Genomic DNA, 57,414 nt, shown 5'->3' with positions numbered 1-57,414 from the left:
CGTCACGAAGGGCCGGCTCGACCCGCGCCCGGTCACGGTCCGCATCGTCGGCGTCTTCCAGCTCGACGACCCCGCCGGCGAGCGCTGGGCGGGCGAGCCGTTGCTGAGCAGGGGCGTCGAGCGCGGCGAGTTCACCACGTACGGGCCGCTCATGGTGGCGCGGGAGACGTTCGTCGCGCGCTTCGCCAGCAACGTCAGGACCACCTGGACGGCGGAGCCCGACCTGAGCGCGCTGACGCCCGAGCGGCTGCGCCCGCTGGCGGGCGCGATCGATCAGGTGGACGAGCGGCTGAAAGCGGCCGGCTGCGCGAACTGCGTGGCCGCCAGCCGCCTGCCCGAGATCCTCACCCAGCTCGACACCGCGTCCCTGGTGGCCCGCTCCACCATGCTGATCCCGGTGCTGCAGCTGCTGTTGCTGGCCGCGTACGCGCTGATGCTCACCGCGCGGCTGCTGGCCGAACACCGCCGCATGGAGGTGGCGCTGCTGCGCTCGCGCGGCGCGGGCACGGTCCGCCTGGCGGCACTGGCCGGGGGCGAGGCGCTGCTGGTGGCCCTGCCGTGCGCGGTCGTCGCGCCGTTCCTCGGCCCGCCGCTGCTCGCGCTGGTCAACCAGTTGCCGTGGATCAGGGCCTCGGGGGTTCGCCTGTCGCCGTCGGCCGATCTCGGCACGTTCCTGGTGTCGTTCGGGGTGGCCCTGGCCTCGGCCGTGCTGATCGCGCTGCCGGCCCTGGCGGGCGCGCGGCGTACGTACGTGGAGGAGCAGTCGGCGCGCGGCCGCGGCGGCGTGCGCGGGCTCATCGAGCGGGCGGGTGCGGACCTGGCGCTGCTGGCGGTGGCCGCGCTGGCGATCTGGCAGCTGCGGCACTACGGCGCGCCGGTCACCACGACGGCGGCGGGCGCGCTCGGCATCGACCCGCTCATCATCTCCGGACCCGCGCTGGCGCTGCTCGCGGGCGGCATGTTCGGGCTGCGGCTGGTGCCGCGCGTGTCGCGGCTGGCCGAGCGGCTGACCTCGCGCAGGCCCACGCTCACCCCGGCGCTGGGAGCCTGGCAGGTCAGCAGGCGGCCCCTCAGGTACGCCGGCCCCGCGCTGCTGCTGACCATGGCGATCGCCATCGGCATCGTGTCCATGGCCACCGCCGCCACCTGGCGGGCCTCGCAGCTCGACCAGGCCCGCCACCGGGCCGGGGCCGACCTGCGGTTGCCGGGGCCGCCGGACGGGGGCGAGCTGGGGCCGCTCGGACGCGGCACGGCCTTCACCGCGCTGCCCGGGGTCACCACGGCCTCCCCCGCCTTCCGCGGGCAGACCGAGGTGAGCGGCGAGAGCGCCTTGCTGCTCGGGCTCGACGCGGCCGGGCTCGGCGAGCTGTTCCACCTGCGCCCGGACCTGTCGGCGCAGTCGGTCACGGAGATGTCCCGGGCCCTCGCCGGAGGCCAGGCGGGCAAACTGGACCTGCCCGGACAACCTCGCACGCTGACTGTCCGGGTCGAGGCGGGCGCCGAAGTGCCGGCGCGGCTGGTGCTGTCCGACGGGCTGGGCGTGTGGCGGGACCTTCTGCTCGGCGTGTTACGGCAGGGCGAGAACCGGATCGATCTCGACCTGAGGTCGCTGGCCGGACGGTCCGGGAAGATCACGTACCCGCTGTCGCTGCGCGGCCTGGTCGCGGGCGAGCCTGCCGGGCTGAGGCTGAGCGGGCTGAGCGCCGACGGGCGTGACGTGGCGGTGCCCCGGCCCGCCGGCGACGTGCCCGGCGTGGTCGCGTTCGCGCCGCTGCGGGAGCTCGGGCCGCTGCCCGTGGTGCTCACCGCCGACCTGGCCGCCTTGCTCAAACTGGGCGTCGGGCAGGTCGGGCCGGCCAGCATCACCCATCGGGTCCTGCAGGTCAAGGTGGTGGGCGTCGTGGAGAGCATGCCGACGACCACCGCCGGGCAGAAGGCGATGCTCGCCGACTGGGGGACGTTGCAGGCGCACGAGCTGGCCGCGGCGCAGCCGCCCAGGCCCGCCACCGAGTGGTGGCTCGCCGCCGCCGACACCGCACCGGCACGGGCGGCGCTCAGGAACAACCCCGATTGGGACGTGACCCCGGTCGACCAGCGCGAGCTGGCCGCCACGCTGCGCGACGACCCGCTGGCCAGCGGGCTGCAAGGGGCGCTCATGCTGGGGTTCGCCGCGGCGCTGGGGTTCGCGGCGCTCGGGTTCCTGGTGAACGCGGCGGTCGCGGCGCGGGAGCGGAGGGCCGAGTTCGCCGTCCTGCGGGCGCTGGGAACCAGCTCCCGGCAGGTGTTCGGGCTCCTGGCGACGGAGCAGGCGTTCGTCATCGGGCTGTCGCTGGCGGCCGGCACCGGGCTCGCCGTCGCCGTCGGGACCCTGGTCGTGCCGCACATCGTGCTGACCGGGCAGGCGTCGGCGGTCACGCCGGGCGTGCTGCTCGACATCCCGTGGGCGGCCACGGCGGCGATGCTGGCGCTGGTGGCGGGGGTGCTCTTCGCGATCGTCGCCGGGCTGGCACGGCGCCTGCGGCACGGGCACATCGTGGAGGACCGGTGAGGATCCCGCTACTGGCCCGGGCGCACGCGGGCACACTGGCCGTGCTCGTCGCGCTGACGGCGGTCGCCTGCCTGCTCGTCGCCGGGGTGCCCCGGGCGATGCAGGCGTCGTTCGACGAGGCGCTGCGCCGGGCGCTGACCGCCGCCGCCCCCGTGCACACCGACCTGACGGTGGCCACGGAGCCGGACACACCCGATCAGGATCTGCACGAACGCGCCCAGTTCGAAGCCCGCGACCGTCACTGGCGCCAGATCGTCCCGGCGGCGCTGCGGCCGCTGATCGCGCCCACGGGTCACATGAGCGCCAAGACCTCCCGCACGCCCGTCACCGGGACCGGCGGGATGAAGTTCATCAACCTCGGCTGGCTGTCCGACGCCGACCGGCGGGTGGACTGGGTGCAGGGCAGGGCGCCCGGCCCGCCGTCCACGACGCGCCATGAAGGCGAGACGATCCCGCTGTTCGAGGTGGGCGTCGTCGAGGAGGCCGTGCGCGGGATGGACCTCCCGATCGGGCAGATCAGAACACTGGGCGAGAGCGACTACGTCGCGGTGAAGATCGTCGGTGTCTTCAAGGCCAAGGACCCGGGCGACCGCTCCTGGAGCCACGACGTCGACATCCTGCACGTCACCAAGCGGCTGATTCCGCGCGGGGACTTCGAGTTCCACATCACGACGCTGATGTCCGACGCCGGACTGACCGCGCTCAGCGGCGAGGCCCGCAACCTGACGTACCGCTGGGTTCTTCCCCTCAACGGGCGGGCCGCGAACGCGCTGGAGGTTCCGGACGTCAGCGCGGCGGTCGGCGAGCTGCGGCGGCTGGTGGCGGTCCAGGCGATGAGCACCGCCCCGCACCGCCTGGACACCGGGCTGCCCAAGCTGCTCGGCGACTTCAGCGCGGCCAAGGCCACCGCGGAGACCGTGATGTACCTGGTGCTCAGCGGGCTGCTCGCGGTCGCGCTCGGCGTGATCGTGCTGAGCGTGCGGCTGCTGACCGACCGGATGGAGCACACGCTGGCGATGGCGCGGGCGCGGGGCGGATCGCTGCGGCAGGTGGCCGGCGCCGGAGCGGCGCTGACCGGGCTCGCCGTCGTGCCCGCGGCCCTGGCCGGATACGCCCTGTCCTTCCTCGTGCCCGGGCCGGTTCTCCCTGTGGTGCACATCGGCCCGGCGGTCGTGGTGGTCACCGCGGTGGGGTTCGCGTGGGCACGGGTGTCGCGCGCGCATCACACGCCGCTGCACGAGCGGCACGACGACGTGGCCGCCGCCCGGCCGTCCGTCCGGCGGATCACGCTGGAGGTGCTGGTCGTGGGGATGGCGCTGGCGGGGGCGTATCTGCTGCGGGCGCGCGGTCTCTCCCAGGATCCGTTCCTGTTGTTCGTGCCGGTCGCGCTGACGCTCGCGGCCGCGCTCATCACGTTGCGCTGCTACCCGTACCCGCTGCGGTTGCTCGTCCGGGTGGCCGCGCGGGGCCGGGCCGCCGTGCCGTTCCTGGGGTTGACCAGGGCGGCCAGAGCGCGCTCCGCCAGCGGGCTGCCGGTGCTGATCCTGCTGCCGGCGCTGGCGGTGTCGGTGTTCGCGGCGGTGATCTCCAGCGGGATCGCGAGCACGCAGCGGCTGGCGTCCTGGCAGCAGGTAGGCGCGCCGATCAAGGTGACGTCGCGCGGGATCATCCCCGCCTCCGTCGTCGAGCAGGTGCGCGCGATGGACGGGGTGGAGCAGGTGGTGGTCGCGCAGACAGGGCAGGTGCAACTCGGATACGCCTCCGAGGCCGCCGCCGCCATCGCGGTGGACGTGGCGCGGTGGCGGCGACTCTTCGCGGACGCGCCCATCGATCTGCCGGCGCTGTCCGGCGGCACGTCCGCGCTGGTCTCGCCCGAGTTGCGAGGGCGGGGTGCGTTCGAGATCGGGTGGCAGTCGCGGGTGAAGCTGACCACCCAGGGAGTGATCGACTCGGTCCCAGGGTTCTACTTCAGCGGGAAGTTCATCGTCATGCCCCTGAGCGTGCTGCCCCAGCCCCAGGTGAACACGTTGCTGATCAAGGGCGACGCCTCGCCGGCCGAGCTGGCGCGGCTGGTCCCGCTGGCGACCGTGGACTCGCAGGAGCGGGCGCTGGCCGCCATCCGGGAGGATCCGCTCACCGGCACGGTCCGCTCCACGCTGATCGTGGTGACGGTGGCGCTGGGGCTGTACGCACTGGTGGCCGTCGTCCTGTCGCTGGTTGTCGGGGGCGCCGACCGGGCCAGGGCCGTGTCGTTCCTGCGTACGCTCGGGCTGTCGGACCGGCAGGCGCGGCGGCTGACCGTGCTCGAGGTGCTGCCCATGATCCTCGTCACCGCCCTGGCGGGCCTCGGGCTGGGGCTCGGGCTGCCGTCCGCGCTCGGGCCCGGCGTGGACCTGTCCGCGTACGCCGGGGACCTGCCCGTCGGTGACTACTCACCCGACCTGCTCACGCCCGGTGCGATGGCGGCCGGGCTGACCGTCGTCGCCGTGCTCGGCGCGTACGCGCACACCGCCATCGGACGCCGTCGCAGCCTCGGCGCCGCCCTCCGAGTGGGAGATCCCTCATGAACCCGACCCTGTCCGAGCTGGAAGCCAGGGCCGCGCAGACGACGGCCGCGTTCGGCGGCGACGCGCACATCGTGTGCGACAACCTGGTACGCATCTACAAGACCGAAGGCGTCGAGGTCGTCGCGCTGCAGGGCCTGGACCTCGTGATCGACGAGGGTGAGCTGGTCGCCATCGTCGGCGCGTCGGGGTCCGGCAAGTCGACGCTGCTCAACGTCCTGTCCGGGCTGGACGTGCCCACGGCCGGGGTGGCCAGGGTGGCGGGGATGGACCTGCTGGCGATGAGCCCCCGGGACCGGTTGCGGTACCGCCGGTCCGTCGTCGGGTTCATCTGGCAGCAGACGGCCAGGAACCTGCTGCCGTACTTGAACGCCAGGGAGAACGTCGAGCTGCCCATGAAGCTCGCCGGCGCCGCGCGGAAGGGCCGGGCCCTGGAGCTCCTGGAGCTGCTGGGCGTGGCCTCCTGCGCCAACCGGAAAGTCGCCGAGATGTCGGGCGGCGAGCAGCAGCGTGTGGCCATCGCCGTCGCCCTGGCCAACTCCCCGCAGCTCATCCTGGCCGACGAGCCGACCGGCGAGCTGGACAGCGAGACGTCGGAGCTGGTGTTCGGCGCCGTGCGCACCGCCAACCGGGAGCTGGGCGTCACGGTGGTCATCGTGACGCACGACCCGCTGGTGTCGGAGCAGGTGGACCGGACGGTGGGCATCCGCGACGGGCGTACCAGCAGCGAGACGCTGCGCCGCGAGGGCGCCGAGGGGCAGATCATCGCCGAGGAGTACGCCGTCCTCGACCGCGTCGGGCGGCTGCAGCTCCCGCGCGACTTCATGAACGCCCTGCACATGGAGCGCCGGGTCCGGCTGGAGCTGGAGCCGGACCACATCGGCGTGTGGCCCGCCCGAGAGGAGCCGTCAGATGACTGATTCGCCGCTGGTCGAGGTCGAAGGGCTGCGGAAGGTCTACCGGAGCGGACCAAAAGAGGTCGTGGCGCTGCGCGACGTGTCGTTCTCCGTCTTCCCCGGCGAGCTGGTCGCCATCAGGGGCCGCTCCGGGTCCGGCAAGACCACGCTGCTCAACCAGATCGGCGGCCTGGACCGGCCGGACGCGGGCCGGGTCACCGTGTCCGGGCGCGATGTGACGGCGATGGCGGAGGAGGCGCTGCTGGAGCTGCGCAGGGACGTGGTGGGGTTCGTGTTCCAGTCGTTCGGGCTGATCCCCGTGTTGTCGGCCGCCGAGAACGTGGGGGTGCCGATGCGGCTCGCGCGCGTGCCGGCCGGCGAGCGCGATTCCCGCGTCCGCGTGCTGCTCGCCCTGGTGGGGCTCGAGCAGCACGCCAACCAGCGGCCGTACGAGCTGTCGGGCGGGCAGCGGCAGCGCGTGGCGATCGCCAGATCGCTGGCGAACCGGCCGCGGCTGCTGGTGGCCGACGAGCCGACTGGGCAACTCGACTCGCAGACCGGGCGGCAGATCATGGAGCTGTTGCGGGCGCTCGTACGGAGCGAGGGCGTCACAGCCCTGGTCGCCACCCACGACCCCAGCCTGATCACGCTGGCCGACCGGGTGCTGGAGATCAGCGACGGCGTGGTGCGGGAGACCGTGCGGTCAACGTGAGCCTGCCTCCGGCGACGGCTCACCTGACCGCACGGCCTCGCGGTGGCCTCGTGACCCTCCGGCGATCGCAGCGAGGTTAGCCGCGGCGACCAGCACTCCCCGGCCACCATCACCCCGGTCACCCCGGTCACCCCGGCCAGCGGTGCCGCCACGGCCAGCCCGATCGGCCGCGACGCACGCTTCCCGACCGCGTCACCGTCCCGTACGGCTCGCCACGATGACCTGCACCGCATGCTCCAGTGCGTACGCCGGATCGGCGCCGCCGCCCTTGACCTGCTCATCCGCGTCGGCCACCGCCTGGATGGCCCTCGACAGCCCTTCGGGCCCCCACCCGTTGAGCTGCCGCTTCACGCGATCGACCTTCCACGGCGGCATGCCGAGATGGCTCGCCAGCTGCCCGCCCCGGAGGTTGCGGGGCGCGCTGCCGACCTTGGCCAGCGACCGCAGCCCTCCCGCCAGAGCACTCACCAGCAGCACCGGAGCAACCCCTGTGCCGATTGCCCACCGCAACTGCTCCAGAGCCTCGGCCAGCCGCCCCTCGATCGCCGAGTCGGCCACATTGAAGCCGGTGACCTCGGCCCGTCCCTTGTGATAGCGCGCCACGGCCGCCGCGCTGATCGTCTTGTCCTCGGTGTCGAACATGAGCTGGCTGCACGCCGCCGCCAGCTCCCGCAGATCGTTGCCGACGGCGTCGAGCAACGCCTGCGCGGCGTCCCCGGAAACGCTCCGCCCGGCGCGCTTGAACTCCCCCCTGATGAAGTCCAGCCGCTCCCCCGCCTTGGTGACCTTGTTGATGGTGATCACCGCGGCCTTGGCCTTCTTCACACCATCGACCAGCGCCTTGCCCTTCACGCCGCCGGGATGGACCAGCAGGAGCACGGTGTCTTCGGACGGCTGCTTGGCATAGGTCACGATCTCAGTGATCACGTCCTTCGGCAGGTCCTGCGCCGACCGGATCACCACCACGGACCGGTCGCCGAACAGGGACGGCGAGGTGAGCTGCGTCAGCTCACCGGTCGTCACCTTGCTCCCCGCGAGGTCGTGCACCTCGACGCTCGGATCAACGGCCCGCGCCGCCGCCACGACACCGCTCACCGCCCGCTCGGCCAGCAACTCTTCATCGCCGAGAACCAGGGTCACCGGTGCTGGATCGCTTCCCGCCATGCCTGGCAGCATGCCATGCGCCGCCGGCAACCCGGTACTCGAGCGAAGTGGCCCAAGTACGCAAGAGCCCACACACCCCCGACCCGGGTGACCCAACCGTCTGCGGCAATCCGGCGGAACCCGGACCCACGGCCCTTGGGGCCACGGCCCTTCCCCTCGCCGGATCTGACCACTTCGGCGCCCCCGCGCCACACGACCACGAGCCGCTGTCTAGGGGACCTGGGCCGAAGGCGACCACGGCCTGAAGGGTCGTGGACTGCAGGGGCTACGGTCCGCGGGCGACCACGGCCAATGCCCCATCGCGCTCGATGACCGCAAGATCACCTGACCGGTCCGTGCGGTAGACCGCCGCCCCGAGCCGCCGCAAAAGAGCGAGCGTGGACGGGGCCGGGTGCCCGTAGTCGTTGCCAGCGCCGACACTGATCAGCGCCGCCCGCGCACCGAGCGAGGACAGAAACGCCGGCGACTGCCGGTTGGATCCGTGATGAGGGGTCTTGAGGATGTCGGCCCGTACGCGGAACCGGCGCAGCAGCTCGTCCTGGGCCTCCGTCTCCAGATCGCCGCCGAGCAGTATCGACCCCGGCCGCCAGCGCACGTGGAGCACCACACTCGAGTTGTTGATCATGCTGCCCTCCCCTTGGCCGCGCATCTCTGTCATGGCGGGATCGGGGGCGAGCACGGTCACCTCCGACGGGCCGAACATCCAGCGGCTTCCCGGCACCGCTGCCCATTCAGGTATCCGGCGCCGCGCCAGAGTGGCCGAGACCCGGGCTCCTGACCTGGCTTCGGCCTCCTGCGGGCTGACGACCACGGCGCCGACGCGCCGGTTCCTGAGAACCCCTGGGAGGCCGTCCACGTGGTCGGCGTGCGGGTGGGTGAGGACGAGCAGCGGTACGTCCTCGACACCGACCCTGCGCAGGCACTTGTCCATGGCGACCGGATCGGGCCCGGCGTCGACCACGACGCCCCGCCCCGGGCCGGCCGCGATGACCATGCCGTCTCCCTGCCCGACGTCGCACATCACCATCAGCCACCCCTTGGGCGGCCAGGGCCCGGCGATGGGGCGGATCACCAGGACGGCCGCCAGTGCGGCCCCTGCGATCGTCAACGCCACAGCCCGCCAGGCGCGTCGGCGCAGGATGGGGATGGCGATCGCCACCGTGATCCCGAGCAGGCCCAGCCCCAGGAGGCCGCTGGGCCACGGCAGCGTGGCGAAGGGCAGGTCCACGGCCCAGCCGGCGACCGTGATGATCCAGCCGACGGCGTAGCCGGCCGGGATGACGAGCAGGCTCGCGGCATCGGGCCAGAGGGGCGCTATGAGTGCGGCGCCGAAGCCGAGCAGGGTCGCGGGGGCCACCGCCGGTGCCACGAGCAGGTTGGCGAGCACCGCCACGGGCGTCAGCTGTCCCGACATCAGCACGAGAACGGGTGTCACGGCCACCTGCGCCGCCGCCGGCACGGCCACCGCCTCCGCCATCCAGCGCGGCAGCGCGAACCGGTATCCCTTGTGTGCCGCGTCTCGGCTCTGTCCTGCGGAAACCGATGGGCGACGAGGCTCGCCGCCCATCGGCCCGGCCGCAGCGTCGCCGATCCGCTCGGACGCGCCGTGGCCGCTCGCTTCGTGGCCGCTCGCTTCGTGGCCGCTCACGCCATGGCCGCTCGCTTCGTGGCCGCTCACGCCATGGCCGCTCACGCCATGGCCGCTCGCTTCGTGGCCGCTCACGCCATGGCCGCTCACGCCGCCGGCAGCAGGTCCGGGAGGTGATGCGTTCTCAGCAGGCGACAGCCTGTCGCGCCAGCGTGGGGCGAGGATGAGGATGCCGGCGGTGGCCGCGACCGACAGGGCGAAGCCGTAGGAGCGGGCCAGCTCGGGCGCGAACAGCATCAGCAACAGGACCGTTGCCGACAGGGCCGCCAGGCCGTCCCTGGCGCGGCCTGTGCCCAGGGCGATGGCCGCCACCAAGCCCATGAGAAGGGCTCGCAGCACGCTTGGAGACGGGCGGGCCACCACGGCGAACACGATCATCGCGACGGCGGCGAACCCTGCTCTCATGGGCAGGGAGAGTCCCACCAGGCGGGAGATCGCCAGGGTCGCGCCCGCCACGATGGCCAGGTTGGCGCCGCTGACGGCGTGCAAGTGGTTCATTCCGGTCTCCCTGAGGTCGGACGCCACCTGGGGATCCATGCGGGAGACGTCGCCGACGACCAAGCCCGGGAGGAGTCCTCGCTGATCCGGAGGAAGGGTGTCGGCGGCGGCTCGCAGGCCGGATCGCAGGCTGCCGGCGACCGTCTGGAGGTGTGATGGAGGCGTCAGGACTCGTGGTGGCCCCCGAACCAGGAGGATGGCCGCCACCAGGTCGCCCGGGGTCGGCCTCGCCAGGCGGCCGGTGACTTCCACATGTTGGCTGGGGAGCAAGGAGCTCCAGTCGCGCCCGCTGGCGAAGACGGTGACGGGAACGTTGACGGTTTGTCTGGTTCCGGAGACCTGGATGGTCTCCAGGTCGGCCGGGATCACGTAGCTGTCCTGGTTGAAGTGGCCGCCTCTGGGTGGTCTGCGTTTGGGATCGTCGGTGAGGGCGATCCGGGCGGTGATGGACGAGCCCTTGGCCGCCAGTTCGGCTGCCGGGCCTGACGTAAGGGCCTGGACTCGGAAGGCGACCGACGCCGAGGTCACCGCTGCGCAGATGAGGGTGGCGATGGCGGCGTTGCGCCATGCGCGCATCACGGTCGGCGAGCGAGAAAGCGGCGCAACTGTCCGGCGCTCATCCGATCTGGCGGACGGACGAGTGCGCCACGCTACGGCGCAGGCCGCCAGGGTTGCGGATATCGCCACGACCGCGCCTGTGAACGCGGTGCAGCCGAGGAGGATCAGGGCGCTGCCCCAGGCCGCCAGGGCGGGGAGCGCGAGCGGCCAGGCGTGCGTGCGTGCGTGGGGGTTCGTTGATCGGGCGTCCAGAGGTTCCGCGCCGGACCTGCCGGCGTCCGTGCTCGTCGGTCGGCCGTTCAGGGCGGCATGAGCTGGGCGCGTGCTCGGTTCGGCCATGTCAAACACGGACCTTCGGCTTGATCTCCTCAAACTTCCTCGGGCCGATGCCACTCACCTCGCGTAGCTGCTCCACGCTGCTGAAGCCGCCGTGGCTGTCGCGGAACTCGGTGATGCGCGCGGCGAGGACCTCCCCCACGCCCGGCAGTTGCTCGAGCTGTTCGGTCGTGGCGGAGTTCAGGTCGAGGACGGCGGTGGCCGGATCCATGTCGGGAGAGCCGGGAGCGCCCGAGCCCGCCGTGGCGCCTACCACGATCTGCTCGCCGTCGATCAAACGCCTGGCGAGATTGAGCGGGCCCGTGGAGGCGCCCCGTGCCACGCCTCCGGCCGCTGTCACGGCATCCGCGACGCGGGCACCCGAGGGGAGGAGGTATACGCCTGGTTCGCGGATCTTGCCGGCGACGTGAACGGTCACCTTCGAGGTGGGGGACGGTGTCGCCGGCGAGATGGGCTTGGGGGGCGGTAGCGGCTCGGGCGTGGGTTGGGCTCGCCAGACGAAGAAGGCGGCGACGACGATCGCCAGGGCGCCCACGGCAAGCAGACCGCGAAGGCCCGGTTTGCCGGGATCGAGAGCAGGAGCCTGTGAGGCCAAGGCCGCGCGGAACGCCTGAAAGGAGGGCGGTACGGGGACCGGCCCCACGGCGGGACGAGGGGTTACCGCGATCGGCTCATCCAGATCGTGCGGGCGCGCCGGGATCGGCTCATACGGGTGACGGCGTGGGCGTACGGGGATCGGGTCTTCAGGGTGGTGAGGGGTTGCGGCGGTGGGCCCTTCGCTGGGAAGAGGGTCCTCGATGCGGTTTTCTGGCGCCTGAGCGCCTCCGCCGCCCCTCCGAACGTCCGCCCGCGCCCCGTCACCGCCGGCGCGCCGAGGGAGAAGGCGGCGAGGGCGGCGGCCAGGGTTGATGATCGACCGTAGCCGGGACTCGGCTATGGCACGCTCTGCGGTCGGAACGGAGGTTCGCACGCCAGAGAAGGTAGGGCCCCTGGCGGCCGCTGTAACGGCCCGAGCGGCGTTCTGGGGACAGCCGAGGTAGCGGTTAACGGGGCTGTGGACAGAGGGACCGCAGAGGCGCTTTCAAGGCCGCCGGCACACCCGCACCGCGGCTACAGACCCGGGAGGTCGTGTGGTGTGACGGTCAGGCCGAGCATTCCGGGCCCCACGTGTGCGCCGATCACCGGTCCGACCTCCACCACCCGCAACTCCACCAGTCCGGGCACCCGCTTCGTCAGCCGTTCCGCGAGTGCTTCTGCGCGGGCCTGCGCCGCCAGGTGCTGGACCGCCACCTCCACTGGACCGTCTCCGGCCGACTGGACCGTCAGGTCCTCCAGACGGGCGATGGCACGCGCGGACGTGCGGACCTTCTCGTGCAGCGAGATCTGGCCGTCCACGAGGTGCAGCAATGGCTTGATCATGAGGGCTGAGCCGAACAGGGAGGCCGCGGTGCCGATGCGGCCGCTGCGGCGCAGGTAGTCAAGGGTGTCGACGTAGAAGAACGTCCGGGTGGTCCGGGCGCAGCGGTGGGCCGCGGAGGTCACCTCCTCCAGGGAGGCTCCGGTCGCGGCGGCGCGTGCCGCGGCCAGCACGGGGTAACCGAGGCCCATCGCGATCGAGCGGCTGTCGATCACTTCCACGGGTACGGCGGCGTCGCGTGCGGCCGCCCTGGCGGATTCGACCGTGCCCGACATCTGGCCCGACACGTGGATCGAGACCACCCCTGTGGCACCTGACTCGGCGAGGGAGGAGTAGCAGGCGGCGAAGCTCGCCGGGGAAGGCCGGGAGGTGGTGGCGGAGGCGAGGTCGTCCACGAAGGAGTCCTCGTCGTAGGACTTCCCGCCGACGGCCACCCGTAACGGCACCACAGTGACACCAGGCACACCGGGCAAGTAAGCCGTCGAATCCGTGACAACGGCAATCAAGGGTGGCATGACCCAAGATTAAGTTACTGAACCGGCGTCCCACCCCGCCACACGCGGCGCGGCTTCAGGCCGAAGGACCAGGCGAAGGCGCCCTCGTGGTCGGCGTCCCACTGCACGATGTCGGCCAGGCGGCCCGGCGCCAGGACGCCGCGGTCGGGAGCGCCCAGGACGGTGGCGCCGCCGAGGGTGGCGGCGCGGAGCGCGTCGTTGACGCTCATCCCGAACGCCGACACCGCCATGGCGATCACCAGCGACATCGACGTGATGCCGCAGTAGCCGGGGTTGTGGTCGCTGCCGAGCGCGATCTGCACGCCATGCTTGATCATCTGGCGGACCGGCGGGAGATGGCCGCGCTGGAGGGCCGTGGCGGGGCAGACGACCGCGGGCACGCCGTAGCGGGACATGATCGCGATGTCCTCGTCCGACATGTGGTGCAGGCCGTCGGCGGAGGCGCAGCCGAGCTCGGCGGCCAGCTGGACGGCGCCGCGGCGGCTGAAGAGGCCGGCGTGGATGCGCGGCAGCAGGCCGACGTTGCGGCCGGAGGCGAGGACCCAGCGGGATTCCTCGGTGGTGAAGTGGCCCTCGTCGCAGTAGACGTCGACGCTGTCGGCGCCGGCCGCGGCCGCGTCGGCGCACCAGGCGCCCACGGCCTCGACGTATTCACGCTGGCGGCCGAAGTATTCCGGAGGCACGACGTGCGCCGCGAGGAACGTGACGTGCACGCGCGGCATCATCGGCTCTTTCTCCAGCTCGCGCAGGAGCCGCACATCGGCCAGCTCGCCGTCGCGCGTGAGGTGGTAGCCGGTCTTGGCCTCGACGGTGGTGGTGCCGCTGAGCAGCCAGCCGCGCAGCCGTTCGCGCACGCCGTTGCACAGCGTCCAGGGGTCGGTGCCGCGGGTCACGGTGACGGTCGAGCCCACGCCGCCGCCCGCCGCGGTGATCGAGGCGGCGCTGGAGCCGCCGGTGCGGATGGCCAGCTCGGCGTAGCGGTTGCCGGCGTAGACCGGGTGCGTGTGGGCGTCGATGAGTCCAGGCGTGACGAGTGCGCCGCCGAGGTTTTCGACGTGGTCGACGTCGACGATGTCGTCGACGACCCCGGGCACGCTCTGCGGCAGGTCGGGCGCCCGCCCGACCCACGCGATGCGGTCGTTGTGCACGAGAATGGCCGCGTTGCTCAGGACTTCGTTGCCGGTCCAGAGGCGGCCGATGTTGGTCAGGAGCCGAACGGTCACCGCATCACCGCCCTGCGCGAGCCCCCGCGCGAGCGCCATGCCCAGCGCACGGCCTGTGCCGCGCCCACTGAGTCCGCTCCGGGTCCGGACGACATGGGGGGTCTCCTGCTCTCATCCGCGTCGAGTTGTGCGGTGACCGTATCGCCAGAGTCATGACCCGGCGATTTCAGTTCAGTTACGTTATTTCACATGTCGGGCTGGTGTACAGGGTTATTCGGAAGAAAGACCACACATCCCAACCGTCACCCAGCCCCGCCTCGTTCCCATGGCCCCCGTTGACGACTTCGGCAACAGCAGTCATCATCCGAAACCCAGAACCCACACCCTTAAAAGCCAGACCTACGTTAGGTCTGGCCAATCCTAGCAATACCCGGGGTTCGGGGACCACTGCCGCTTTTGGGTAGCCCTGCACGCTTTGCGGCAAGACCTGCCCAACCGTGCCGTGATGTGCCGCCCGCTCTGCCGACGACATACCCGGGCCGGGCGGCCCCCACCGTACCTCAGCACCGTGGGCCGCCCGGCCCGAATCGCCAAATGACCTTCAGGAGACGCGCTCGACCGGCTTGCCCACCCGTTCCAGCTCCTGGAACAGGCTTGGCAGCACGCGGGCGTGCAGGATAGTGCCGTCCTCGACATGGCCCACGGAGAGCACCTCGCCCTCCTTGTGGGCCCGCGAGATCAGGTCACCCCTGTCGTACGGCACCAGCAGGTGCACCTCGTGGTCCAGCCTGGGCAGCTCGCGCTCGATGAGCGCCATGAGCTCGGGGATCCCCTTGCCCGTCCGCGCCGAGACCACGATGCTGTGGCGTTCACGCCTGGTGATGCGGTCGATCACGTCCTGTTCGGCCGCGTCGGCCTTGTTGACCACGACGATCTCGGGGATGTCCGAGGCGCCCTCGATGTCGGCGAGCACCTCGCGCACCGCCGCCAGTTGCCCCTCGGGGTCGGGGTGCGAGCCGTCGACCACGTGCAGGATCAGGTCGGCGTCGCCGACCTCCTCCAGCGTGGAGCGGAACGCCTCGACCAGCTGGTGCGGCAGGTGGCGCACGAAGCCGACGGTGTCGGCGATCGTGAACAGCCTGCCCTCCGCCGTGCGCGCCCGGCGCACGGTCGGATCGAGGGTGGCGAACAGCGCGTCCTCCACCAGCACGCCGGCACCGGTGATGCGGTTGAGCAGCGAGGACTTGCCCGCGTTGGTGTAGCCCGCGATGGCCACGGCCGGGACCTCGCGCTTCTGGCGCCGGTAACGCATGGTCTCGCGCGAGGTGGACATGCCGCCGATCTGGCGGCGCAGTTTCGCCATCCGCTCGCGGATGCGCCGGCGGTCCAGCTCGATCTTGGTCTCACCGGGGCCGCGGCCGCCGATGCCGACGCCGCCGGCCGCGCGGCCGCCGACCTGCCGGGACAGGTTGCCGCCCCAGCCTCGCAGGCGGGGCAGCAGGTATTGCAGCTGCGCGAGCTCGACCTGGGCCTTGCCCTCGCGGCTCTTGGCGTGCTGGGCGAAGATGTCGAGGATCAGCGCCGTACGGTCGATCACCTTGACCTTCACCGTGTCCTCGAGCTGGCGGAGCTGACCGGGGGTCAGCTCACCGTCGCAGATCACGGTGTCGGCGCCGCTGGACTCGACCACGTCGCGCAGCTCGAGCGCCTTGCCCGAGCCGATGTACGTCGCCGGGTCAGGCTTCTGACGGCGCTGGATGAGGCCGTCGAGCACCTGCGAGCCGGCGGTCTCCGCCAGGAGCTTGAGCTCCAGCAGGGAGTTTTCGGCGTCCTCCGCGGTGCCGTTGGTCCAGACGCCGACGAGGACGACCCGCTCGAGCCGCAGCTGCCGGTATTCGACCTCGGATACATCCTGGAGCTCGGTGGAGAGGCCCGCCACGCGGCGCAGCGCCTGGCGCTCCTCCAGGTCCATCTCGCCGTTCTCGAAGCCGTTGTCGAACTCATCGGGCGCGGTGTATTCGTGCATTCGTGTCATCTCTAATAGGGAACGTCTGGACACCTCGGTGTCTTCCCACGATGGTGGCATGACATCCCCGGCGTGAGCACATGGTTATCCGGGCAACACGCTGACGTCGCCGGAACCCGCGGTCAGCGAGATCTTGCGCGGGGACGAGTCGTCTCTCTTGACCTTGACGTTCGCGTCGCCGGATCCCGTGTCGGTCGACACGTCATAGCCCTCGTCGGGGACGTTGAGCGTGATGTCTCCCGACCCGACCTCCACCTTCGCGCTGTCGGGCGCGGCGGTGTACTTCAGCTCGATGTTCCCCGACCCGCCCTCGGCGACCACCCTCTTGCCCGCCAGACCCGAGGCGTCCACGTCGCCGGAGCCGACGAACACCTCGAGGTCACCGGTCAGGCCTCTGAGCGTGAGGTTGCCCGAGCCGCTGTCGAGGTCGACGGGCAGCCCCTTGGGGATCTCGACCTTGTAGTCGACGCTGCACCTGCCCCAGTTCGCCGGGCAGTCGTAGGTCACGAACAGCACGCCGCCCTCGACCTTGTGCTGGGCCTTGGGCTTGTCGTCGCCGCTCCAGCGGTGGGTCTCCACAACCCGGATGGCCGTGCCGTCGGTCTCCGTGACGACGGCGTCACCCGAGTGGCTGTCCAGCTGAAGCTTGGTGACCTTGTCCGTCACCTGGTAGGACGCCGTGTCCTGATTCGTGGGGCCGGCGATGCTCGCGAGCCCGCATCCCGTCAGCAGCACTGCGGAGGCCAGCAGTCCGCCCGCGATCGCAATCGTCTTCATGCCCGGAATCCTTTCGTGGCGCGGCCCCGGCCACATCGGGGATGCCCCCGAAGACCCCCGGGGGGAACCCCCGCCTTTGACCCGGGAAGCACCATGGGAGTAGCTTCACTTCCACAATCCAGAAGTGACTTTCCATAGAATGGAAAACGAGCAGAAAGAGGTCCCATGGAGATCACCGGCCCGATGCTCGACCGGTTCGACGAGATCCTCACGCCGGAGGCGCTCGATTTCGTGGCGGCTCTCCAACGGGAGTTCGGCGCCAGACGGCTGGAGCTGCTGGAAGCCCGGCAGGCGCGGCAGGCGGAGCTGTCGGCGGGCGGCATGCTCGACTTCCTGCCCGAGACCAAGGAGATCAGGGAGGGCGCCTGGCAGGTCGCGCCCCCGGCGCCCGGTCTGGAGGACCGGCGCGTCGAGATCACCGGGCCCGTCGACAAGAAGATGACCATCAACGCGCTCAACTCCGGCGCCAAGGTGTGGCTCGCCGACTTCGAGGACGCCAACTCCCCGCTCTGGGAGAACTGCGTGGCCGGCCACCTCAACCTCCGCGACGCGCTCGACCGCACGATCGACTTCGAGACCGGCGGCAAGGCGTACGCGCTCAAGCCCGACGACGAGCTGGCCACGGTCGTGGTGCGGCCGCGCGGCTGGCACCTGGACGAGAAGCACGCCACCGTGGACGGGCAGCCGGTGTCGGGGTCGCTGTTCGACTTCGGGCTCTACTTCTTCCACTGCGCCCAGCGGCAGATCGACAAGGGCAAGGGCCCGTACCTCTACCTGCCCAAGATCGAGTCGCACCTGGAGGCGCGGCTCTGGAACGACGTGTTCATCCGGGCGCAGGAGCTGCTCGGCATCCCGCACGGCACGATCAGGGCAACCGTGCTCATCGAGACCTACCCGGCCGCGTTCGAGATGGAGGAGATCCTCTATGAGCTGCGCGACCACTCGGCCGGGCTCAACGCGGGCCGCTGGGACTACCTGTTCAGCGTGATCAAGAAGTTCCGCACCAGGGGCCGGGAGTTCCTGCTGCCCGAGCGGAACGCGGTCACGATGACGGCGCCCTTCATGCGCGCGTACACCGAGCTGCTGGTGCGCACCTGCCACAAGCGCGGCGCGCACGCCATCGGCGGGATGGCGGCGTTCATCCCCTCGCGCCGCGACCCCGAGGTGAACGCCGTGGCGCTGGAGAAGGTGCGGGCGGACAAGACGCGCGAGTCGGGCGATGGGTTCGACGGGTCGTGGGTGGCGCACCCGGACCTGGTGCCGATCTGCCGCGAGGTGTTCGACGGGGTGCTGGGCTCGCGGCCCAACCAGCTCGACCGGCTGCGCGAGGACGTCAACGTGTCGGCCGCCGACCTGCTGGCGGTCTCCGAGACGCCCGGCGAGATCACCGAGGCGGGGTTGCGCAACAACGTGGACGTGGCGCTGCGTTACCTGGCGGCCTGGATGGGCGGGCTGGGCGCGGTGGCGATCCACAACCTCATGGAGGACGCGGCCACGGCCGAGATCTCGCGTTCGCAGATCTGGCAGTGGATCCACAACGACATCACGCTCGCCGACACGGGCGCGCAGGTGACGAAGGACCTGGTCCAGCGGATCATCCTGGAGGAGATCGCCAAGATCGCCACGGAGCCTGGATACGACGCGAAGCTGTACGACCAGGCCACCGCGCTGTTCGCCGAGGTGGCGCTGGACGACGACTTCGCCGAGTTCCTGACTCTTCCGGCCTACGCGCGAATGGCGTGAATAATCAGAATCGGAGGTGATCGAGTGCTGGACACGCTGGTGGCGGCGCTGCGTTCGCTGCTGCCCCAAGACTCGGTGATCACCGATCCGGTACGCCTGCGCACCTACGAGTGCGACGGGCTCACGTACCACCGGGCGACCCCCGGCGTGGTCGTGCTGCCGAGCACGGCCGAGCAGGTCGCCCGGGTGGTACGCCTGTGCAACGACTTCGGCGTGCCCTTCGTGGCGAGGGGCTCGGGCACGGGCCTTTCGGGCGGCGCGCTGCCCCGCGAGGACGGCGTGCTCATCGTCACCTCGAAGATGCGCGCGATCCTGGAGATCGACCTGGCCGCCCGCAGGGCGGTGGTGGAGCCGGGCGTCACCAACCTCGCCATCACGGAGGCCGTTCGCGACCGGGGCTACTACTACGCGCCCGACCCCTCCAGCCAGCAGATCTGCTCGATCGGCGGCAACGTGGCGGAGAACTCCGGCGGCGCCCACTGCCTGAAGTACGGCTTCACCGTCAACCACGTCGAGGCCTGCGAGATCGTCACCCCGGACGGCGACCTGGTCACGCTGGACCGCATGGACCCCGGCTACGACCTGCTGGGCGCGTTCATCGGCTCGGAGGGCACGCTCGGCATCGCCACGAAGATCACGGTACGGCTCAGCCGCGCGCCGGAGGCCGTGACCACGGTGCTGGCCGCGTTCGAGAGCATCGAGCAGGGCGGCCAGGCCGTGTCGGCGATCATCGCCGCGGGCATCGTGCCGGCCGCGATCGAGATGATGGACGCGCTGTCCGTCGCGGCGGCCGAGGCCGCGGTGGCCTGCCGCTACCCCGAGGGCGCCGGGGCCGTGCTGATCGTCGAGCTGGACGGGCCGGAGGCGGAGGTCGAGCGGCAGTTCGCGCAGCTCAGGGAGATCTGCTCGGAGGCGTTCGAGCTGCGCGTGGCGGCCGGTCCGGCCGAGCGGGCGGCGATCTGGAAGGGCCGCAAGTCGGCGTTCGCGGCAGTGGGCCGGATCAGCCCGGCGTACATCGTGCAGGACGGCGTGGTGCCGCGCACGTCCCTGCCGAGCGTGCTGGCCGCCATCGACCGGCTGTCGGCAGAGCACGGGATCAGGGTGGCCAACGTCTTCCACGCCGGCGACGGCAACCTGCACCCGCTGGTGCTGTTCGACGACGCGGAGCCGGGGGCGGGCGAGCGGGCCGAGGTGGTTTCCGGCGCGATCCTGGACCTGTGCATCGAGCACGGCGGCTCGATCACCGGCGAGCACGGCGTGGGTGTGGACAAGAGCCGCTACATGCCGCGGATGTTCAGCGACGCCGACCTGGACACGATGCAACTGGTCAGGTGCGCGTTCGACCCCCGAGGACTGTCGAACCCGGGCAAGGTGTTCCCCACCCCGCGGCTGTGCGGCGAGGTGCCGGGCGTGCGGAAGGGTGTTCATCCGCTGGTGGAGTCCGGGAGGGCAGAGCAATTTTGATCGCGGGGGTGACGGTCAGGGAGGCGGACGCGGACGACGCCGTCGGCGGCGTGCGCCCGCGCTGGGTGGCGCTGCCCGAGACGGTCGAGGAGATCGCGGCCGTGCTGCGGGACTGCGCCGAGCGGGACCTGGTGGTGGTCCCGGCCGGCGGCGGTACGAAGCTGCACTGGGGCAGCCCGCCCGAGCGGTGTGACGTGCTGCTCGACATGTGCTGCCTGAACGAGATCCTGGAGCACGCGGCCGGCGATCTCGTGGTGCGCGCGCAGGCCGGGGTGACGATGGACGCGCTGGCGGCCGCGCTCGCGCAGAAGGGGCAGGAGCTGGTGCTCGACGTGCCGTTCGCCGAGGACACGACGGTCGGCGGCACGCTGGCCACCGCGACCGCGGGCCCGCGCGCGTTCCGCTACGGCACCGCTCGCGACCTGCTCATCGGCATCACGGTCGTGCTGCCCGACGGGACGATCGCGCGCTCGGGCGGCAAGGTCGTCAAGAACGTCGCCGGCTACGACCTCGGCAAGCTCTTCACCGGCTCGTACGGCACGCTCGGCGTCATCGCGGAGGCCACGTTCCGCCTCCATCCGCTGCCCGCCGGCCGCCGCTGGATCACGGCCGAGGTCGGCCGCGGCGAGGTGGCGGCGGTCGCCGCGGCGCTGGCGGCCTCGCAGGCCGAGCCGAGCGCCGCCGAGGTGGACTGGCCGGATCCGGGCGGGCCGCTGACCCTGGCCGTCCTGGTCGAGGGCGCGGCCGCGGAGGCTCGGGCCGAGGAGCTGCGCACGCTGGTCGGCACGGGCTCCGTGACCGACGCCGCGCCGCCGTGGTGGGGGCTGATCTCGGGGGACGAGGTGCTGGTGGAGGTGCGGTTCCCGGCCACCGGCACGGGGGCGGTGCTGGACGCGGCGGCCGGGACCGGGCTGGCGCTTCGGGGATCGGTGTTGTCCGGGCGGGTGCTGCTGGGGTCGTGGGGCGCGACCGGGGAGCAGGAGCTGGCCGAGACCGTGACCCGGCTGCGGAGGCAGGTTGAGGCGGCCGGCGGGCGCGTGAACGTGCTGGCCGCGCCGTACGCGAGCGTCGACCGGTGGGGGCAGATCAGCGGGCTGCCGCTGATGCGCCGGGTCAAGGAGCAGTTCGATCCCGGGCGCAGGATGTCTCCCGGCCGATTCGTGGGAGGGATCTGACTGACATGGATCCGAAGCTGATCAACGACTGTGTGCATTGCGGGTTCTGTCTGCCGACGTGCCCGACTTACGTGTTGTGGGGCGAGGAGATGGACTCGCCGCGCGGGCGCATCCACCTGATGAGCCAGCACGTCGAGGGCACGCCGATCACGCCGGAGATGGCGGGGCACTTCGACGCCTGCCTGGGGTGCATGGCGTGTGTGACCGCCTGCCCGTCGGGCGTCAAGTACGACCGGCTGATCGAGCAGACCAGGGTCGAGGTGGAGCGGGAGCACGTGCGCGAGCCGCAGGAGCGGGCTGTGCGCGGCATCGTGTTCAGCCTGTTCCCCTACCCGCGCCGGCTGCGGCTGCTCCGGCCGACGCTGGGGCTGGCCGCGCGGATGGCGGCGTTCCTCACCCGCGTCAACCCGAGCCTCGGCGCCATGGCCGGGCTCGCGCCCCGCGTGGAGCGGCGGCAGCCGCTGCCGCGCGTGGTCCGGGCAAGGGGAGAGCGCCGGGCCGTGGTCGGCATGCTCACCGGCTGCGTGCAACGCGAGTTCTTCCCCCAGGTGAACGCCGCCACCGCGCGGGTGCTCGCGCTGGAGGGCTGCGACGTGATCATCCCGCCCGGGCAGGGCTGCTGCGGCGCGCTCAGCGTGCACTCCGGGCGCGGCGATCAGGCCAGGAGGCTGGCGCGGCGCACGGTCAGGACGTTCGAGCGGGCCGGGGTCGACACCGTCGTGGTGAACGCGGCCGGCTGCGGCTCCTCCATGAAGGAGTACGCCGAGTTGCTGGGGCGCGAGCCGGGGTTCAAGGTGCGTGACCTGTCGGAGTTCCTGGTCGAGCTGGGACCCGTGGCCAAGCGGCACCCGCTGCCGCTGACCGTCGCCTACCACGACGCCTGCCACCTGGCCCACGCCCAGGGCGTGCGCGCAGAGCCGCGCGAGCTGCTGAGCGGCATCCCGAACCTGGAGCTGCGGGAGATCCCCGAGTCGGCGATCTGCTGCGGCTCGGCGGGGACGTACAACATCTTCCAGCCGCGGGCCGCCCGCGACCTGGGCGACAGGAAGGCCGGCGCGGTGCGCACGACGGGCGCGGAGCTGCTGGTGTCCGCCAACCCGGGCTGCACCATGCAGATCGCCGCCGCCATGCGGCGGGCCGGCGCGGAGATCAGGGTCGCGCACACCGCCGAGGTGCTGGACGCCTCGCTGCGCGGGGTGAGCTTGTGAGGGAGCGAAGCGAGCGGACCGTTGGACGCGGCGGCGTGCTCACAGGACCGGCGAAGGAGGGCCCGTGAGTGTCCAGTCGGTCGAGCGGGCTCTCGACGTGCTGGAAGCGCTGGCAGAGCACGGTGGCCAGGCCGGCTTGTCGGAGATCGCGGCCAGGACCGGGCTGCCGTACGGCACCATCCACCGGCTGCTGCAGACCCTCCTGTCGCGCGGGTACGTGCGTCAGGAGTCCGACCGGCGCTACGCCCTGGGCGGCGGCCTGGTCCGCCTCGGCGGCATCGCGGAGAGCATGGTCGGCGTGTGGGCCCAGCCGTACCTGGCGAAGATGGTCGAGCTGTCAGGCGAGACCGCGAACCTGGCCGTGCTCGAAGGGGACTTCGTCGTCTACGTGGCGCAGGTGCCCTCGCCGCGCCGGCTGCGGATGTTCGCCGAGGTCGGCCGGCGGGTGTTGCCGCACAGCACGGCCGTGGGCAAGGTACTGCTGGCCGACCGGCAGGCCGCCGACGCCGTCACCGTGTTCGAGCGGACCGGCATGCCGCGCCGCACCCCGAACACGATCACCGACGTCAATGCCATGCTCGCCGAGCTCGACCTGGTCAGGTCCCGCGGGTACGCCATGGACCTCGGCGAGGAGGAGCTCGGCGTGCACTGCCTGGCCGTGCCCGTGTGGGACGGCGGGCGGGTGGTGGCCGCGATGTCGGTGTCGGGGCCTGCCGAACGCATCGACGGGCACGGCCGCGACGAACTGGCGGAGGGCCTGCGCAAGATCGCCCTGGACTTCGGCAACGAACTCAGCCCTCGGCCATGACGTCGCGCTGAGCAACGGCGCGACGGTCCCGTCGGCGGCCGGGCCTCGCATGATCGAGGAGGCGAGCCGGCCGATCGGCTATTACCTTTGGGGCATGTGTAGAAGCATCAAGACCCTGCGGCCGCCGTTCACCGAGAGTGTGACCCCGGAGGACGTGCGGGCGGCGGCGCTCCAGTACGTCAGGAAGATCTCCGGGTTCCGGGCGCCGGCCCCGCACAACGCCGAGGCCTTCGACCGGGCGGTCGAGGAGATCACCCGGGCGTCGGAGGAGCTGCTGGCGGCGCTCCAAGTTCGCGGATCTCGTTGACAGGGGCTCCCGGCGGGGGACGATGTAATCCCTGACGATTCCCCCAGGAGCTGCCATGATCAGCGGGTTGTACGAGGGGCAGGACGGCGACTCGCGGCTGGCGCTCCGCGTCGACGTCGACGGGACCAGGCCCACCGGGCGGGTGAGCGGCGACCTGTTCGCCGTGGCGGGTGCGACGATCTCGTACGTCGGCTCGTTCGTGGTGAACTCCCCCGCCGTGCACGCCGAGGGCGCCGAAGCCCGTATCGACGGACGCGGGGTGTTCACGTTCGACACGCCTGACAAGGACGTGAGCGTCACGATCACCGATGGGTCGGGGACGGCGGCGCTGGCGGGGCGTACGTACGGGCTGTCGTTCTCCTCGCCGTACTTCCGGCGGGTGCTGCTGGAGCAGGACTCGGTGACGGGCACGGTGCCGTTCGTGTCGTACGGCACGGGCACGCTGCCCGGCCCGAGCGGGTCGCCCGCCAGGGAGCTGAGCGTGGGCGCCGCCTACGCGGAGGCGGGCATCGAGCTGACCCTGGCGCAGCCGGGGGTGATCCCGGTGGACGGGTCGGGGGCCGACCTGGCATGGAACGACGCCGAGCTGCACCACGCGATGTCGCAGCAATTCAGCATGTTCGGGGATGCGCCGGCCTGGCGGTTATGGCTGCTGGTGGCCAGCAAGCACACGGGCGGCTATCGGGGCATCATGTTCGACTACAACGACGCCCACCAGCGGCAGGGGGCGGCGGTCTTCTACGACGCGATCAAGGGGGACTCGCCGCAGGCGCAACGCGCGCAGCTACGGACGTATGTGCACGAGTTAGGGCACGCCTTCAACCTGCTCCACTCCTGGCAGAAGAACCTCGCCAACCCGCCACAACCCCTCGGGCCCGAGGGCGGCTTCGGGGATCTGTCCTGGATGAACTACGTACAGAACTACCGCCCCGGTGGGGAACAGGGCTATTGGGCGGCCTTCCCCTTCCAATTCACGGATCCGGAGCTGGTGCACCTGCGTCACGGCTTCTTCCGCGACGTCGCCATGGGCGCGAACGCGTTCGGCACCGGCGCGGCCGAGATCGCGCCCTTCGAGCAGCCGGTCGAGGACCACTCGGGGCTGCGGCTGGAGCTGCGCGCCAAGGAGTCGTTCGAGCTGGGTGAGCCGGTCGTGGTCGAGCTCAAGCTCTCCTGCGCCGGCGAGCCCCGCGTCACCCACGGCCACCTGCATCCCGACACCGAGTTCACGCAGGTGTCGATCACGCAGCCGGGCGGCAGGACCGTGCTGTACCGGCCGATGATGCGGCACTGCGTGGACACCTCGCCGGACATCCGGCTGGACGAGGGCAACCCGGCGATGTACCGCAGCGCGTACATCGGGCACGGCCGCGACGGCCACTACTTCCAGCAGCCCGGCGAATACCAGGTCCGCGCCCAGTACATCGCCGCCGACGGCTCCCGCATCGTCTCCCCCGCCTGCCTGGTCAGGGTGCGCTTCCCGGTCAGCCACGACGACCACCAGGTGGCCGAGCTGATGCTGGGCGAGGAGCAGGGCAAGCTGTTCTCGCTGCTCGGCTCGGACTCGCCGGCGCTGCGGTCGGGCAACCTGGCGCTGGACGAGGTGATCGACAGGTACGGCGACCACCGCCTGGCAACGTACGCCCGCATGGTGAAGGGGCTGAACGCCGAGCGCGAGTTCAAGGCGCTGACCACGGGCAAGCGGCTGCGGATCCGCCCGCCGGATCCCAAGCAGGGCATCGAGCACCTCACCCGGGTCGCGCAGGAGGCCACGATCGACAACATCACCCTCAACATGGTGCTGCGCCGGCTGGCCAGGGCCCAGGCCAGGCAGGGTGACCTGGCGCGGGCGAACGCGGTGATGGACAAGATGGTCACCCTGTTCGAGGCCAAGGGCGTCAACCCGATCATCATGGGGCAGATCAGGCGGCAGGCCGAGCTGACGAAGGCGGCGCTGAGCGCGGAGGCGTGAGCGCCGCGATCGTCACCCCGCGACGGGCTGTCCGCCCGTGCAGGTGATCGTCAGCTCGACGTCATCGCCCTCCTGCGGCTCGAACTCGACCGTGACCTCGTCGGACGGGCCCGGCTCGACGTCGTCCACGGAGTAGCCCTGGGCCGGGCTCCACGAGCGCAGCGTGACCTCGTCGCCCGCGCAGGAGGCGATCACGGTGCCGCCGGGGCTGCGGATCAGCTTGCCCTGCTGGGCCTGCGCGGGCGCGCCGGACGCTGCGGCGACGGGGCGCGCGGTGGCGGTGGACAGGGCCGCCTGGACGTCCTCCTGGCTGAGCACGCGGGTGGAGGTTCCGGTGACGCCGGTGCCGACCAGGCCGAGCACCGCAACGGACGCTCCGGTCGCGGCGACGGCGGTGGCGGCCCAGGCCAGCACGAATCTCTTCATCGCCCCAGCTTTCCCCATGTCGTGCTAAGGCGGGGTTAACGAGACGCTAAGGCGGCCCAAGGTATGGTCACCGAAGGTCTACGTTCATGTATATGGCGGACATCCTGCTCATCGAGGACGACGTGGCGATCCGCACGGCGCTCAGCCGGGGGCTGCGGGACCTGGGCCATGCGGTCTCCTCCTCCCCCACCGCGCTGGACGGGCTGCGGCTGGCCGTGCAGGACCGGCCTGACCTGATCGTGCTCGACCTGGGGCTGCCCGACCTCGACGGGGTGGAGCTGCTGCGGATGTTGCGCGCGGTCAGCCAGGTGCCGGTCATCGTGGCGACCGCGCGTGACGGGGACGCCGAGATGGTGCCCGTGCTGGACGCGGGGGCCGACGACTACGTGGTCAAGCCGTACAGCGCGGCGCAGCTGGACGCCCGGGTCAGAGCCGTGCTGCGGCGGTCGGGCGGGACGGCGCCGGAGCCGCTGGCGGTGGGGGCGCTGCGGGTGGATCCGCGGGCGCGTACCGCCACGCTGGACGGCGCGGCGCTGGATCTGACGCCGCGCGAGTTCGACGTGCTGCACTATCTCGCCGCCCGGCCGGGCGAGGTGGTGACGAAACGGGAGCTGCTGACCGAGGTGTGGCAACTGCCGTACGGGGGCGCGGACAAGACGGTGGACGTGCATCTGTCGTGGCTGCGCAGGAAGCTCGGCGAGACCGCCGCCGAGCCCCGCTACCTGCACACGGTGCGCGGCGTCGGGGTCAAACTGGTCGAGCCGTCATGAGGCGGCGCGTGGTCTTTTCCGCGGGGGCGTCATGAGGCGGTGGCTGGCGCTGCTGGTGGCGGCGACGACGTCACTGGTGCTGATCGCGTTGCTGGTGCCGATGGCGTTGCTGATCAGGGCCGTGGCCGAGAACGGCGCGATGAGCCGGGCCACGGCCGCGGCCGAGTCCGTGGCGGTCGCGGTCGGCACGCCCGATCTGGCGCTGGCGGTGGAGCAGGTGTCGCGGCCGGTGACGGTGTTCCTGCCCGACGGGCGTACGGTGGGCGCGCCGGCCGCTCGATCGGACGCGGTGCGCCTGGCCGCGACGGGACGCAGCGTGACCGCCTCCGCGGCCGAGGGCAGGGAGGTGCTGGTCTCGGCGCAGTCGCCCGAGGGCACGGCCGTGATCAGGGTGTTCGTGCCGGACGCCGAGCTGACGCGGGGCGTGCGCGAGGCATGGGCGGCGCTGACCGTGCTCGGGCTCGTGCTGGTCGTGCTGGGGATCGTGCTGGCCGACCGGCTGGCGCTGGCCGTGACGCGACCGGTGGACGGGCTGGCGCGGGTCTCGCACCGGCTGGCCGGAGGCGATCTGACGGCGCGGGCGGAGCCTGGCGGGCCTCCCGAGGTGCGTTCGGTGGCGCTCGCGCTCAATCATCTGGCCGGGCGGATCGACGAGCTGCTGGCGGCCGAGCGGGAGTCGGTGGCCGATCTGTCGCACCGGCTGCGTACCCCGCTGACGGGGCTCCGGCTGGACGCCGAGTCGCTGCGCGACCCGGAGGAGGCGTCGCGGGTGCAGGCCCGGGTGGACGCACTGGAGCGGGCGGTGAGCACGGTCATCACGGAGGCGCGGCGGCGTACGGCCGGGCGCGCGTCGTGCGACGCCGCCGCGGTGGTGCGCGAGCGCGTGCGGTTCTGGTCGGTGCTGGCCGAGGACCAGGGGCGGGAGGTGACGGTCTCCCTGCCGGACGGCGCGCTGCCGGTGGCCGTGGGGGCCGACGAGCTGGCGGCGTGCGTGGACGCGCTGCTGGGCAACGTCTTCGCGCACACGCCCGAAGGGGCCGCGATGTCCGTACGGCTCGCGCCGCATCCCTCCGGGGCGCTGCTGGCGGTCGAGGACGCCGGGCCGGGGTTCGATCCGGCGCTGCTGGAGCGCGGGAACAGCGGGGGCGGCTCGACCGGGCTCGGGCTCGACATCGCCCGGCGTACGGCCGAGTCGTCCGGCGGCCGGCTGACCGTTTCGTCGCCTCCGGAGGGCGGCGCACGCGTTGAAGTGCTCTTAACGGCCGCTTAGCGCGCGGTTATCGAAGATCGCGATTTCGTGGGGTCATGCGAATCACGAAGAAGCTCATCGTTGTCGGTACCGGAGTCGTCGTGCTGGTCACGGGCGGGAGCGTCGCGGCCCTCGCCGCCACCACCGCCCCGAAGGTCACGGCCGAGAAGGCCATCGAGATCGCGCACAAGGCGGTGCCCGGGTCCTGGGTCAGCGAGCTGGACTACGACCGGCGCGGGACGCGGCCGGACGCGTGGGAGCTCGAGCTGACCAAGGGATCCCGGCTGTACGAGGTGGACGTCGACGCGGCCACCGGCAAGGTCCTCGAGCACCAGGCGAAGCAGTCGGACGGTGATGATGACGACGACTGATCCGGTTGCCGGGCCCGCCGCCCTCATCGGGTGGCGGGCCTGCTCGTCGTCCGGCCATCTGTCCGGCAGCGCCTCGGCGTCGCCGAGGCGGATTGTTGTCGCGGCGGTCGAGCGGGAAAGCCGCTTCCCCGTCATCTCATGAGGCGGTGCAGGAAGCTGTAGCAGGGCTCCCGGCGGAAGTCGTGGAAGGTGGCGCAGGGGTCAGTGACGCCGGCCGGCAGGGATGGGGGGCGGCGCTCCGGGCCCGGTCGTTGCCGGGGAGGTGGCTGCGGGGTGGGCGATCCCACGCGGCGGGGAGCCTCTGACCGCCGCGGCCGGGGGTGGGGCCGGGATCGGGACTTGGGGTGGGACTTGGGCTGGGACTCGGGCCGGGGCGGGGACGTCCGCGACGCGACCGGCGACATCACGGGTCCCGGGGTGGGCGACGGGACCGCTACGCCTTGAGGAGGCACGGACTGGATCCAGTCATGGAACGTTCCATGATTGGTGATCAATGCCATCGGGGAGAGCGGCGAAGTAGCCGACGGTGAATTCGATCTTACGGAAAGCTCCCTTTCCTCATCGAATTCCGGGGTGGCTCGAGTAAACGCAAGGAATATTCCGAGTACCGCGGTGACGAGCACCCCGCCTGCTCCGGCCACGGATGTGAGGCGCCCCCGACCACCTGCGGAAACTGATCTAAGAGGGGACATGTCGTGATTCCTTTGTGATTGGTGTGCGAGCATTCGTCTGTTGCGGCTAGTGTGGTCCATCACCCGCGGAAGCCGGCGAGCTTTCCCCGATACGACCGCAGGGAGCTGTAGCACCATGCAAGATCCGACCGAGCCGGATCGTCACGAGGTCCTCTCCGGCCCCGGGGATGTCCGCGTGGCCGAGAGGAACACCGGGCGGAGCGACAAACCGCCGAAGAACAAGAAGACCCTCGCCATCGCCGCGGGGGTGCTCGTCGCCGTTCTCGCGGCGGGCGGCGCCGGCTACCTCCTGGCGGCGAACCCCTCTGACCCCGCCACGCAGCAGGGCGGCCGGCCCGCGCCCTCCCAGAGCGCCGGCGGCGACGAGACCTCGCAGGACGACGACGCCACCGTGGGCGACGTCACCACCGACGCCCCCGAGAACGGCCTGCCCGACGACGGCAACGTGGGCGACACCTCCACCGACACGGGCGCTGACGGCGACCCCGCCGACTCGGGCTCGACGGGCTCCGACCCCGCCACAGGCTCCGACCTCGCCACGGGGACCGATTCTTCGCGCGGCACGGCCCAGACCGGCAACGGCAAGACGCCCGCGACGTCCTCCCCCACCGAGCAGCCCCAGGCACCGGAGGGCGACAGTCCGGCGGACGGCCCCGCGGGCGAGGTCTCCGGCCAGTGCGCCGCGAGCGGCTGCTGACCACCCGGAAGCCGGCGCGCCGGGGAAAGCGCCCGAGGACAGTGCCACGCAAGCGCCCGGCGGGTCCCTGACGAGTGCCCCGGCGCCGGCGGCCGAGCCGGGTGAAGTGGCTTGCCGTTAATAGGCCGTACTGGACCTTCGGCAAGGGCCACTCCGCTTCTTAGGGTCGTGGCATGACGACGACTGACAAGGTGTCCGTGCTGCGGGCGCTGCACGTGCCCGGCAGCCCTCTGGTCCTGCCCAACGTCTGGGACGCCGCCTCCGCGCGGGCCGTGCAGGACGCAGGCTTCCCCGTGGTGGCCACCGGCAGCGCCGGCGTCTCGCGGGTGCTCGGGTACGAGGACGGCGAGGGCACACCCGCCGGCGAGATGCTGGCCGCCGTCGCCCGCATCGTCAGGGCCGTGAGCGTGCCCGTCACCGCCGACGTCGAGCGCGGCTACGGGCTCAAACCCGCCGAGCTGGCCGAGCGGCTCGCCGCGACCGGCGCGGCCGGGTGCAATCTGGAGGACACCGATCCGGCCACCGGCGAGCTGGTGGACCCGGGAGCCCAGGCGGAGTTCCTGGCCGAGGTGCGGGCGGCCGCCGGACAGGACCTGGTGATCAACGCGCGCGTCGACGTCTACCTCCACGGCCGCACGTCCAGGCAGGAGGCGGTCGAGCGCGGGCGGCGGTACCTGGAGGCGGGGGCCGACTGCGTGTACCCGATCGGGCTCGGCGACGAGGCCGAGATCCAGGCTCTGGCGGCGGAGCTGGAAGGACCGGTCAACATCCTCTTCAGGCCGGGCACGCCGTCGCTCGGGCGGCTGGCCCAGCTGGGTGTGGCCAGGATCAGCTTCGGCGGCGGCCTGCAGCAGGCGGCCCACGCCTACGCCCAGGGCCTGTTCGCGAAGGTCAGGAAGGGGCACAGCCCGTACTGACGGCGGGGCCACGTACGCTTGCGCTCGTGCTTGCCGCCGCGGCCGTCTGCCCGCATACCCCGCTGATCGTGACCGAGCTGCCCGACCTGCGTTCCGCCTGCCAGACGGCGATCGCCGGGCTGCTCGCGAGCGGCCCCGACGCCCTGATCGTGGTGGGCGGGGCCGAGTCCACGGCTACGTACGGCGGCGACGCGGCCGGCACCCTGCGCCCGTGGGGCATGGACGTCACGGCCGGCCTCGGCGAGCCGGTGCTGCCGCTCTCCCTGACCGTCGGCCGCCGCCTCCTCGGCGACCGCGTCCCCGACGCCCTCCAGTCCGTGGCCTTCGACGCCACGCCCGACGAGTGCCGCTCGGTCGGTGTCAAGCTGGCGGAGGCCGGGGAGCGGGTGGCGCTGCTGGTCATGGCCGACGGCTCCGCCTGCCTCACGCCCAGGGCCCCCGGCAGGTACGACGCCGCCGCGCAGCCGTACGACGACCTGATCGCGCACGCCCTCGCCGCCGCCGACACCGCCGCCCTGGCCGGGCTGGGCCCCGCGGAGGCGGACCGGCTGTGGGCCGGCGGGCGGGCCGCCCTGCAGGTGCTGGCCGGCGCCGCCGGGACCGGGGCGTACCAGGGCCGCCTGCTGATGCGGGCGGCCCCCTACGGCGTCGGCTATTTCGCCGGGCTGTGGACCTGACGCTCCTGTGTTGAATGGTCGCGCTCACTCGGCCCTCGCTGGTCACGCAAAGCTACCGCTCTCGGGCCTGACCGTTCGCCGCTCCTGTGGTGAATGGTCGCGCTCACTCGGCCCTCGCTGGTCACGCAAAGCTACCGCTCTCGGGCCTGACCGTTCGCCGCTTCGGCACGGGGATCTTCATCAGGTCGCGGGCGAGCACGACCTCGCCGTCGAAGCTCCGCCGCACCTCCGCCACGAAAGCGGGCTCGTCATCGAACCCGTACCGTTCGGAGAAGTGCGTGAGCACCAGCCTGCGCACCCCCGCGTCCGCCGCCACAAGCCCGGCCTCGAACGCCGTCAGGTGCCCGTATTCCTTGGCCAGCGCGCTCTCCGACGACAGGAAGGTGGCCTCGATGATCAGCAGGTCCACCCCCGAGGCGAGCTCGAAGACGGTGTCGCAGAGCCGGGTGTCCATGACGAACGCCACGCTCTGTCCTGGTTTGGGGACGCTGCACTCGTCGAGGGTGACGCCGCGCACGGCGCCGGTGCGCTGCAGCTCGCCGACCTCCGGGCCGCGGATGCCGTGGGCGGCCAGCTTCTCGGGCAGCATGCGACGGCCGGTCGGCTCCTGGATGCGGTAACCGTACGACTCGACGGGGTGGGACAGGCGGCGCGCGATGAGCGGGCCGACGCCGGCCAGGTCGCCGGAGACGGGGTGCTCGCTGATGACCGGCGTGTCGGCGAAGGCGGCGGCGTGGCGGAGCCGGCGCCAGTACGTCTCGCCGGAGGCGGGGAACACCGCCCGCACCGGGTGCCTGACCTTGTCGCGGGCGATGCGCTGGATGACGCCCGGCACGCCCAGGCAGTGGTCACCGTGGAAGTGCGTCAGGCACATCCAGTGCACGTCGTTGGCGCTCAGCCCGGCGTGCACCATTTGCCGCTGCGTGCCCTCACCCGGGTCGAAAAGGAAGCCTTGACCGTCCCAGCGCAGAAGGTAGCCGTTGTGGTTACGGTGTCGGGTAGGGACCGCGCTGGAGGTGCCCAGCACCACGAGCTCACGTGAGGACATCATGAACACCGTAGCCTTCGCCGAGGTGCCGACGCCGGTGGGGACGTTCGTGCTGGCGGTCACCGAGGCCGGTCTCGTCGCGTCGGGCTGGGGCTCCCGCGCGCGGCTGGCCGACCGGCTCGGGCTCGCTGAAGTCCATGATTCGGATCGTACGGCCTTCGTGGTCGCGGAGCTGAACGCTTATTTCGCCGGTGATCTGCGTACGTTCGAGACCCCGGTCGACTGGCGGCTCATGTCCGGCGCGCGGCTCCAGGTCCTGCAGACCCTGCACAAGGTCCCGTACGGCACCGCCGTCACCTACGGCGAGCTGGCCGCGCTCAGCGGCTCGAAGGTGCCGGCCAGGGGCATCGGCTCGATCATGGGTTCCAACCCGATCCCGATTCTCGTGCCCTGTCACCGGGTGATCGCCGGCACCGGCCTGGGCGGGTTCAGCGGCGGCGAGGGCGTGGAGACCAAGCGGTGGCTGCTGACCCATGAGGGTTACCTGCAACCGACACTGCTGGACCTCTAGCACACTTGTGGGTGTGCGCCAGCAGCCTGTCATCGCCGTCGTCGGCCCCACCGCGGCCGGCAAATCCGATCTCGCCGTGGAGATCGCGCTCCGCCTCGGAGGCGAGTGCGTCAACGCCGACTCCATGCAGCTCTACCGCGGGATGGACATCGGCACGGCCAAACTGACCCCCGGCGAGATGCGCGGGGTCCCCCATCACCTGCTGGACGTCTGGGACGTCACGGTCACCGCCAGCGTGGCCGAATACCAGCGGCTGGCCAGGAAGGTCATCGACGCGGTCGAGGTGCCCGTACTGGTCGGCGGGAGCGGCCTGTACGTGCGGGCGGCGCTCGACGACCTGGAGTTCCCCGGCACCGATCCGGACATCCGGGCGCGGCTGGAGGCGGAACTGGCCGAGCTCGGCCCCGGCCCGCTGTACGAGCGGCTGCGCGAGCAGGACCCGGCGGCCGCGGCGGCCATCCTGCCCGGCAACGGCCGCCGCATCGTGCGCGCGCTGGAGGTGATCGAACACTCGGGCCGCCCGTTCTCGGCGACCATGCCGTCCTACGACGCCGTCTACCCGAGCGTCCAGATCGGCCTCGACGTGCCCAGGCCGGAGCTGGACGAGCGGATCTCGCTCCGGGTGGAGCGCATGTGGCAGGCCGGCCTGGTCGACGAGGTGCGGACCCTGCTCGCGCGCGGGCTGGCCGAGGGCCGCACGGCGAGCCGCGCACTCGGGTACGCCCAGGTCATCCGCTTCCTGGCGGGCGAGTGGAGCGAGGAGCAGGCGATCGCGGAGACGATCAGGGCGACCAGGCGGTTCGCCCGCCGCCAGGAGTCGTGGTTCCGCCGCGATCCGCGCGTGTGCTGGCTGCCGTACGACGCGCCGGATCTTCTCGAACGGTCCCTCGCTCGAATCGCCGAACACTCATGCGCATAAACTTTTAGAATGCGCTTTCTCAAGGGGCACGGCACCGAGAACGATTTCGTCATCCTCCCCGATCCCGACGGCGAGATCGACGTCTCGGCCGCCCTCGTCGCCAAGATCTGCGACAGGAGGGCCGGCATCGGCGCCGACGGCGTGCTCCGGGCGGTTCGCACGAAGCAGTGCCCCGAGGTGAGCGATCAGGCGTCCGCCGCCGAATGGTTCATGGACTACCGCAATGCCGACGGCAGCATGGCCGAGATGTGCGGCAACGGTGTGCGCGTGTTCGCCCGCTACCTGATCGACGCCGGGCTGGCGGATCCGGCCGGGTTCGCGCTGGCCACGCGGGGCGGCGTACGCAGGATCCACGTGGAGCCGTCCGGCGACATCACCGCCGACATGGGCAAGCCCGTCGTGCACGGCGAGAGCGTGGCCACCGTCGGCACCCACGAATACACCGGCGTCCATGTGGACATGGGCAACCCGCATCTGGCGTGCGCCATCGGCGACCCCGTCGTCCAGGTGGACCTCACCCACCAGCCCGGCTTCGACACCGGCGTCTTCCCGGCCGGGGTCAACATCGAGTTGTTCAACCCGGTCGGCACCACCCGCGTGGTCATGCGCGTCTTCGAGCGCGGCTCCGGCGAGACCCGCTCGTGCGGCACGGGGGCGGTGGCCACGGCCGTCGCGGCCGCGGCCCTGTCCGGCGACACCACCGGCACCTGGACCGTCGAGGTGCCCGGCGGCACGCTGACCGTCATCCTCGATGAGGACACGAGCTACCTTTCCGGTCCTGCCGTCATCGTGGCCAGTGGCGACCTGATGCTTGCAGAATGATGTTCTCCTGAGGGATGTTGGGTCTACTTCACGAACTGAGGGGTGGACATGGCAGACCCACGCACCACCGCAGCCCAGGTCAAAGCACCGATCGGGCAGTTCGGCGGCGGATTCATGACCTCCAGAGAGGCCAAGGCCGTCTGCGACGCGCACGGACTCGGCGCCCGTGAGCTCTACTTCAGGGGCCGCTGCGGCGTGCTCGGCGAGTGCGACGCCGACGTGGTCGCCTCGATCGCCGTCTTCTTCCCGCTCGAGCACGTCGAGGAGAGCTGGAACGGCGGCCGCAAGCTCCCCGTCGAGCAGGCCGTCGAGCTCTACGCCGAGGCGTGCCGGGCCTGGGGCAGGCGCAAGCTCGGCGGCTACGACGGCTGCGCCAGGATCGCCGAGCTCCTCCAGCGCGTCGTCGAACGCGCCCCGTCCACCGGCGCCCCGCTGTTCGCCGGCTGGCGCGCCGTGCCGCTGCCCGACGACCCGCCCGCCCGGGCCACCCAGCTCATGCACTGCCTCCGCGAGCTGCGCGGCGGCCTGCACGCCAACGCCGTGATCGCCGCCGGGCTGCACCCGCTGGAGGCCACGCTCGCCGCCGACCACGACGCGACCCCGTTCGGGCACGTCTCGGGCGAGATGATCGCCAAGTTCTTCACCTGGCCGGAGCCGTACGCGACGCCCTCACCGGCGATCGTGGCGCGCCGCGCGGAGGTCGAGGAGAGGACCGACGATCTCATGGCGCCGATGTTTTCGGTCCTCGACGACGGTGAATCGGACGTGCTGATGGAGCTTCTGCGTTTTGGGCACGCTCGTTGACCTGGCAGACTGGCTGCCCATGGACGTGGACATCTGGGCCTGGGTCGGCGAAACCCAGCAGCAGCTTTCCGAGGCGGGCAACGTTGGCCTCGCCATGGCGCTGGGAGACCTTCCCGCACAGGCCTACGAGGGCCGATACCCGCAGCTCGACGTCATGGCCCCGGCCATCGCGCAGCAGGCCGAGGCCCTGGAGCTGCCCTGGCTCGAGTTCTACGCCCGCTACTGGCACCTGATCGGCCGCGTCGGCGACCGGGCGCAGGGCGCGGTCGCCGTCGAGGACGCCCAGCAGCTCCTGGCGTTCGCCCAGCGCGAAGACGTGCGCGAGTGCCCGTCGGTCCCGGCGGCGGTCGAGGCGCTGGCCCTCGCGTGGGCCAACGCCGACGGCCCCGGATACGCGAGCGAGCGCCTGGAGACGCTGGCGGCCTACATCGAGGGCATGAGCCCGGAGAAGCCCGCCTTCGCCGGGCTCGCGACCCAATACGTCGCCGCGCTCGTCGACGCGGGCAAGCCGGGCGAGGCCGTGACCTACGCCGAGTCCGCCGTCGAGCGGCTGCGCGTGGCCGGGCGCGAGGCCAGCTGGGAGCTGGGCGCCGAGAGCGCCCGCGCGCTGCTGGCCGCCGGCCGCCCCGAGGACGCGCTCACGGCGCTGCAGGCGGCCGCCGAGTTCCAGCCGGACGACCCGGTGGCCAAGGAGCACCGCGACGGCGTGCGCCGGGCGCTGATCCTGGCCGAGCTGGGCCGCGACGCCGAGGCCGTCGACGCGCTGCCCGACCTCGACGTGGTCGGCGAGCACCCGCGTGTCTTCGTGGAGTGGTCACGGGCGGTCAGCCGGCTGGCCGGCTCCTCGCAGATCACCAACACCTGGCAGCTCGGCCGCGTGCTGCGCCAGTGGATCGACTACTTCGGCATGATGGGCGGCTACCGCGCCCGCGTCGAGCTCGCGCTGATCGCGGGCGACCTGGCCGTCGCCCGGCTGGGCGTCTGGCAGGCCAGGCTGCTGGCTGACCTCGCCGAGTCCGGCACCGCCGAGCTGCGCGACACGGAGGGCCTGCCCGAGCGCATCGCCGCTCTGCGGGCCGCCGCCGACGCCGCCACCGAGCCCGAGGCCCCGGGGGCGCCCGAGGACCGGGTCGGCCGGTTCGACGCGGCCGACGGCTTCAACGCCGACCCGGAGAAGTGGGTCGGCTGGCTGGCCCCGCTGTCCGGCGAGGACCTCGAGGCCACCCGCCGCCACACCACCACGCTCGGCTTCCTCGGCTACCCCGCCACCGGCGCCGACATCTACTGGAAGCTGCTCGTCGACTCCGGGAAGATCGGCGAGGCCGACTCCGACGACGTGGCCTATCTGACCACGCTGCTCATCGAGGCCCGCCAGGACGAGCGGCTGGAGCAGATGGCCGCGCTGCTGCCGCACGGCGAGCAGCAGATCGCGCTCGCCCGCCTGCACAGCGCCAGGGAGCGGTGGGCGGAGGCGCTGGACGCCGCCGAGCACGCCGTGGCGGCCGGGGCCGGCATCGAGGCACGCCGCCTGGCGGCCGGCGCCGCCCAGCAGCTCGACCAGAACGCCAAGGCCGCCCAGGTGCTGCTCGAGGTGATGGACGAGCTCACCGACGAGGACGTCTGGCGCATGATCGTCATGGCCACCTCGGCGGAGGACTGGGACACCGTGCGCAAGGGCGCGGCCAAGATCGGCATGCCGATCAAGTCCAAGGAGGGACCGATCGAGGAGGAGATGGGCCTCATCAGGGTCATCCTCCCCGCGCCCGACGGTGGCCAGCGCCAGGTGCTGTCCATCCGCACCGGACCCGCCACCGCCAGGCTGGCCCTGCCGCAGCCGCGCGGCATGGACTACAACGCCGGCGACCTGGTCGTGTTCGACCCGCAGCTGCTGGAGCCCGTCCCGGACGACCCCGAGGAGCAGCAGAACTTCGTGCCGCCGTTCGCCGCCGTAAGCATCCTGCGGCCCGGCGGCTACACCAGCTACTTCTTCGACGGCGTCGCGCCGAGCGAGGAGGACTGGGCGGAGTTCACCGAGGTCATGGCCGAGCGCGGCTGGCCGATGTGGGTCTACAGCGACGAGAACTACAAGATCACCCACCCGACCAGCGGTGAGCCGCTGCCGGGCGTGTTCGGCTGGGTCGCGGTGCCGCCGGACGTGTCGCCGGAGGAGGTGGACGCGCTGCTCGACGACGCCACCGAGCGGTGGGTGCATCCGCTGGCCTGGCTGGACCTGGCGCGCGAGATCGACGTCGAGGTCGAGCGGCACGAGCGCATCGTGAAGGAATACGGACTCTAGAGGGCTCGGGCGTGGAGGGGCGCTCCGGTCCCGGCGGAATGCCGGGGCTGGGGCGCTTTCGGTTTCGGCGGAATGCCGGGCTGGGGCTGGGGCGCTTTCGGTTCGGCGGGAAGGGCGAGGTCTGACGTGCTGGAGCGCTTTCGCCTGGACGGGAAGGTGGCGATCGTCACCGGAGCCTCGTCGGGGCTGGGGGTGGCGTTCGCCCGCGGCCTGGCCGAGGCGGGCGCCGATGTCGTGATCGGCGCGCGGCGGGCTGACCGGCTGGAGGAGACGCGGCGGCTGGTCGAGGAGACCGGCCGCCGGTGCCTGGCCGTGCCGACGGACGTGGTGCGGCCGGAGGACTGCGACGCTCTCGTCGCCGCGGCCGTCGAGAGCATGGGCCACGTCGACGTGCTGATCAACAATGCCGGGATCGGCACCGCCGTGCCCGCGCTGCGCGAGACGCCCGAGGAGTTCCGGCAGGTCATCGACGTCAACCTGCACGGGACGTACTGGATGGCGCAGGCCTGTGCCCGGGTGATGCGGCCGGGCTCGTCGATCGTGAACATCGGCAGCGTGCTCGGCGAGACCACGGCCGGGCTGCCGCAGGCCGCCTACAGCGCGTCCAAGGCCGCGGTGATCGGGCTGACGCGGGACCTGGCCCAGCAGTGGACCGGGCGGCGCGGGATCAGGGTCAACTGCCTGGAGCCGGGGTTCTTCGCCTCGGAGATGACCGAGCAGTACGCACCCGGCTACCTGGAACGGATGGTGGAGTCGCGGGTGGTGACGGGGCGGCCAGGGGATCCGTCTGAACTGGTGGCCGCCGCGGTGTTCCTGGCGAGCGACGCGGCCTCGTACATCACCGGAGTTACGCTGCCAGTGGATGGCGGGATCCTCATCACCTGACCCAGCAGAGGGTTTCGAACGTGTGGGCGGAGTCATCGTGGTAGGTCATTCGGCTGACTACTGCCGGGCATGACGAGGCCCAATCTTCACGCGAGCGACGCGTCATCGTACGTCGCCAGGGGCTACCTGGGCAGCATGTCCTGGCCGGCGGCCAGGAAGCCGGCGTGGAAGCGGGTCCTGGCGCCCAGGCGTTCGCACAGCACCTGGACGCGGCGCTGCACCGTACGCGGGCTCAACCCCAGCTGCCTGGCGATGGCGTCGTCCTTCATGCCGGCCGCCAGCAGGGCCAGGACCTCGGCGTCCGGGGCATGCGGCTCCTCCTTGAGACCCTCCGTGGACAGACTCAGCGGCACGGCGGCCCGCCACAGCGTCTCGAACAGCCCCACGAGGGCGTCCAGCAGCGCCGACGGGTGCACAACGAGGGCGCTCTCCACGGCCCGGTCCTCGTCGGAGACCAGCGGCAGGATGGCGGTCCGGGCGTCGGCGACGGCCAGTTTGACCGGCACCTGGCCGAGCCTGGCCTGCTCGCCGTCGGCGATGGCGCGGCGCGTGTGGGCCAGCATGCCGGGGTACTCGAAGGCCTGCGGACTGTAGATGCCGCGGGTGACGGGGGCTCCCCTGCGGGCGGCCCGCTGCCGGTTCTCCTGGTCGTCGCTGATGTCCACCGCGTACGGCGGATGCACCAGCACCAGCATCTCCCGGGTGGCGTTGCGTTCGAGCTGGAGGTAGCGGCGGGCCACGGCGTCGCGCCCGCTCACGACCTCCAGCACCTCCTCCGGCTGCGGCCCGCTGCGCTCGGCGACCTCGGTGGCCAGCAGCGCGGCGGCGGCGCGGCTGTGCGTGAGCTCCTCCTGGCGGCGCGCGACGAGGATGTCGATGGCGATGTTGGGCGGGGTCGCGACCACCCGCAGCGGCCTGCCCGCCACCCGCGAGATCAGGCCGAGGTCCTCCAGCCGGGGCAGCATGCGACGGATGGCGGCGGCCGACGAGCCGGTCTCGGCGGCCAGCTCGCTCAGGGTCGCGGGACCGTGCCTGAGCAGGGCCCGGTACGCCGTCTCCTCGGCGACGGTGACCCCAAGCCCTTCCAGTAAGCGCCGCTGTGCCATATCACCTCTTCCCGGCATGTCATGATCCGCAATCAGAGTATGACGTCAGGAGCCGCAAGTCTTGTTCCAAGGCGCCGCGCTCTACGGCCGTTGCGTAGCTCCGCACCGCGGGCAGGGCTGGGCCGAGTCCGTGGGGCGTCGAGGGGCAGGTGGCCGGCGCCGAGCGGTGTGCCGGGGCTGTGGCGGCGGCTGCTCGACCTGACAAAGTGGCTGATCGACGACCCGGAGGCGTTATAAGACCATTTACGGGCACTTGCTATACCTAGACTTTACGAAACTGAAAGTCTGGGGGCACACGTGCGCGTTCGAGCGTTGATGGCCGGTCTGGCCACGATGGCGGTATTGACCGGCTGCGGCGGCTTGGAGGCGCAGTTGACGAGCCCCGAGACGTCCAAGCCCGACTCGGCGTCGGTCTCGGACGCCCGCAAGAAGCTCGCCAAGCTCGCCGTCAAGGGCCGGGCGCCGAGGACGGGCTTCGACCGTGACGAGTTCGGCCCGGCCTGGGCGGACGTGGACCGCAACGGCTGCGACACCCGCAACGACATCCTCAAGCGGGACCTGACGAACGAGAAGTTCAAGTCGGGCACGCACGACTGCATCGTGCTGAGCGGCACGCTGAAGGATCCCTACAGCGGCAAGACGATCGACTTCAAGCGCGGCCAGGACACCAGCATGGACGTCCAGATCGACCACCTGATCCCGCTCTCGGACGCCTGGCAGAAGGGCGCGCAGCGGTGGTCGGAGACCAAGCGCAAGGAGTTCGCCAACGACCCCCTGAACCTCATGGCTGTGGACGGCCCGCTGAACAACCAGAAGAGCGACTCCGACGCGGCGACCTGGCTTCCGCCGCGCAAGTCGTACCGGTGCACGTACATCGCCCGGCAGGTCGACGTCAAGGCGAAGTACGAGCTCTGGGTCACCTCGGCGGAGAAGGACGCGATGGAGACGATCCTCTCGGACTGCTGACGTTTCGAGCGGGCGCTTAGTGGGCCGAGCAGGATCCCGTCGGCGCAGCGGCCATAGGAGCCGGGCGGCCGATCGTCGGCATGCCCAGCAGGACGCCCGGCGACGGCGGCCCGGCCTGGCGGGCCTCCCAGGCGTCGCCGGCCCTGGTCCGCCGGAGCGAGCGCACGGCCCCGTCCGCCACCAGGTGGTGGGGGGCCGCGTACGTCACCTCGACCGTCACCATGTCACCGGGCCGGGGCACCTCGGAACCCACCGCGAAGTGCACGAGCCGATTGTCCGCCGCCCGTCCCGAGAGCCGCCGGGTGGCGTCGTCCTTGCGCCCCTCCCCCTCGGCCACCAGCACCTCGAGCGTCCGCCCGACCTGCTTCTTGTTCTCCTCCCAGGAGATCTCCTCCTGCAGGGCGACCAGGCGCTCGTAGCGCTCCTGGACGACCTCCTTGGGCACCTGGTCCGGCATGGTGGCCGCCGGGGTGCCGGGGCGGATGGAGTACTGGAAGGTGAAGGCGTTGGCGAAGCGGCTCTGCCGGACCACGTCGAGCGTGGCCTGGAAGTCCTCCTCGGTCTCCCCCGGGAAGCCGACGATGATGTCGGTCGAGATGGCCGCGTCCGGCATGGCGGCGCGGACGCGCTCGATGATGCCGAGGTAGCGCTCGGCGCGGTACGAGCGCCGCATCGCCTTCAGGACGCGGGAAGATCCCGACTGCAGCGGCATGTGGAGCTGGTGCATGACGTTGGGCGTCTCGGCCATGGCGGCGATCACGTCGTCGGTGAATGCGGCCGGGTGCGGCGAGGTGAAGCGCACCCGCTCCAGGCCCTCGACGTCGCCGCAGGCGCGTAGCAACTTGCCGAAGGCCAGCCGGTCGCCGAACTCCACGCCGTACGTGTTGACGTTCTGGCCCAGGAGCGTGACCTCCAGGACGCCTTGATCCACCAATGTCTGGACTTCGGCCAAGATATCGCCAGGCCTGCGATCCTTCTCCTTGCCGCGCAGCGACGGCACGATGCAGAAGGTGCACGTGTTGTTGCAACCGACCGAGACGGACACCCAGGCGGCGTAGGCCGACTCGCGCTTGGTGGGCAGCGTCGAGGGGAAGACCTCCAGGGACTCCTTCAGCTCGACCTGCGCCTCGCCCTCGATGCGGGCGCGCTCCAGCAGCACCGGCAGCGAGCCGATGTTGTGCGTGCCGAACACCACGTCCACCCACGGCGCCTTGCGGACGATCTCGCCCTGGTCCTTCTGCGCCAGGCAGCCGCCCACCGCGATCTGCATGCGCGGATTGCGCGTCTTCGCGGGCCGGAGGTGTCCGAGGTTGCCGTAGAGGCGGTTGTCGGCGTTCTCCCGCACGGCGCACGTGTTGAACACGACGACATCGGCCGTCTCGCCGTCGGGCGTGGGCACGTAGCCGGCGTCCTCCAGCAGGCCGGACAGCCGTTCGGAGTCGTGCACGTTCATCTGGCACCCATATGTGCGCACTTCGTACGTGCGGGCGCCGTCCTGGGTCACAGTCATGGCATGTTCAAGGGTAGTCGTTGTCCGGCTTGCGAAGGCCGTCACCGATCTAAAATGCCTGCTTGATGGCCGGATGTGATCGGATCGGTACCGCTCGGTTAGTGACCAGCGTCTTAATGCCCTCTACCGTTTCGTTCCATGACGGAGAACGGCGACGCCACTCCACTGGTTCAGTTGGAGAACGTCAACAAGCACTTCGGGACGCTGCACGTCCTGAAGAACATCAACTTGACCGTCTCTCGTGGCGAGGTCCTGGTCGTCATCGGCCCATCAGGCGGCGGAAAGTCGACGCTGTGCCGCGCGATCAACAGGTTGGAGACGATCAACGACGGGAAGATCATATTTGACGGCCAGGTGCTGCCCGCGGAGGGCAAGGCGCTGGCCCGGCTCCGTTCCGAAGTCGGCATGGTCTTCCAGTCGTTCAACTTGTTCGCCCACAAGACCATCAGGGAGAACGTCACCCTGGGTCCGACCAAGGTGCGCGGCGTCGCGAAGGACGCCGCCAACAAGCGGGCGATGGAGCTGCTGGAGCGGGTGGGCATCGCCGCGCAGGCGGACAAATACCCGGCCCAGCTCTCCGGCGGCCAGCAGCAGCGGGTCGCGATCGCCAGGGCGCTGGCCATGGACCCGAAGATGATCCTGTTCGACGAGCCGACCTCGGCACTGGACCCCGAGATGGTGCAGGAGGTGCTCGACGTCATGATCGGACTGGCGCGTGACGGGATGACCATGATGGTCGTCACGCACGAGATGGGGTTCGCCCGCAGGGCCGCCAATCGGGTGGTCTTCATGGCAGACGGGCAGATCGTGGAGGAGAACACGCCTGACGAGTTCTTCACCAACGCGCAGACCGACCGGGCGCGTGACTTCCTTTCGAAGATCCTCACGCACTGACTATTGAGGCAGGTACACATGCACATGCGTCGAATGGGAGCGGTGCTCTCGATAGCGGCTCTGGCCGCCGGTCTGACCGCTTGCGGCGGCGGTGGCGGTGGCGGTGGCGGGAGCTACTCCACCGTGGTGGACAAGATCGCGGGAGCCAACGAAGTCGTCATCGGCACCAAGTGGGACCAGCCGAGCTTGGGCCTGAAGGCGGGCAACGAGCCCGAGGGCTTTGACGTGGACGTGGCCAAGGCCATCGTCAAGGAGCTGGCCGGCGGCAAGGACGTGAACATCACCTGGAAGGAGTCGGCCTCGTCCAACCGCGAGCCGTTCCTCCAGAACGGCACGGTCGACATCGTCTTCGCCACCTACTCCATCACCGAGGAGCGCAAGGCCAAGGTCACCTTCGGTGGCCCGTACGTCCTCGCGCACCAGGACGTCATGGTCCGCAAGGACGACACCTCGATCAACTCCCCGCAGGACCTCAAGGGCAAGAAGATCTGCAAGGCCGCGGGCTCCAACTCCTACAAGCGGATCACCGACCCGCCGCCGGACGGCGAGCTCGACATCGACGCGACGACCGTCGACGCGGCCAACTACTCCGAGTGCGTGCAGAAGCTCAACGGCAGCAACCTCGACGCCGTCACCACCGACGACCTGATCCTGGCGGGCTTCGCCAAGCAGGCCGGCGGCAACTTCAAGGTGCTCGGCCAGGGCTTCACGGACGAGAAGTACGGCATCGGCCTGAAGAAGGGCGACACCAAGACCTGTGAGGCCGTCAACACGGCGGTGAAGAAGCTGTGGGACAACGGCACCATGAAGCAGCTGCTGGACAAGTGGTTCGGCGGCATTCAGGGCCTGAAGGTGTCCACGGAGGCCCCGCCGGCCGAGGGCTGCAGCTGATCACGCCAGAGGCGGCGACCGGAAACCCGGTCGCCGCCGCTCTATGTGGTGGAGCACGATGGACGAACTAATCAAGTACGCCCCCAATCTCGCGCTGGGTTTCCTGGAGAACGTCAAGCTCTCGCTCGTAGCCGCGGTGGCCTCCCTGATCCTCGGCACGATCCTGGTGGCGATGCGGGTCTCTCCGACGCCGGTGCTGCGCGCGGCCGGCACGGTCTACGTCAACGTGGTGCGCAACACCCCGCTGACGCTGGTGCTGGCGTTCTCGGCGCTGGGCCTGAGCGACCAGCTCGGCCTGGTCTTCTCCGAGACGCCGCTGACGAACTCCTTCTGGCTCGTCGCGATGGGGCTGTCGGCCTACACCGCGGCGTTCGTGTGCGAGGCGCTGCGTTCCGGCATGAACACGGTGCCGCTCGGGCAGGCGGAAGCGGCCAGGGCGATCGGGCTGACGTTCATGCAGTCACTGACCATGATCATCCTGCCGCAGGCGTTCCGCGCCGTCATCGCGCCGCTGGGCAGCGTGATGATCGCCATGATCAAGAACACCACAGTGGCCACCGCCGGCGGGTTCCTCGCCGACGCGGCGGCCGAGATGAAGGAGACGTTCGACACGACCGGCGCGTCGATCCCGATCTTCTTGGGCATCGTCGTGGCGTTCATGGCGCTGACCATGCCTGTCGGCTTCTTCGCCGGCTGGCTGGCACGACGGCTGGCGGTGACCCGATGAGCACATCCGTCCTGTTCGACACCCCCGGCCCGCGCGCACGGGTGCGCAACGGCCTCCTCACGGTGGTCGGCGTCGTCCTGGTGGCCGGCGCGTTGTATGGCATCTGGGCCGGCTTCGACGCCAAGGGCCAGTGGGAAGGCAAGATCTGGCAGCCGTTCCTGCAGTGGTCCACGTGGGAGACCTACATCATCCCCGGGCTGAGCGGGACGCTGCGGGCCGCGGCGGTGGCCTCGGTGCTGGCGCTGGTCTTCGCTGCGGTCTTCGGCCTTGCGCGGCTCTCCGACCACAAGTGGATCCGGATCCCGGCCGGCGTGGTGATCGAGGTCTTCCGGGCCATCCCGCTGCTGCTGCTGATCTTCTTCATCTTCTACGTGGCGCCCACGGTGATGGGCGGTGGCGACTACTCGTTCATGGCCGTGGTCCTGGGCCTGACCCTCTACAACGGCTCGGTGCTGGCGGAGGTCGTCAGGGCCGGCGTCAACGCGGTGCCGAGGGGGCAGTCCGAAGCCGCGTACGCGGTGGGCATGCGCAAGAACCAGGTCATGCGGCTGGTGCTGCTGCCGCAGGCCGTCACGGCGATGATGCCGGCGATCGTCAGCCAGCTCGTGGTGCTGCTGAAGGACACCGCGCTCGGCTACATCATCGCCTACGTCGACCTGCTCAACACCGGCTTCAAGATCCTGCCCGCCGTCTTCTTCGGCTCGCTGATCCCGGCGGCGATCGTCATCGGCATCATCTACGTGCTGCTCAACATGGCACTGAGCTACCTGGCCACCTGGCTGGAGCGGCGCAGCAGGCGCAGCCGTAAGACCAGCGCGGGGCCCGTCGTGCCACCCGGCGCGGGTTCCATGGCGCTGGCGGCCGGCATGGGCGGCGCCATTACCGGGGCGGCCATATCCGATACCGGAGAGTGACCGGGCGGCGGGCGCCCAGCCCGCCGCCTGTGCACCCGTAGATCGTCAAGAAAGCCCGACATCTCGGTTCGAGCACCCGGCGGACCAGTCTCGGGCGTTGCGCCGGCGCACAAACTCGTGACCATGCTGGGGGCGACGCTCACGGGGCGGCCACGATGGTGAGCCCGGCCAAGGGGTCGAGCTCGTACCGGCGCATCGTCGGCCCGCCGCCGGACGGTGAACTGGACCCGCCGGTGGAACTGGTGCCGGCCGACAACCACTCCGACTGCGTGGGCAAACTCGCCGACGGCCGGCTCGACGCCGTGAGCACCGAGAACCTGCACAAGTGGTTCGGCAGGACGGGGCTGGAGCTGCCCGCGTCGCTGCCGCGTCCCGAAGGCTGCCCCTGATCTCCGGGGACCGCCCGCACTCTCGCCGATCTTCCGGCAGGATGCGGGTATGCCTTTCTGGCCCTCCCCCATTTCGACCAGAGACGTGGCCGGTTCGGGCGTGCGCCCCGCCTGGCCGACAGCCCACGGCGGCCGGGTGTGGTGGACCGAGGACCGTCCGGACGAAGGCGGACGTACCACAATCATGTGCCGCGCCGCCGACGGCACGTACCGTGAGCTGCTGCCGGCACCGTGGAACGCGCGCACGCGGGTCCACGAGTACGGCGGGCGGCCGTACACCGTGACCCCCGCGGGCGAGGTGGTCTTCGCCAACCTCAAGGACCAGCGCCTGTACGTGCTCGGGGATAACGGCGAGCCGAAACCCCTCACTCCGGAGGGATGCCGCTACGCCGATCTGCTCGTCCACGACGGCCAGGTGTGGTGCGTACGCGAGCGGCACGCCGAGGACGGCAAGGTCACCCGGGCGATCGTGTCGATCCCGTTGGAGAGCGGCGAGATCCGCGAATGGGCCACCGGGTGCGACTTCTATGCCTCCCCCACCGTGTCCCCCGACGGGCGGCATCTCGCCTATGTCTGCTGGAACCACCCGAGCATGCCGTGGAACGGTACCGAGCTGCGCGTCACCCCGCTCGGGAGCGGCGGCTCGTGGACGGTGAAGGGCGGCCCGGCCGAGTCCGTGCTCGCCCCTGCGTGGCGCGACGACTCCCGCCTCTACCTGATCTCCGACCGCTCGGGCTGGTGGAACCTCTACGAGGTCGGCCTGCACGGCGACGGCGCGCGGGCGCTCCACCCGGCCGAGGAGGAGTTCGCGCCACCGCCGTGGCAGCTCGGCGGGCGCCCGTACGCGGTGCTCGGCGACGGCCGGCTGGCGGTCCTGCACGGGCGCGGCGACCTGCGGCTCGGCGTGCTCGACCCGGCGTCGGGCACGCTGGCCGACCTCGACGTGCCCTACAGCGGGTGGGACGGCGCGCTGGCCGCCGACGGCGCCTCGGTGACCGGGGTCGGGTACGCCGCCACGACTCCCCGGTCGATCGTCACCGTGGACACGGCGTCGGGCACGGCGGGCCCCCTCAGGCAGGACGTCGGCCGGCTGCCCGACCCGGCCTACCTGCCCGTTCCGCGAGCGGTGCGGGTGCCCGCCCGTGAGGAGGTCCACGCCTTCCTCTATCCTCCGTACGGCCCGGCCGTCGAAGGCGGCGTCCCCCCGTACGTGATCTTCGTGCACGGCGGGCCGACCGCACACTCCGGCACCGCGCTCGACCTGGAGAAGGCGTTTCTGACCTCACGTGGCATCGGCGTGCTCGACGTCAACTACGGCGGCTCCACCGGCTACGGAAGGGCCTACCGCGAGCGGCTGAAAGGACAGTGGGGCCTGGTGGACGTGGCCGACACGATCGCCGCCGCCGAATGGCTGGCCGCCGAGGGGCTGGCCGACCCCGCCAGGATCGCGGTGCGCGGCGGCAGCGCGGGCGGCTGGACCGTGATGGCGGCCTGCTGCCGGTCCGGCGTGTTCGCGGCCGGTGTGTCGTACTACGGCGTCAGCGCCCTCGCGCCGCTCGTCGCCCACACCCACGACTTCGAATCGCGTTACGTGGAGTGGCTTGTGGGCGACTCGCGGGTGTACGCGGATCGCGAGCCCCTCGCCCTGGCCGGCGGCATCACGTGCCCCATGCTGCTCCTGCAGGGGCTCGACGATCCCGTGGTGCCTCCCGAGCAGTCCGAGGCCTTCGCCGACGCGCTGTCCGAACGCGGGGTGCCGTGTACGTACCTGGCGTTCGAGGGCGAGGCGCACGGCTTCCGCCGCGCCGAGACCCGCACCGCCGCTCTGGCCGCCGAGCTGGCCTTCTACCAGCAGATCTTCGCCTAGCGGGCGAACTCGGTGGCCCTGGACTCCCGGACCACCGTGATCCGGATCTGGCCGGGGTAGGTCAGCTCCTCCTCCACCTGCTTGGCCACGTCCCGGGCGATCACCTGGGCCTGGATGTCGTCGATCGCGTCCGGCTTCACCATGACCCGGATCTCCCGCCCGGCCTGCATGGCGAACACCTTCTCCACGCCCTCGTACGACTGCGCGATCTCCTCCAGCCGCTCCAGCCGCTTGACGTACGCCTCCAAGGACTCGCGGCGGGCGCCTGGCCGGCTGCCGCTGATCGCGTCGGCGGCCTGTGTGAGGACCGCCTCGACGGTGCGGACCTCGACCTCGTTGTGGTGCGCCTCGATGGCGTGCACCACGTCCTCCTCCTCGCCGTACCGGCGGGCGATCTCCGCCCCGATCAGCGCGTGGCTGCCCTCGACCTCGTGCGTGAGTGCCTTGCCGATGTCGTGGAGCAGCGCGCAGCGCTTCATGAGCGGCTGGTTCATCTTCAGCTCGGCGGCCATGATGCCGGCGATGTGCGCGGACTCGATGAGGTGCTTCAGGACGTTCTGCCCGTACGAGGTGCGGTAGCGCAGCTGCCCGAGCAGCAGCGTCAGCTCCGGATGCATGTCGGTGATCCCCAGCTCGACCAGGGCGTCCTCACCGGCCCGCGCGCACAGGTCCTGCACCTCCTGGCGGCTGCGGTCGTGCGCCTCCTCGATCCGCTGCGGATGGATGCGCCCGTCCAGCACCAGCTTCTCCAGCGTGAGCCGTGCCGTCTCCCGCCTGACCGGGTCGAAGCACGACAGCAGCACCGCCTCGGGCGTGTCGTCGATGATCAGATTGACACCGGTCGTGGATTCGAAGGCCCGGATGTTCCGCCCCTCACGCCCGATGATCCGGCCCTTCATCTCGTCGCCCGGCAGGTGCAGCACGCTGACGACCGACTCCGCCGTCTGCTCCGCCGCCACCCGTTGCACGGCCAGCGTCACGATCTTGGTGGCCCGCTTCTCGCCCTCCTTGCGGGCGTCCCCCTCGATCTCCCTGACGATCAGCGCGGCCTCGCGCTTGGCCTGGTTCTCGATCTCCTTGACCAGCTCGGACTTGGCCTGATCAGCGGTCAGCCCGGCCACCCGTTCCAGGATGACCCGCCGCTGCTCCTCGACCTGGAGCAGCTCCTCGCGCCGGTCCGCCAGCTCGATCTCGGTCTCGGCCAGCTTCCTGTCCCGCTCGGACTGCCGCCTGGCCTCCTCGTCCAGCCGCTGCTCCCGGTCGGCCAGCCGGGCCTCCCTGCGCTCCAGGTCGGCGCGCAGCTCCTTGAGCTCGGACTTGAGCATCCGGCTCTCCTGCTCGACCTCTTGCCGCATCTGCGTGGCGCTCTCGGCCGCCGCCTCGGACCTGCGCAGGATCTCCTCGGCGTCGGCCTCCGCCTTGTGGCGGATCTCCCGCGCCTCCTCACGCGCCTGCTCGAGCTCCTCGTTCACGGCCTGCAGCTGCTCGGGGCTCGGTTTGGCCGTCCCCTTCAGCGGGATGCCGGAGGTGCGGCGGATGACGACGAGAAGTGCGACGATCATCCCGAACGCGAGCACGAGCACCGCCACCATCAGCACCACGACCAGCGGCCCCATGTGCGCCCCGCCCTCCTCGCGTCGTCAACACCTCATAACGCGGACCCAGACAATGGGAGGGGTCACAAACGCGCGACGCTTAGCCCGTTCGGCGCCAGGATCGATCTCAGGCCAAGACTGACCGGGCGTCGACTGGTAAAGCCGACACCTCGCCCGCCTCGATCAACCAAGCTCGTTCGTCCGTCGTTCACCGGTATGGCAATCCGCGCTGCGCGGAGTAACTCCTCACTGCCGTCGAGGTTATGCGTCGAACTGGTCACGAGCAAGCAAACGCGTCATCAAGCGTGTCTTACAGGCCTGCATCTCCACATTCGGCCTAATATCCCCCATTAATGTCGGAATTGCCAGCCCTACCGAACCGTGGGACCCGATCCGACCAGGCACTACGGCCGACTGAGACGATCATCCGGTGCATGGACAAGGCAAGGCAATCCGAGCGCCAGCTCTCGCGCCCGCGGCGGGAGGGCGAACGCGACGCGAAGTTCCGCTCTCGGGGCCGGCAGGCACGAGACGCCAGCCGATCGGCCGCTGCCGTCATGGTCCAGCAGGAGAGGCCTCAGTGCTGATTCCGTGATGGCTCACGAAAGCGTCTCGCCGCTGGGGCCGGATCGGTCGTGACGGCGGCGAAGGCCGCGGCGGCAGCGTGACCCTGCGCGAGCTCTTCCGACGAGGGCGGACGGTTAGGGGAAATCGTCTTCCAGGTCGATGCCCTCCTGTTCCAGAGCCTCGCGGATGACGCGGTAGGCCAGGCCGGAGGAGTAGCCCTTGCGGGCGAGCATGCCCGCGAGGCGGCGGGTGCGGATTTGCGGGTCCAGGGATCGGGTGGCGGCAAGCTTGCGATCCACCAGCCGCCGGGCCGTCTCCGCCTCCTGGTCCGGGTCCAGGCGCTCCACTGCTTCCTTGACCGTGTCGTTGTCCACGCCCCGGTGGCGCAACTCCGCCGCCAGCGCACGTTTGGCCAGGCCACGACCGTGGTGCCGGGAGTCGACCCAGGCCTCCGCGAACGCCTCGTCGTTGATCAGACCGAGCTCGGAGAACCGGCTGAGGACCGCCTCGGAGGCCTCCTCCGGAACGTCCCGTTTCCGGAGGGCCTCGGCGAGCTGGGCGCGCGTCTTGGGCGCCATCGTGAGAAGGCGGAGGCAGATGGCCCGGGCCACCGACTCCGGGTCGGCCTCGGGACCGGCACCAGCAGGGCTGTCGGCATCCGGCCCCTCGGGCAGCCGGCCGCCACCCCGTCGGCTCTTCCCGCCTCGCCGGCCCTTCCCAGCCCGTGGTCCCTGCCCCGACCGTGAGCTCTTCCATGCCTGCCGACCACTCTCGGCCTGCTGGCCACTCTCTGCCTGTTGCCCCTCTCCGAACTGCTGGCTCGTTCCCGCCAACTCATGGGAGCTGCTTTCTGTCCACCCACCGGATCCGTCACCGGAATGCTCGCCGGGACGATCGCCGGAGCGGCGTTTTCGGCCCGGTCGTTTCCTACTGGCGTCCGGCTCCTCGTCCGCGAACCAGCTGCTGCCGGCCAGCACCTCGGAGTGCCACCCGTCACCACCGTAGCCACCTTCACCGGCGGAGGCCTGGACACCGGCGCGAGCGCTGTCTCCGGAGCGCCGCCCAACGGATGAGCTGCTGGGGTCGGCTTGCCGGCCCTGCGAACGCCCATCGGCGGTGAGCTGCTCTCCCGAAGGGGTGTGGGCGTCAGGCTGACCGGAGGCGGCCGAATGCTCGTCCGCGTCCCTTCCGGTGACTGCCTGTTCGTGCGTGTCCCACCGGACGTCTGCGTGCCCGGCCGTATCCCGCCGGGTCTCCGCTTGATCGTCCGCGCGCTGCTGAGTGTGCGCGCGTGCTTCTGCGTGCTCCCCGGCATCCGCCCGCCCGTCGGCGAGACGCCCGGCATCCGCCTCCTCGGCGGCGTGCCGAATGACGTCCGATCGGCTGTTCGCGACGTCGACGTGCTGGTCGGCTGAGGTCGGCGAGTCCCCCTCCCCAGTGTTCGGGATGCTGCCGGACTCCGTGGATGGGGCGGGGATGGTGGGTGGCCGGCCTTCGTCTGTTGCTGCACGCAGGTGGATGCGTTGTTCGCGCCATTCGTCCACCGACGGCCAGCCGTCCGACGCCGAGCGGGCCAGGTCGCGGCCGTGCGGCCAGGTGCGGTCCGACGAGTCACCCACAGGTCGGCCCTCCAGCGCGGGACCCGCGCCGTCCGGAGTAGGACCCAGGCCGCCCGCGAGGCCAGGCGCCCCAGAGGCGGGGCGCCTGCGGCCGGTTCGTGTCACTCATGAGCGAACTGATCAGACGTCACCAGGCTTGGGGGTGGACTTCGAGCCGCGGCCCGAGGGTGCGGCGGCCGGGGCCGGAGCGGCGGCGGGCTCGGCCGGAGCGTCGAGGCGCGGGCCCACGCCCAGCTTGTCCTTGATCTTCTTCTCGATCTCGTTGGCCATGTCGGGGTGGTTCTTCAGGAAGTTGCGGGCGTTTTCCTTGCCTTGGCCGAGCTGGTCGCCCTCGTATGTGTACCAAGCTCCGGACTTGCGGACGAAGCCATGCTCGACGCCCATGTCGATGAGGCCGCCCTCGCGGGAGATGCCCACGCCGTAGAGGATGTCGAAGTCGGCGACGCGGAAGGGCGGGGCCATCTTGTTCTTCACGACCTTGACCCTGGTGCGGTTGCCGACCGCCTCCGTGCCGTCCTTGAGCGTCTCGATGCGGCGGATGTCCAGCCGGACCGAAGCGTAGAACTTGAGCGCCTTGCCGCCGGTCGTGGTCTCGGGACTGCCGAACATGACGCCGATCTTCTCGCGGAGCTGGTTGATGAAGATCGCGGTGGTGCCGGTGGTGCTGAGGGCGCCGGCGACCTTACGCAGGGCCTGGGACATGAGGCGGGCCTGCAGGCCGACGTGGCTGTCGCCCATCTCGCCCTCGATCTCGGCCTTGGGCACGAGCGCGGCCACCGAGTCGATGACGATGATGTCCACGGCGCCGGACCTGATCAGCATGTCGGCGATCTCGAGCGCCTGCTCGCCCGTGTCGGGCTGGGAGACCAGCAGGGCGTCGGTGTCCACCCCGAGCTTCTTGGCGTATTCGGGATCGAGGGCGTGCTCGGCGTCGATGAACGCCGCGATGCCCCCGGCCCGCTGCGCGTTGGCCACCGCGTGCAGGGCGACCGTGGTCTTACCCGAGGACTCGGGGCCGTAGATCTCGACGATGCGGCCGCGCGGCAGGCCGCCGATGCCGAGTGCGACGTCAAGGGAGATCGAGCCGGTGGGGACCACCTCGATGGGAGCTCGGGCGTCGTCGCCCAGGCGCATCACTGAGCCCTTGCCGAACTGCCGCTCGATCTGAGCGAGCGCGGTCTCGAGGGCCTTCTCGCGGTCGTTGATTGCCATGGAACTCCCCCTGGAGGGTTGTGGTCCGATCAGTCGAGTGAAAGCTACGGCCTGCCACCGACATTTTTCCGGGTGTCGGGGAAGACGTGGCCCCGGCGTAGCCCCATCGTAGCCGAACGACTGTTCGATCACAGCAGGAACACGCGGGAACACGGGTAACCGTAAATCGGCGGCCTCGGTGGGCCGAGCAGGCGCAGGGCCACCGGGAACGGTTCAGGGGGACACCGCTCGGGGCGAGCAGGGCGAGCAGGCCCATGCCGATGTCCGGCGACTTCGATATCGCGTCGGCCCGCTCGTACGACAGCTCGGCCGGCCCGCCGCCTGGAGGCGCCGGCGGATGGCGCTCCGTGCCGCCGCCAGGCGGGAACACCAGGGCGATGAGCTGTTCGCGCACGGCCGGATCGCAGGTGGCATGGATCATGAGCTCCACGGTCACCACGCGCGGCACAGCGCGCCCGTGTGCTCTTCCTCGTCGTCCACACGGGCGGCGGCGACATCGGGTTCACCGCTCCCCCGCTCCCCCGCTCCCCCGCTCGGCCTTCACCGCCGCCGGGATCGACGTCCCGCCCGGTGAGGGCCTGCATCCGGTGACGGTCGGGAAGGTGACGCTCGGCTCCGCCGGCCAGGCCCCGTCAGGTCCGGGCCTGGCCGGCGCGTTCCCCGGCTGGTTCGAGAGCGGTTTCGGCTTTCGCATCGGCGGCCTGCCCACGCACGAGTTCTTCAAGCCGTACGCCCCGACCTTCGGCTTCGCCCGGATGCGCATCCCATGGGCTGATGTCACGGCCCTGTGAGCACGCCGGTGGAGCGACGTCCCGCAGTCCGCCGCCCTAGCACAGAGCCCACAGCCCCTTAGCCGCCCGACGGCCCCCGCACGACCTCCGCGGTCGCGTTCACACGGGTTGGCGACCGTGTGTTGTCATGGGCGGTGAGCTGGGGAGACTCAGTGCAGGGGCAACACTGGGAGGCGGCACGTGGCGAGCGGCTACACCGGGGAACGGCGCGCCCATCTGGAGGCGCTCGCCGAGCTGTTGCCCGATCAGGGGCTGGTGAGCCGCATGATCGGCGGCGACGATCCGGTGTTGTGGGTGTGGCACCCGCGTACGGGCCACCAGACGATCGTCTTCGCCACCCCGTCGAGCAGCGGGTGGCTCTTCCTGTGGTCGCCCGGAGGGCAGGGTCGCGCGGACGACCTGCGGCGCACGGCCGGCGCGCTCCGGGAGACCCTCGGCTCAGCGCAGCCTGGGTGAGACGTCCTCCACCTGGCAGACGGCCCGCCAGACGGTCTTGACGCTCTCGCCGTCGGCCAGCGCCTGCATGACCGTACGCCCGCCGAGCGGCGCGATCACGTAGTCGCGAGCCCACGACTCGGCGTACGTCTCACCGAAGTGAGCGTTCATCCGTCTCCAGAACTCCGTCAACCGCATGGAATCAAGTATGGAAGCGCATGAGGCGTGGGTAAGACATGCGCATGGCAAAGACCCCCAAGTCCTCACCCCCGAAGTCAGCCAGAACGAAGGCCAACAGGGCCAGGCGCCGCAAGTTACTGCTGACGCTGCGGCTCGCCGTACAGAAGGAGAAGTCGGAGCGATCAGAACGGCACGCCGGCATCAGGCAGGAGCCCCGTGCGGGCAGGCCGCGCACGCGGCGGGCCTCGCGACGCTAGGTCACAACACCCGCGCGCCGTACATCTCACCGAGATGGTCGGCGAGCAGCTCCAGCCGGGCGCCGTCGGGGTCCTTGAAGTAAATGGAGGCGCCGCTCTCTATCTGGTGCGGCACGCCGGCCATCTCCAGCTTCCCGCGCAACCTCTCCCAGGTGGCGGGGTCGACGGAGATCGCGATGTGATGCAGACCGCCGAGCACTTCCTGGTACGGGCCCAGGTCGAGCCCGGGGAAGTCGAAGAACGCGAGCAGGTTGCCGTTGCCTATGTCGAAGAAGAAGTGGTTCGAGCCCTGATAGTCGCGGTTCTCGATGATCTCGGTGAGCGGGAACTCCAGGAGGTCCTGGTAGAACGCGATGGTGCGCTCCACATCGGACGAGAGCAACGCGATGTGGTGGAGGCCGCGGGCGCTGCTCGAAGGACGACGCGGTAACACGTAGCGCTGCCTTATTTCCGCACGGCGGGCTTCGATGGCCGCATAATCAATGGTCACGGTGGCTGTATGTCCGCCACGGCTCCGCCTCAATCGCGTGGTGCGGTGCCAATGCGTTTTCTGTCGGTGGCGCGAGGCACTATGTGCTGGTGAGCTCCCTAGACCAGTTCAGCCAGATGACCAGGCAATGGTTCACTGGAGCCTTCCAAGCGCCCACGGCCGCCCAGGAGGGGGCCTGGGAGTCGATCTCGCGTGGCGACAACGCCCTGGTCGTCGCGCCCACCGGCTCGGGCAAGACGCTGGCGGCGTTCCTGTGGTCCCTCGACCGGCTGGCGGCGGCGCCGCCCGAAGAGCCGGCCGCGCGCAAGGGGACACGCGTGCTCTACGTGTCCCCGCTCAAGGCGCTGGCCGTGGACGTGGAGCGCAACCTGCGCGCGCCGCTGGCCGGGCTCAAGCAGACGGCGCGGCGGCTCGGGCTGCCCGTGCCGGAGATCTCGGTGGCGATCCGCTCCGGTGACACGCCCGCCGAGGACCGCAGGCGGTTCGCGGCCAAGCCGTCCGACATCCTGATCACGACGCCGGAGTCGCTGTTCCTGCTGCTCACCAGCCAGGCGCGGGACGCGCTGCGCGGGGTCGAGACGGTGATCGTGGACGAGGTGCACGCGGTCGCGGCCACCAAGCGCGGCGCGCACCTCGCGCTCAGCCTGGAGCGGCTGGACGCGCTGCTGGAGCGGCCGGCGCAGCGGATCGGGCTGTCGGCCACCGTGCGGCCGGTGAGCGAGGTGGCGGCGTTCCTGGGCGGCAGCAGGCCCGCCACGGTCGTGCAGCCTCCGTCGGAGAAGCGGATCGAGGTCGAGGTCGTGGTCCCCGTCGAGGACATGACCGAGATGGACGGCCAGGCGCCGGAGGGCGAGGAGCCCGCCAGGCGGTCGATCTGGCCGCATGTCGAGGAGCGGCTGTTCGACCTGATCGGGGAGCACAGTTCGACCATCGTGTTCGCCAACTCCAGGAGGCTGGCCGAGCGGCTGTGCACGCGGCTCAACGAGCTGGCCTACGACCGCTCCCAGGGGGCCGTCGACCTGTCGATCTGGGAGACGGAGCCGTCCGCGGCCGGGGAGCCGCCCAAACGGACGCCCGCCGAGATGATGGCGCAGGCCGGATCGAGCAAGGGCGTCGTGACGGAGATCGTCCGCGCCCACCACGGGTCGGTCTCCAAGGAGGAGCGGGCGCAGATCGAGGAGGCCCTCAAATCGGGCCGGCTGCCCGCCGTGGTCGCCACCTCCAGCCTGGAGCTGGGCATCGACATGGGCGCGGTCGACCTGGTCGCGTGCGTGGAGGCACCGCCGAGCGTGGCCAGCGGGCTGCAGCGCATCGGCCGGGCAGGACACCAGGTCGGCGCGGTGTCCAGAGGCGTGATCTTCCCCAAATACCGGGGCGACCTGGTGCAGACCGCCGTGGTTGCCGAGCGGATGAAGAGCGGCGAGATCGAGGAGCTGCGCTATCCGCGCAATCCGCTCGACGTGCTGGCCCAGCAGATCGTGGCGATGACGGCGCTGGACGAGTGGACGGTCGACGAGCTGGAGTCGGTGGTCAAGCGCGCCGCCCCCTATGCCACGCTGCCGCGCACCGCGCTGGAGGCCACGCTCGACATGCTGGCCGGGCGCTACCCGAGCGAGGAGTTCGCCGAGCTGCGGCCACGCATCGTGTGGGACCGCGTCACCGGCATCCTCCAGGGGCGGCCGGGCGCGCAGCGGCTGGCCGTGACCAACGGCGGCACGATCCCCGACCGAGGCCTGTTCGGCGTGTTCCTGGTGGGCGAGCGCGCCTCCCGGGTGGGCGAGCTGGACGAGGAGATGGTCTACGAGTCGCGCGTGGGCGACGTCTTCGTGCTGGGCGCGACATCGTGGCGGATCGAGGACATCACCGCCGACCGGGTGCTCGTCTCGCCCGCGCCGGGGCAGCCGGGCAAGCTGCCGTTCTGGCACGGTGACACGCCGGGCCGCCCCGCCGAGCTGGGCCGGGCGATCGGGACGTTCCTGCGCGAGCAGGCCAAGGAGGGCTCGACGGAGCGGATCAAGGCCGCCGGGCTGGACGAATACGCCGCGGGCAACCTGCTGGCCTACCTCGAGGAACAGCGCCAGGCCACCGGCTACGTCCCCGACGACCGCACGCTGCTCGTCGAGCGTTTCCACGACGAGCTCGGCGACTGGCGGGTGGTGATCCACTCCCCCTACGGCGCGCGGGTGCACGCCCCGTGGGCGCTGGCGATCAACCGGCGGCTGCGTGAGCGCTACGGCGTCGACGTGCAGGCCGTGCACTCCGACGACGGCATCGTGCTGCGCATCCCCGACACGCTGGCCGAGCCGCCCAGCGATGTGGCCGCGTTCGACGCCGAGGAGATCGAGCAGATCGTCACCGAGGAGCTGGGCGGGTCGGCCATGTTCGCCTCCCGGTTCAGGGAGTGCGCGGGGCGGGCGCTGCTGC

Annotated in this window: 50 protein-coding genes (2 of these 50 running past the window's edge); 34 read left to right on the top strand and 16 right to left on the bottom strand. The window is 71.1% G+C overall.

Going from position 1 to position 57,414, the window contains the following annotated elements:
* The 4 genes in view from ACIBX3_RS48795 to ACIBX3_RS48780 are tightly spaced (each overlapping or abutting the next) and all read left to right on the top strand, a layout consistent with a single transcriptional unit that may run on beyond the window.
* Positions 1 to 2,548: the 3' portion of an FtsX-like permease family protein gene (locus tag ACIBX3_RS48795; protein WP_397127548.1), read on the top strand. 485 nt of this gene lie to the left of the window's left edge; the window shows 2,548 of its 3,033 coding nt (coding positions 486–3,033); its start codon lies off the left edge, out of view; the stop codon is at positions 2,546 to 2,548.
* On the top strand, positions 2,545 to 5,115 hold the full coding sequence (locus tag ACIBX3_RS48790) for an FtsX-like permease family protein (protein WP_397127547.1): 2,571 nt from the start codon (positions 2,545 to 2,547) through the stop codon (positions 5,113 to 5,115). The genes ACIBX3_RS48795 and ACIBX3_RS48790 overlap by 4 nt, the downstream gene beginning before the upstream one ends.
* Positions 5,112 to 6,032, top strand: a complete 921-nt coding sequence (locus tag ACIBX3_RS48785) for an ABC transporter ATP-binding protein (RefSeq protein ID WP_397127546.1) — start codon at positions 5,112 to 5,114, stop codon at positions 6,030 to 6,032. The genes ACIBX3_RS48790 and ACIBX3_RS48785 overlap by 4 nt, the downstream gene beginning before the upstream one ends.
* Positions 6,025 to 6,720 (top strand): ABC transporter ATP-binding protein, encoded by a 696-nt coding sequence (locus ACIBX3_RS48780; protein ID WP_397127545.1) that lies wholly within the window; start codon positions 6,025 to 6,027, stop codon positions 6,718 to 6,720. Before ACIBX3_RS48785 ends, ACIBX3_RS48780 begins: the two co-directional genes overlap by 8 nt.
* Before the next feature lie 192 nt (positions 6,721 to 6,912).
* Here the strand turns inward: ACIBX3_RS48780 and holA are convergent, their stop codons facing one another.
* The 7 genes from holA to ACIBX3_RS48745 form a co-directional block, all read right to left on the bottom strand.
* Positions 6,913 to 7,884: a DNA polymerase III subunit delta gene (gene holA, locus ACIBX3_RS48775; RefSeq protein WP_397127544.1), complete on the bottom strand. Its 972-nt coding sequence runs from the start codon at positions 7,882 to 7,884 to the stop codon at positions 6,913 to 6,915.
* Positions 7,885 to 8,149: 265 nt separating this feature from the next.
* Positions 8,150 to 10,609: a ComEC/Rec2 family competence protein gene (locus ACIBX3_RS48770; protein ID WP_397127543.1), complete on the bottom strand. Its 2,460-nt coding sequence runs from the start codon at positions 10,607 to 10,609 to the stop codon at positions 8,150 to 8,152.
* A gap of 319 nt (positions 10,610 to 10,928) precedes the next feature.
* Positions 10,929 to 11,459, bottom strand: coding sequence for a helix-hairpin-helix domain-containing protein (locus tag ACIBX3_RS48765; RefSeq protein ID WP_397127542.1), 531 nt, complete (start codon positions 11,457 to 11,459; stop codon positions 10,929 to 10,931).
* A 575-nt stretch (positions 11,460 to 12,034) separates the two neighbouring features.
* Complete coding sequence (locus ACIBX3_RS48760) at positions 12,035 to 12,856, bottom strand: DegV family protein (RefSeq protein WP_397127541.1); 822 nt, start codon at positions 12,854 to 12,856, stop codon at positions 12,035 to 12,037.
* A 14-nt stretch (positions 12,857 to 12,870) separates the two neighbouring features.
* Entirely contained in the window at positions 12,871 to 14,079 is a 1,209-nt protein-coding gene (gene hutI, locus ACIBX3_RS48755; RefSeq protein ID WP_127930837.1) for an imidazolonepropionase, read from the bottom strand.
* A 541-nt stretch (positions 14,080 to 14,620) separates the two neighbouring features.
* Entirely contained in the window at positions 14,621 to 16,045 is a 1,425-nt protein-coding gene (hflX, locus tag ACIBX3_RS48750) for a GTPase HflX (protein WP_397127604.1), read from the bottom strand.
* Between the two features lie 84 nt (positions 16,046 to 16,129).
* Positions 16,130 to 16,822, bottom strand: a complete 693-nt coding sequence (locus ACIBX3_RS48745; RefSeq protein WP_397127540.1) for a DUF4097 family beta strand repeat-containing protein — start codon at positions 16,820 to 16,822, stop codon at positions 16,130 to 16,132.
* A gap of 165 nt (positions 16,823 to 16,987) precedes the next feature.
* On the opposite strand from ACIBX3_RS48745, the gene aceB reads away from it, so the two are divergent.
* The 7 genes from aceB (at position 16,988) to ACIBX3_RS48710 (ending at position 25,496) form a co-directional block, all read left to right on the top strand.
* Positions 16,988 to 18,565, top strand: a complete 1,578-nt coding sequence (gene aceB, locus ACIBX3_RS48740) for a malate synthase A (protein ID WP_397127539.1) — start codon at positions 16,988 to 16,990, stop codon at positions 18,563 to 18,565.
* 27 nt (positions 18,566 to 18,592) lie between these two features.
* Positions 18,593 to 20,029, top strand: a complete 1,437-nt coding sequence (locus ACIBX3_RS48735; protein WP_397127603.1) for an FAD-linked oxidase C-terminal domain-containing protein — start codon at positions 18,593 to 18,595, stop codon at positions 20,027 to 20,029.
* An 8-nt stretch (positions 20,030 to 20,037) separates the two neighbouring features.
* The gene (locus ACIBX3_RS48730; protein WP_397127538.1) at positions 20,038 to 21,204 is read left to right on the top strand and encodes an FAD-binding oxidoreductase; all 1,167 of its coding nucleotides are present in this window, start codon (positions 20,038 to 20,040) and stop codon (positions 21,202 to 21,204) included.
* A gap of 5 nt (positions 21,205 to 21,209) precedes the next feature.
* The gene (locus ACIBX3_RS48725; RefSeq protein ID WP_397127537.1) at positions 21,210 to 22,412 is read left to right on the top strand and encodes a (Fe-S)-binding protein; all 1,203 of its coding nucleotides are present in this window, start codon (positions 21,210 to 21,212) and stop codon (positions 22,410 to 22,412) included.
* Positions 22,413 to 22,476: 64 nt separating this feature from the next.
* Positions 22,477 to 23,220: an IclR family transcriptional regulator gene (locus ACIBX3_RS48720; RefSeq protein ID WP_397127536.1), complete on the top strand. Its 744-nt coding sequence runs from the start codon at positions 22,477 to 22,479 to the stop codon at positions 23,218 to 23,220.
* Positions 23,221 to 23,314: 94 nt separating this feature from the next.
* Entirely contained in the window at positions 23,315 to 23,527 is a 213-nt protein-coding gene (locus ACIBX3_RS48715; RefSeq protein WP_397127535.1) for a DUF2277 domain-containing protein, read from the top strand.
* 55 nt (positions 23,528 to 23,582) lie between these two features.
* Entirely contained in the window at positions 23,583 to 25,496 is a 1,914-nt protein-coding gene (locus ACIBX3_RS48710) for a hypothetical protein (RefSeq protein WP_397127534.1), read from the top strand.
* A gap of 12 nt (positions 25,497 to 25,508) precedes the next feature.
* On the opposite strand, the gene ACIBX3_RS48705 is transcribed toward ACIBX3_RS48710, so the two are convergent.
* On the bottom strand, positions 25,509 to 25,922 hold the full coding sequence (locus ACIBX3_RS48705; RefSeq protein WP_397127533.1) for a hypothetical protein: 414 nt from the start codon (positions 25,920 to 25,922) through the stop codon (positions 25,509 to 25,511).
* Between the two features lie 92 nt (positions 25,923 to 26,014).
* On the opposite strand from ACIBX3_RS48705, the gene ACIBX3_RS48700 reads away from it, so the two are divergent.
* The 6 genes from ACIBX3_RS48700 to ACIBX3_RS48675 all read left to right on the top strand — a co-directional run bounded on the left by ACIBX3_RS48700 (position 26,015) and on the right by ACIBX3_RS48675 (position 31,295).
* Positions 26,015 to 26,692 (top strand): response regulator transcription factor, encoded by a 678-nt coding sequence (locus ACIBX3_RS48700; RefSeq protein ID WP_397127532.1) that lies wholly within the window; start codon positions 26,015 to 26,017, stop codon positions 26,690 to 26,692.
* Positions 26,693 to 26,723: 31 nt separating this feature from the next.
* Complete coding sequence (locus ACIBX3_RS48695; protein ID WP_397127531.1) at positions 26,724 to 27,962, top strand: ATP-binding protein; 1,239 nt, start codon at positions 26,724 to 26,726, stop codon at positions 27,960 to 27,962.
* Positions 27,963 to 27,997: 35 nt separating this feature from the next.
* The gene (locus tag ACIBX3_RS48690) at positions 27,998 to 28,312 is read left to right on the top strand and encodes a PepSY domain-containing protein (protein ID WP_397127530.1); all 315 of its coding nucleotides are present in this window, start codon (positions 27,998 to 28,000) and stop codon (positions 28,310 to 28,312) included.
* 807 nt (positions 28,313 to 29,119) lie between these two features.
* On the top strand, positions 29,120 to 29,701 hold the full coding sequence (locus ACIBX3_RS48685) for a hypothetical protein (protein ID WP_397127529.1): 582 nt from the start codon (positions 29,120 to 29,122) through the stop codon (positions 29,699 to 29,701).
* Positions 29,702 to 29,874: 173 nt separating this feature from the next.
* Positions 29,875 to 30,618, top strand: a complete 744-nt coding sequence (locus tag ACIBX3_RS48680; protein WP_397127528.1) for an isocitrate lyase/phosphoenolpyruvate mutase family protein — start codon at positions 29,875 to 29,877, stop codon at positions 30,616 to 30,618.
* A gap of 26 nt (positions 30,619 to 30,644) precedes the next feature.
* Positions 30,645 to 31,295 carry a hypothetical protein gene (locus ACIBX3_RS48675; RefSeq protein ID WP_397127526.1) on the top strand — a complete coding sequence of 217 codons (651 nt, stop codon included), beginning with the start codon at positions 30,645 to 30,647 and terminating at the stop codon, positions 31,293 to 31,295.
* A 121-nt stretch (positions 31,296 to 31,416) separates the two neighbouring features.
* Here ACIBX3_RS48675 and ACIBX3_RS48670 read toward each other — a convergent pair whose 3' ends face one another.
* Positions 31,417 to 32,343 carry a ribonuclease Z gene (locus tag ACIBX3_RS48670; protein WP_397127525.1) on the bottom strand — a complete coding sequence of 309 codons (927 nt, stop codon included), beginning with the start codon at positions 32,341 to 32,343 and terminating at the stop codon, positions 31,417 to 31,419.
* Position 32,344: 1 nt separating this feature from the next.
* On the opposite strand from ACIBX3_RS48670, the gene ACIBX3_RS48665 reads away from it, so the two are divergent.
* The 6 genes from ACIBX3_RS48665 (at position 32,345) to ACIBX3_RS48640 (ending at position 38,580) form a co-directional block, all read left to right on the top strand.
* The gene (locus ACIBX3_RS48665; protein WP_397127524.1) at positions 32,345 to 32,854 is read left to right on the top strand and encodes a methylated-DNA--[protein]-cysteine S-methyltransferase; all 510 of its coding nucleotides are present in this window, start codon (positions 32,345 to 32,347) and stop codon (positions 32,852 to 32,854) included.
* 13 nt (positions 32,855 to 32,867) lie between these two features.
* Positions 32,868 to 33,773, top strand: coding sequence for a tRNA (adenosine(37)-N6)-dimethylallyltransferase MiaA (gene miaA / locus ACIBX3_RS48660; protein ID WP_397127523.1), 906 nt, complete (start codon positions 32,868 to 32,870; stop codon positions 33,771 to 33,773).
* A 9-nt stretch (positions 33,774 to 33,782) separates the two neighbouring features.
* On the top strand, positions 33,783 to 34,595 hold the full coding sequence (gene dapF / locus ACIBX3_RS48655; RefSeq protein ID WP_397127522.1) for a diaminopimelate epimerase: 813 nt from the start codon (positions 33,783 to 33,785) through the stop codon (positions 34,593 to 34,595).
* Positions 34,596 to 34,643: 48 nt separating this feature from the next.
* Positions 34,644 to 35,399 (top strand): hypothetical protein, encoded by a 756-nt coding sequence (locus ACIBX3_RS48650; protein WP_397127521.1) that lies wholly within the window; start codon positions 34,644 to 34,646, stop codon positions 35,397 to 35,399.
* A complete protein-coding gene (locus ACIBX3_RS48645) occupies positions 35,383 to 37,695 on the top strand; it encodes a tetratricopeptide repeat protein (protein WP_397127520.1) in 2,313 nt (770 codons plus the stop codon). Before ACIBX3_RS48650 ends, ACIBX3_RS48645 begins: the two co-directional genes overlap by 17 nt.
* A gap of 126 nt (positions 37,696 to 37,821) precedes the next feature.
* On the top strand, positions 37,822 to 38,580 hold the full coding sequence (locus tag ACIBX3_RS48640) for an SDR family NAD(P)-dependent oxidoreductase (protein ID WP_397127519.1): 759 nt from the start codon (positions 37,822 to 37,824) through the stop codon (positions 38,578 to 38,580).
* Positions 38,581 to 38,702: 122 nt separating this feature from the next.
* On the opposite strand, the gene ACIBX3_RS48635 is transcribed toward ACIBX3_RS48640, so the two are convergent.
* On the bottom strand, positions 38,703 to 39,686 hold the full coding sequence (locus ACIBX3_RS48635; protein WP_397127518.1) for a helix-turn-helix domain-containing protein: 984 nt from the start codon (positions 39,684 to 39,686) through the stop codon (positions 38,703 to 38,705).
* A gap of 297 nt (positions 39,687 to 39,983) precedes the next feature.
* Between ACIBX3_RS48635 and ACIBX3_RS48630 the strand changes: the two genes are divergently transcribed.
* The gene (locus ACIBX3_RS48630) at positions 39,984 to 40,652 is read left to right on the top strand and encodes an HNH endonuclease family protein (protein ID WP_397127517.1); all 669 of its coding nucleotides are present in this window, start codon (positions 39,984 to 39,986) and stop codon (positions 40,650 to 40,652) included.
* 16 nt (positions 40,653 to 40,668) lie between these two features.
* Here ACIBX3_RS48630 and miaB read toward each other — a convergent pair whose 3' ends face one another.
* Positions 40,669 to 42,162 (bottom strand): tRNA (N6-isopentenyl adenosine(37)-C2)-methylthiotransferase MiaB, encoded by a 1,494-nt coding sequence (gene miaB, locus ACIBX3_RS48625; RefSeq protein ID WP_397127516.1) that lies wholly within the window; start codon positions 42,160 to 42,162, stop codon positions 40,669 to 40,671.
* A gap of 138 nt (positions 42,163 to 42,300) precedes the next feature.
* Here miaB and ACIBX3_RS48620 point away from each other — a divergent pair, with 138 nt between their 5' ends.
* The 6 genes from ACIBX3_RS48620 (at position 42,301) to ACIBX3_RS48595 (ending at position 47,844) form a co-directional block, all read left to right on the top strand.
* Positions 42,301 to 43,056, top strand: a complete 756-nt coding sequence (locus ACIBX3_RS48620; protein ID WP_397127515.1) for an amino acid ABC transporter ATP-binding protein — start codon at positions 42,301 to 42,303, stop codon at positions 43,054 to 43,056.
* Between the two features lie 18 nt (positions 43,057 to 43,074).
* A complete protein-coding gene (locus ACIBX3_RS48615; protein WP_397127514.1) occupies positions 43,075 to 43,947 on the top strand; it encodes a glutamate ABC transporter substrate-binding protein in 873 nt (290 codons plus the stop codon).
* A gap of 58 nt (positions 43,948 to 44,005) precedes the next feature.
* Complete coding sequence (locus tag ACIBX3_RS48610; RefSeq protein ID WP_397127513.1) at positions 44,006 to 44,674, top strand: amino acid ABC transporter permease; 669 nt, start codon at positions 44,006 to 44,008, stop codon at positions 44,672 to 44,674.
* On the top strand, positions 44,671 to 45,588 hold the full coding sequence (locus tag ACIBX3_RS48605) for an amino acid ABC transporter permease (RefSeq protein WP_397127512.1): 918 nt from the start codon (positions 44,671 to 44,673) through the stop codon (positions 45,586 to 45,588). Before ACIBX3_RS48610 ends, ACIBX3_RS48605 begins: the two co-directional genes overlap by 4 nt.
* Before the next feature lie 155 nt (positions 45,589 to 45,743).
* Complete coding sequence (locus tag ACIBX3_RS48600) at positions 45,744 to 45,977, top strand: hypothetical protein (protein ID WP_397127511.1); 234 nt, start codon at positions 45,744 to 45,746, stop codon at positions 45,975 to 45,977.
* A 49-nt stretch (positions 45,978 to 46,026) separates the two neighbouring features.
* Positions 46,027 to 47,844: a S9 family peptidase gene (locus ACIBX3_RS48595; protein ID WP_397127510.1), complete on the top strand. Its 1,818-nt coding sequence runs from the start codon at positions 46,027 to 46,029 to the stop codon at positions 47,842 to 47,844.
* On the opposite strand, the gene rny is transcribed toward ACIBX3_RS48595, so the two are convergent.
* Positions 47,841 to 49,460, bottom strand: coding sequence for a ribonuclease Y (gene rny, locus ACIBX3_RS48590; RefSeq protein WP_397127509.1), 1,620 nt, complete (start codon positions 49,458 to 49,460; stop codon positions 47,841 to 47,843). The genes ACIBX3_RS48595 and rny overlap by 4 nt on opposite strands.
* A 680-nt stretch (positions 49,461 to 50,140) precedes the next feature.
* On the bottom strand, positions 50,141 to 50,983 hold the full coding sequence (gene recX / locus ACIBX3_RS48585; protein ID WP_397127602.1) for a recombination regulator RecX: 843 nt from the start codon (positions 50,981 to 50,983) through the stop codon (positions 50,141 to 50,143).
* Between the two features lie 192 nt (positions 50,984 to 51,175).
* Here recX and ACIBX3_RS48580 point away from each other — a divergent pair, with 192 nt between their 5' ends.
* Positions 51,176 to 51,421 (top strand): hypothetical protein, encoded by a 246-nt coding sequence (locus tag ACIBX3_RS48580; protein WP_397127607.1) that lies wholly within the window; start codon positions 51,176 to 51,178, stop codon positions 51,419 to 51,421.
* Between the two features lie 324 nt (positions 51,422 to 51,745).
* Here the strand turns inward: ACIBX3_RS48580 and recA are convergent, their stop codons facing one another.
* Positions 51,746 to 52,837, bottom strand: coding sequence for a recombinase RecA (recA, locus tag ACIBX3_RS48575; protein ID WP_397127508.1), 1,092 nt, complete (start codon positions 52,835 to 52,837; stop codon positions 51,746 to 51,748).
* 419 nt (positions 52,838 to 53,256) lie between these two features.
* Here recA and ACIBX3_RS48570 point away from each other — a divergent pair, with 419 nt between their 5' ends.
* Both ACIBX3_RS48570 and ACIBX3_RS48565 read left to right on the top strand, forming a co-directional pair.
* Positions 53,257 to 53,628, top strand: coding sequence for a hypothetical protein (locus ACIBX3_RS48570; RefSeq protein WP_397127507.1), 372 nt, complete (start codon positions 53,257 to 53,259; stop codon positions 53,626 to 53,628).
* Between the two features lie 180 nt (positions 53,629 to 53,808).
* Positions 53,809 to 54,084, top strand: coding sequence for a hypothetical protein (locus ACIBX3_RS48565; protein WP_397127506.1), 276 nt, complete (start codon positions 53,809 to 53,811; stop codon positions 54,082 to 54,084).
* On the opposite strand, the gene ACIBX3_RS48560 is transcribed toward ACIBX3_RS48565, so the two are convergent.
* A complete protein-coding gene (locus ACIBX3_RS48560) occupies positions 54,067 to 54,261 on the bottom strand; it encodes a DUF3046 domain-containing protein (protein ID WP_397127505.1) in 195 nt (64 codons plus the stop codon). The two genes, ACIBX3_RS48565 and ACIBX3_RS48560, sit on opposite strands and share 18 nt — an antisense overlap.
* Before the next feature lie 240 nt (positions 54,262 to 54,501).
* Positions 54,502 to 54,990 (bottom strand): VOC family protein, encoded by a 489-nt coding sequence (locus ACIBX3_RS48555; RefSeq protein WP_397127504.1) that lies wholly within the window; start codon positions 54,988 to 54,990, stop codon positions 54,502 to 54,504.
* Between the two features lie 116 nt (positions 54,991 to 55,106).
* Between ACIBX3_RS48555 and ACIBX3_RS48550 the strand changes: the two genes are divergently transcribed.
* Positions 55,107 to 57,414, top strand: the 5' portion of a protein-coding gene (locus tag ACIBX3_RS48550; protein ID WP_397127601.1) for an ATP-dependent helicase. Its footprint extends 2,252 nt past the window's final position; 2,308 of the gene's 4,560 nt are visible here — the first part of the coding sequence; it begins with the start codon at positions 55,107 to 55,109; the stop codon falls past the right edge of the window.

This window comes from Nonomuraea sp. NPDC049480 (assembly GCF_044465905.1).
Lineage (GTDB): Bacteria > Actinomycetota > Actinomycetes > Streptosporangiales > Streptosporangiaceae > Nonomuraea.
Note: the sequence above shows the minus strand (reverse complement) of the source record. Positions and strands in the feature narration are given on the sequence as shown.

Coding starts and splice junctions, on each gene's coding strand:
- miaB (WP_397127516.1), bottom strand. CDS start 42,162: ATGACTGTGACCCAGGACGGCGCCCGCACGTACGAAGTGCGCACATAT.
- holA (WP_397127544.1), bottom strand. CDS start 7,884: ATGGCGGGAAGCGATCCAGCACCGGTGACCCTGGTTCTCGGCGATGAA.
- ACIBX3_RS48600 (WP_397127511.1), top strand. CDS start 45,744: ATGGTGAGCCCGGCCAAGGGGTCGAGCTCGTACCGGCGCATCGTCGGC.
- recA (WP_397127508.1), bottom strand. CDS start 52,837: ATGGCAATCAACGACCGCGAGAAGGCCCTCGAGACCGCGCTCGCTCAG.
- hflX (WP_397127604.1), bottom strand. CDS start 16,045: ATGCACGAATACACCGCGCCCGATGAGTTCGACAACGGCTTCGAGAAC.
- ACIBX3_RS48605 (WP_397127512.1), top strand. CDS start 44,671: ATGAGCACATCCGTCCTGTTCGACACCCCCGGCCCGCGCGCACGGGTG.
- aceB (WP_397127539.1), top strand. CDS start 16,988: ATGGAGATCACCGGCCCGATGCTCGACCGGTTCGACGAGATCCTCACG.
- ACIBX3_RS48595 (WP_397127510.1), top strand. CDS start 46,027: ATGCCTTTCTGGCCCTCCCCCATTTCGACCAGAGACGTGGCCGGTTCG.
- rny (WP_397127509.1), bottom strand. CDS start 49,460: ATGGGGCCGCTGGTCGTGGTGCTGATGGTGGCGGTGCTCGTGCTCGCG.
- ACIBX3_RS48690 (WP_397127530.1), top strand. CDS start 27,998: ATGCGAATCACGAAGAAGCTCATCGTTGTCGGTACCGGAGTCGTCGTG.
- ACIBX3_RS48700 (WP_397127532.1), top strand. CDS start 26,015: ATGGCGGACATCCTGCTCATCGAGGACGACGTGGCGATCCGCACGGCG.
- ACIBX3_RS48745 (WP_397127540.1), bottom strand. CDS start 16,822: ATGAAGACGATTGCGATCGCGGGCGGACTGCTGGCCTCCGCAGTGCTG.
- ACIBX3_RS48705 (WP_397127533.1), bottom strand. CDS start 25,922: ATGAAGAGATTCGTGCTGGCCTGGGCCGCCACCGCCGTCGCCGCGACC.
- ACIBX3_RS48560 (WP_397127505.1), bottom strand. CDS start 54,261: ATGCGGTTGACGGAGTTCTGGAGACGGATGAACGCTCACTTCGGTGAG.
- ACIBX3_RS48760 (WP_397127541.1), bottom strand. CDS start 12,856: ATGCCACCCTTGATTGCCGTTGTCACGGATTCGACGGCTTACTTGCCC.
- dapF (WP_397127522.1), top strand. CDS start 33,783: ATGCGCTTTCTCAAGGGGCACGGCACCGAGAACGATTTCGTCATCCTC.
- ACIBX3_RS48615 (WP_397127514.1), top strand. CDS start 43,075: ATGCACATGCGTCGAATGGGAGCGGTGCTCTCGATAGCGGCTCTGGCC.
- ACIBX3_RS48780 (WP_397127545.1), top strand. CDS start 6,025: ATGACTGATTCGCCGCTGGTCGAGGTCGAAGGGCTGCGGAAGGTCTAC.
- ACIBX3_RS48620 (WP_397127515.1), top strand. CDS start 42,301: ATGACGGAGAACGGCGACGCCACTCCACTGGTTCAGTTGGAGAACGTC.
- ACIBX3_RS48665 (WP_397127524.1), top strand. CDS start 32,345: ATGAACACCGTAGCCTTCGCCGAGGTGCCGACGCCGGTGGGGACGTTC.
- ACIBX3_RS48580 (WP_397127607.1), top strand. CDS start 51,176: ATGCTCGTCCGCGTCCCTTCCGGTGACTGCCTGTTCGTGCGTGTCCCA.
- ACIBX3_RS48710 (WP_397127534.1), top strand. CDS start 23,583: ATGATCAGCGGGTTGTACGAGGGGCAGGACGGCGACTCGCGGCTGGCG.
- ACIBX3_RS48785 (WP_397127546.1), top strand. CDS start 5,112: ATGAACCCGACCCTGTCCGAGCTGGAAGCCAGGGCCGCGCAGACGACG.
- ACIBX3_RS48695 (WP_397127531.1), top strand. CDS start 26,724: ATGAGGCGGTGGCTGGCGCTGCTGGTGGCGGCGACGACGTCACTGGTG.
- ACIBX3_RS48570 (WP_397127507.1), top strand. CDS start 53,257: ATGAGCTCCACGGTCACCACGCGCGGCACAGCGCGCCCGTGTGCTCTT.
- ACIBX3_RS48685 (WP_397127529.1), top strand. CDS start 29,120: ATGCAAGATCCGACCGAGCCGGATCGTCACGAGGTCCTCTCCGGCCCC.
- ACIBX3_RS48610 (WP_397127513.1), top strand. CDS start 44,006: ATGGACGAACTAATCAAGTACGCCCCCAATCTCGCGCTGGGTTTCCTG.
- ACIBX3_RS48650 (WP_397127521.1), top strand. CDS start 34,644: ATGGCAGACCCACGCACCACCGCAGCCCAGGTCAAAGCACCGATCGGG.
- ACIBX3_RS48670 (WP_397127525.1), bottom strand. CDS start 32,343: ATGTCCTCACGTGAGCTCGTGGTGCTGGGCACCTCCAGCGCGGTCCCT.
- ACIBX3_RS48715 (WP_397127535.1), top strand. CDS start 23,315: ATGTGTAGAAGCATCAAGACCCTGCGGCCGCCGTTCACCGAGAGTGTG.
- ACIBX3_RS48725 (WP_397127537.1), top strand. CDS start 21,210: ATGGATCCGAAGCTGATCAACGACTGTGTGCATTGCGGGTTCTGTCTG.
- ACIBX3_RS48680 (WP_397127528.1), top strand. CDS start 29,875: ATGACGACGACTGACAAGGTGTCCGTGCTGCGGGCGCTGCACGTGCCC.
- ACIBX3_RS48635 (WP_397127518.1), bottom strand. CDS start 39,686: ATGGCACAGCGGCGCTTACTGGAAGGGCTTGGGGTCACCGTCGCCGAG.